A 56,813-nucleotide genomic window follows, 5' to 3' on the forward strand; every position below is an offset into this window, starting at 1 on the left:
AAGGAACGGACGCTTCCTTCGGACCGCCTTCCAGCGGACCCTCCGGGCTTCGTTCTTTCGTGTTTCCAGCTTATCAGATGTTTTCCGCTCCGTTTCCGGGGCTTCGTTCATCCAACTCGCCGGTGTCTTCCGGGGCTTGACGCCCTGTCCGACGTTCCAAACTCTAGCCGATCCCCGCTCCGAAAAGCGAATCCGGCCGCAATCCGATAAAACGCGCACGCCGAATAAGCACCAGGTCGGGACGCGAAAAGCGAAACGACCGGCACGAACCGGAAGTGGTGTTTCTGGGGATTGGCCGCTCCGGGACCGTCCGCGCCGATGCGTGTCCGGTGCTCCCTGCCGAGCGACTAGGAAACACTACCCCTGTCCGGGGTCGAAGGCAAACCCGTCCCGGAGACGGTGCGGGTGCAGAGCGCCCGCCCGGGCTTCACGTACGCGCCGTTGGGGTGGTCGTTGCCGGTGACCCACTGGCGCGCGGTGGCCTCGTCGCGGCCGCCGTCGCGGTGCCGCCGGAGCAGCCGCTCCTCGCGGACCTCGTCATCCGTGTGCACGTACCAGAGCTCGCGCAGAAGTCGGCGGGCATCGGACCAAGGCGTGTCGCTGGAGGCGAGGTAGTTGCCCTCGGTGATGACGAGCCGGGTGTGCGGGCGGACCACGTGGCGGGCGGCGACCGGTTCGTCCAGGGTGCGGTCGAAGTCCGGGACGTAGATGTCCTGGAACCGGTCGCCGGCGATGCGGCGCAGCAGGGCGAGGTAGCCGTGGGCGTCGAAGGTGACCGGGGCGCCCTTGCGGCGGGTCAGGCCTAGGCGGTCGAGCTGGGCGCCGGAGAGGTGGAAGCCGTCGAGCGGGACGTAGGCGGCGGTGCCGGGGCCTTCGGCACGCTCGACCTCGGCGACCAGGTGACGGGCCAAGGTGGACTTGCCGGCGCCGGGCGGGCCGGCAAGTCCCAGGATCGTGCGGGCGTTGCTGCCCGGGCCGCGGAGGAAACCGAGGGCAAGGGCGGTGAGGCGGTCCTCGTTCATGGCCGCACCTTACTGAGCGCGCCCGTGTTACTGAGCACGCCCGTGCTTTGGCTCGGCCCCGAGCCGGCTCAGCGTTCGGCGAGGGCGGGCAGGTCCAGGGTGAGGGTGCCGGCGTCGGCGTCGAGCAGGGCGGGAACGCCGAGCGGGACGGTGAGGGTGGACGGGCAGTGGCCGAAGCCCAATTCCCAGAGCACGGGGACGCCGAGGCCGCCGAGCCGGTCGAGCATCACGTCCCGGACCCGTTCCGGCCGTCCGCAGCCCTCCCAGGAGCCGAGGGCGACACCGGCCACGCCGTCGAGGGCACCGGAGCGCAGGAGCTGGGTGAGCAGGCGGTCGAGCTGGTAGGGGTGCTCGTTCACGTCTTCGAGCAGCAGGATGCCTCCCTCGTACGAGGCCCGGGCGGCGGGCGTGCCGCGCTCGGCGGTGAGGACGTGGAGGCAGCCGCCGGCCGTGACGCCGCGGGCCCGGCCGGGGACGAGCGGGGCGGCGGTGGGTGACGTGAGGACGGTGACGGCGGCGGGGTCGAAGAGGGTGCGGCGGAGGTGCTCGGCGGTCGGGCCGTCGGAGACGAAGGACGCCCCGGCGGCCAGCGGTCCGTACAGGGTGGCGAGGCCGAGGCGCTGGGCGAACGCCTCGTGCAGGGAACTGACGTCGCTGAAGCCGATGAAGGGCTTGGGCCCGGCGGCGCGCATCGCGGTCCAGTCGAGCAGGTCGGCCATGCGGTGCACGCCGTACCCGCCGCGGGCGCAGATGACGGCGTCGACGGTGGGGTCGAGCCAGGCGTTCCGGAGGTCGGCGGCGCGGTCCGCGTCGGTGCCGGCCAGGTAGCCGAGGGAGGGGTGGGTGTCGAGGACGTGCGGGGCGACGGTGACGCGCAGCCCCCAGGAGCGGAGGATCGCGCACCCGGCGGTGAGGCGTGCCGCGTCGATCGGGCCGCTGGGCGCGACGACGGCGATGTGGTCGCCGGGGCGCAGGTGCGGCGGGCGGGTCAGCCCCTGGCCGGGTGCGGTCGGGTGCTGGTCCATGGGCCGGGCCACCTTTCGGGCGCGGGAGCGGGGTTCGGGCGGTCGCGCTGTGGCCGCGACCGCCCGGTGACGATATGCCCCGTGTCAACCGGCCGATGTCCGCGGGAGGCGGTCCGCCGTCCGGACGGCTTCGGCGGGCTCCGGCGGGCTCCGGCGGGCTCCGGCGGGTGAGCGCTCTTCAGATGGCCGCCCCCATCACCTCCCGGACCTCGGCGAGGGTGGCGTCGGCGACGGCGTTGGCCCGCTCGGCGCCGTCGCGCAGGACCTGCCGCAGGTGGCCCCGGTCGACGGCGAGTTCGGCGCGGCGGGCGCGCATCGGGCGGAGGAACTCGTTGACGGACTCCGTGACGGTGCGCTTGAGCGCGGCGGCGCCGCCGTCGCCGATCTCCTCGGCGACGGCCTCGGGGGCGCGGTCCTGGCAGAGGGCGGCGAGCAGGACGAGGCTGGAGACCTCGGGACGGTTGACCGGGTCGTAGTCGATCCGGCGGTCGGCGTCGGTCCTGGTGCCGCGGATGATCCGGGCGGTCTCGTCCTCGGTGGCGCCGAGGGCGACGGCGTTGCCCCGGCTCTTGCTCATCTTGCCGCCGTCGGTGCCGAGCAGCATCGGGGCGTCGGAGAGCAGGGCCTGCGGCCGGGGGAAGACGGCGCTGCCGTCGGCGTGCGGGTAGCGCTCGTTGAAGCGGCGGGCGACGGTGCGGGCGACTTCGAGGTGGGGCAGCTGGTCCTGGCCGACCGGGACCAGGTCGGCCTTGCAGAAGAGGATGTCGGCCGCCTGGTGGATGGGGTAGGTGAACATCAGCCCGCTGACGGCGGCCTGCCGGGAGTGGGCGATCTCGTCCTTGACGGTGGGGTTGCGTCCCAGTTCGGCGACGCTGACCAGGCTGAGGAAAGGGAGCAGCAGCTGGTTGAGGGCGGGGACGGCGCTGTGCGGGAAGATCGTCGCCCGCTCGGGGTCGAGGCCGGCGGCGAGGTAGTCGAGGACGAGGTTCTCGGTGTGCTCGGCGAGCCGGTCGGCGAGGTCGCGGTCGGTGATGACCTGGTAGTCGGCGACCACGACGAACATCTCGACTCCCTGGTCCTGGAGCCGGACCCGGTTGCGCAGGGTGCCGAAGTAGTGGCCGAGGTGGAGCGGTCCGGTGGGCCGGTCCCCGGTGAGGACGCGGTGGGCGGTCGGATCGTCGACCGGAGCGGACGGAACGGACGTGTCGGCGACGGCGGCGGTCGCGAGAGCGGTGGTCGCGGAGGCTGTGCTCGCGGAGGCTGTCGCGGAAGCGGTGGTCGCAGTGGTGGTCACGGCGGCGGTGGTCAAGGTCTCTCTCCTCGGTGCGGCGGCGGTGGCGGCCGTCCGGGGCGAGGGACCCGTCCTGCGGGGAAACGCAGCAGGGCCGTCCATCCCGGACGGCCCTGGTCAGGCGAGTGTGGTGGCCGTCCTAGGACGGCCACCAGCACAGGCCCACGAAGCGCTTCATGCAGCCCACAGTAACGGCGTCAGTCCTCCACGACCAGTGCCGGGGTGTCCTTGTGCAGCGTCTCGCCGCGGAAGAACTCCGGCCGGATGAAGCCGTACCAGGTCATCAGCGCGGCGCCGAGCAGCAGGATGCCGACGCCGATCACGAAGACCGAGCCGATGCCGAAGACCGAACCGCTGCCGTAGTCGGGGTCCCAGGCGTCGGTGAGGGTCTGGAGGAAGACCGCGGTGAGCAGCACGCCGCCGAGGAGCGGGGCGGCGCCCTTGAGCAGCAGGTCGCGGACGCCGCCGCGCAGCGAGCGGCGGAAGTACCAGACGCACGCGAAGGCGGTCAGCGCGTAGTAGAAGCAGATCATCAGGCCGAGCGCCAGGATGGTGTCCTGGACGACGTTCTCGCTGATCAGGCTCATGCCGACGTAGAAGACCGCGGTGGCGATGCCCGCCGCGACGGTGGCGTAGCCGGGGGTGCGGAAGCGCGGGTGGACGGCGCCGAAGCGCGGCGGCACGGCGCGGTAGGCGCTCATCGCGAGCAGGGTGCGGGCCACCGGGATGAAGGTGGTCTGCAGGCTGGCGGCGGCGCTGGCGACGACGGCCAGGAAGAGCAGGATGCTCCACGGCGAGCCGAGCACCGGACGGGCCAGTGCGGCGAAGACGTTGTCGGCGGTGGCCGGGTTGCCGAGGCCGTTGCCGGTGCTGCCGACGCCCGCGAACATCTGGGAGGCGATCGCGACCAGCAGGTACGAGCCGACCAGGGTGACCATCGAGATCATCGCGGCGCGGCCGGGGGTCTTGGCGCTGCCCTGGGTCTCCTCGTTCATGGTCAGGCAGGTGTCCCAGCCCCAGTACATGAAGATCGACAGCGACAGTCCGGCGGTGAACGCGCTGAACGAGCTGACCTGGAGCGGGTTGAGCCAGGAGAAGGAGAAGCCGATCGAGTCGGGCAGGTCACCGGAGGCGGCCTTGCCGATGGCGATGGCGGAGAAGAGCAGCAGCACGGCCAGTTGGAGGCCGACCAGGCTGTACTGGAACCACTTGGTGGCGGTCATCCCCCGGTAGCTCATCGCGGTGGCGCCGGCGATCAGCAGGACCACGGTGAGCAGGTGGACGGCCTTGTTCTGGTCGAGTTCGGTGACCCAGCCGCTGCCGGTCATCTCCCCGAGCATCAGGTACAGGAAGTCGGTCGCGACCCCGGCCAGGTTGGAGAGCACGATGATGGTCGCCACCGTCAGCCCCCAGCCGGCCATCCAGCCGACCCGGGGGCCGAAGGCCCGGACGCCCCAGGTGAAGGACGTGCCGCAGTCCGGGAAGTCCTTGTTCAGCTCCTTGTACGCGAACGCGACGAGCAGCATCGGCAGGAAGCCCGCCAGGAACACCGCGGGCATCTGGACGCCGACCGCGGTGACGGTCGGTCCGAGTGTCGCTGTCAGGCAGTAGACCGGGGCGACCGTCGAGACGCCCAGCACCACACTGCTCAGCAGGCCGACGGAACCGCCCCGTAGACCCTTGTCCCCCGCTCCCCCAGCGGTCCCCTGACTGCCGGGGACTCCACCACTGATGCCACTGACCGGGGCACCCTGCGGAGCGCCGGGCGCCATTGCCCGGCCGCTGCTCGTGTGCTCTGAGAGCTGCTGATCAAACACCAGCGCACCCTAGAGGCGAGCATGGAAGGTTGAGTAGACCAACCCTTGGTGATCTAAACCACTTACTTCGATTCGTTCGCCTGAAGGCCGTTGGGGTTGCTGTATTTACGGCTTGTTCACCCATGTACCTTTGTTTCAAAGGAGTTGGGCCAAGAAATTTTCTCCCTTTTGCCAAGGTTCGGCATAGTTTGCCCCTCCGGCGCGGACGGTCCGCGACCCCGCCCCCCTCCCATCGGATAGGTTTGCCTAACCTAAATTCGATCGTGAAAGGAGCGTCGCGTGCCCCCCACCTCCGACGACCTGGCCCTCGCCCCCCGCACCGCGACCCGCCGCAGGTTCCTCACCGCCGGGATCGCCGGAGGTGCCGTGCTCGGCCTCGGCGGACTGCTCACCGCCTGCGGCAGCTCGGGCGGCGCGGGTGGATCGGGCGGCAGCGGCGGTTCGGCCCCGACCGGCGGCGGCTCCTCCCCGAACCAGAAGTCGGTCAAGCAGGGCGGCGACGACTACGCGGCCGTGATCGAGAAGATGAAGGGCTTCGGCACCGACGCCGCCCCCGGCGTCTACCCGCGCACCCTCCGGCACGCGATGGGCGAGACCGTCATCCCGGCCAGGCCCACCCGGGTCGTGGTGCTCGACACCGGCGAGCTCGACAACGTCGTCGCCCTCGGCGTCCAGCCGGTCGGCGTCGTGCACACCGACGGCTCCAAGTCCCTGCCGTCCTACCTCAAGGACAAGGCCGGCAGCCCCGCCGCCGTCGGCACCATCAACAGCCTCAACCTGGAGGCCATCGCCGCGCTCAAGCCGGACCTGATCCTCGGCAGCCAGCTGCGGGCCCAGGACCAGTACGCCCAGCTGTCCAAGATCGCGCCGACCGTCTTCTCGCTGCGCCCCGGCTACCCCTGGAAGCAGAACTTCCTGCTCAACGCGAGTGCGTTCGGCCTGGAGGCCGAGGCCAAGGCGCAGCTCGACGCGTACCAGGCGGCGGCCGCGGCGATCGGCGCGAAGCTCGGCGACAAGCGGCCCACCATCACTCCGCTGCGCTTCATGCCGGGCCGGACCCGGCTCTACGCCGAGCTCTCCTTCATCGGCACCATCCTCACCGACGTGCCGCTGCCGCAGCCCAGGATCGAGCAGGTCCAGGAGCTCGCGGTGGAGGTCAGCCCGGAGCAGATCGACAAGGCCGACGCCGACTGGATCTTCTACGGCGTGTACGGAAGCCCCAGCTCGACCAACCAGGACGCGGTGCTGGGCGGCGCGCTCTGGAAGACGCTCGGCGCGGTCAAGTCCGGTCAAGCCCGGCCGGTTTCGGACGAGACCTGGTTCCTCGGGCTCGGCGTCATGGCGGCGAACGCGGTGCTCGCCGACCTCAAGGGCTTTGTCGCGCCCGCTGGTTGATCTCCCGGTCGGTCCTTGACCGGCCCGAGGACCGGTCGCTCGCCGGTCGCTCGGCCGACCCCTGACCGGTCGCTCGGCCGATCCCGCCCGGCGGGGCGGGACCGGGGCCCGCGGGCGGAGCACGGCGCCGTTCCGGTCGTGCGGCAACGGTGTTCGCCCTGCGCCGTCTTGGGCGATCCCGGGGTGATCCCACGACGATCCCGCGGTGGCATCGCGGTGGTATCGCGCACACCGTCGGGTTCGACGCTTGGAGCTGATCGCGTGGTGCGGGAGGATCGTCGGGACCGTTCCCCGAAGGGCCCGCAGATGACTTCGCTCCACCCCGCCGCAACCGACCCGTCCCTGCCCGGCCCGCCCGGGGACAGCGCCGGATCCTCGCCCCCACCCGCCGTGCCGGGCCCGCCCGCCGCGGCCGTCCCGGTGTGCTCGATCGCGACCGTCGTCGAGCCCGGTGCGACCGCGCCCGGCTTCCCGGAGGGAGGGGCGCGCCGGACCGGCCCGGCACGCCTCGACTCGGTGCCGCAGCCGCGCAGCCGGTACGACGCGGAGGCGCCGACCGTCCCGCCGACGGACGCGAGCCGTCGACCGGTCGCGGAGGTACCGGCCCCGCCCGGCGTGGACGCGGAGACCGAGGACGGTCCGGCCGCTCCCGGCGCATCGGCCGAGCGTGCCGCCGCGGCGCCCGACGCCCTCCACGGGCCGGACGGAGCCGAGGCCGGGTTCGTCCGGTTCGGGTCCGCCGCCGCACCCTCGGAGGCCGGCCCGTCCGTGCCGACGCAGCGCACGGTGCGCGAAGAGCCGCGGATCCTGGGATCCCGGCGGCCGTCGCCCTCACGGCGACTGCGCCGGATGCACCCGCAGGCCGCCCAGAGCGGGCAGGGGGCGACCGCACGGGAGACGGCCGCGTCCGGCCCGACCGGAACGGGCCTGCCGGGTGCCACCGGCCGGGCCGACGAACGGGCCGGCGAACGGGCCGGCGCGACGGGAGCGGCGGCGCAGGGACCGTCGTTCGGAACCGGAGCTTCCCGAACCGGGGCCCTCGATGCCGGCTCCGGAACCGGCATCGCCATCGGGAGCTCTGCCGGGACCGACCCCGCCGCCGTCGACCGCTCTGCCGTCGACGGCACCGTCGGACCCTCCGCCGGGGCCTCCGCCGGGGCCTCGTGGGCCGAACCGCCGCTCGGCATCCTGATCGGCGCCGGCCCGGGACCGACCGAGGCCCTCGGTCGGCCGGAGGAACGGGCACCGGTACGGGTGGCGGCCCGGCCGATCCGGGTCGGCCGCGGCACCTGCCTGGTGGTCCTGCCCTCCTGGCGGCCCGCCATCGCCGTCTCGGTGCCGACCGAGCAGCTGCTGTCCGCGACCGGGCTCGCGGCCGACCGGCTGGTCGGCGCCCCGCTGACGGTGCTGATGAACCCCGCCGCGCTGCACGACCGGGAGCTGGAACTGCACGGCTGGGAGCCCGGTCCGGCCGCGCGGACCCGGCGCGGCGGGCGCGGGTAGCCGCTCCACCGGGCGCCGTTCGGTGCCGGGCCGCGCGGGCCCGACAGGCCGGGTGGGCGTCGGGCCGCGCGGGTCCAGCGGGCCCAGCGGCGCTAGCGGGCCCGACGGGTGACCGGGCCGTTCGGGACGTATCCGAGGTCGACCGGCACCGGCGGTCGACCGTCCACGGCCCAGCCCGCGCGGACCGTGTCCAGCAGTTCCGGCAGCGCGGGCGGCCAGAGCGCGTCGGCGTTCTCGTCGGCGAGGTCGGCCGGGGTCCACCAGCGCCAGTCCAGGATCCGGTCGACCGCGTGCACCGCGCTGACGTCGCCGACCGGGCCACGGTGCGGCCCTGCGGCGAGGTAGATGTGCTCGTGCTGGCGGACCGGGGTGCTGTGCCAGGTGAAGTCGTGCTCCCAGGTGCAGAGCAGCGGGCCGGGTTCGAGGTCGCTCCAGCCCGTCTCCTCCCACAGCTCGCGCCGGGCCCCGTCCCACGGGGTCTCGCCCGGCTCCAGTCCGCCGCCCGGCATGGTCCAGTGCACGCCGACCTCGTCGTTGTCCGAACGGAGCAGGAAGACCGAGCCGTTCTCGTCCAGGACCACCGTGCGGGCGGCCTGCCTCGGCCTGCGCTTGCGGGAGCTCAGCAGATTTCGCATCGGGTCACTCTCGCAGCGGCCGTCCGGGGCGTCGAGCGGATTCGGCACTCCGGTCGGGTGCTCGGGTCGACCGGTCCGTCGTGGCGGGCCCGGGATCAGCCCGCCGACCGTACTCTGACGGCCATGCCCGTACCCGCGATCATCTTCCCCGCCGATCCGCTCAACCCGCGCCGGCCCGACCCGCACTTCGCCTGGGAGGCCAGGATGCTGCGGGAGTTGGGCGGCGAGCACCATCTGGTCGACCACGACGGGCTGCTCGCCGGGCGGGCCGAGGAGGCCGTCCGACGGGTACCGGCGGACAGCGGGCCGCTCTGGTACCGGGGTTGGATGCTGCCCACCGCCCGGTACGCCGACTTCGCCGCCGCGCTCACCGCCCGCGGCGGCACCCTGCTGACCAGCCCGCCCGGGTACGCGGCGGCCCACGAACTGCCCGGCTGGTACGACGTGTTCGAGGGTGCGACGCCGGCCAGTGCGTGGATCCCGTCGGAGGGGCCGGTGGCGCCCGGGCCCGAGGAACTGGCGGAGGCCGCGGCCCGGCTCGGCGGGCACGGGCCGGCGATCGTCAAGGACTACGTGAAGTCGCGCAAGCACGAGTGGCACGAGGCCTGCTACGTGCCCGAGCTGGCCGACCTGGCTGCCGTCGGACGGGTGGTGGAACGGTTCGTCGAGTTGCAGGGCGAGTTCCTGGCGGGCGGCGTGGTGCTGCGGCGGTACGAGGAGTTCGAGGGCGCGGGCGTCCCGGCGGGGCCGGCCGGCGCCGACGGCGCGGCCGACGCGAGCGGGGTGTCCGACGTGAGCGGGGTGTCCGGTGCCGCCGGTGCGGCCGGCCCGGAGCACGCCGACGGCGACGCGCCGGGCAGCGGCGGGCGGCCCGTGGAGGCCCGGGTGTGGTGGCTGGACGGCCGGCCCGTCCTGGTCGGGCCGCACCCGGACGCCCCGCGCCGGACCGTCGAGCCCGACCTCACCGATGTCCCGGCGCTGGTCCGCAGGCTCGGCTGCCGCTTCGTCACCACCGACCTCGCCAGCCGGGCGGACGGCTCCGGCTGGCGGGTGGTCGAGGTCGGCGACGGGCAGGTGAGCGACCTGCCGCGCGGGATCGACGCCTCGGGACTGCTGGCCTCGCTGATCGCCGCCTGACGGTTCGTGCGTGAAGGACCGCCGGGCGGGGCGTGGCGGTTCGAGGTCGCAGAGGTTCTGGTTCGCAGAGGTTCGGGGTCGCAGAGGTTCGGGATCGCAGAGGTTCGGGATCGCAGAGGTTCGGGATCGCGCCCGGGCCGGGGCCGGCTTGACGCCGCCCCCCGGCCCGGGTGCGGGGCGGCCTATCCGGCGGCCACGGCCTCGGCCGCCGGGTGGCCGTCGGCGATGAACGCCTGCCAGAGCCGGCTGTAGGTGCCGCCCAGGGCGAGCAGTTCGGCGTGCGTGCCGTCCTCGACCACCCGGCCGTGGTCCAGCACGACCACCCGGTCGGCACGCTCGGCGGTGGTCAGGCGGTGGGCGATGACCAGGGTTGTCCGTCCGCCGCTGAGCCGGTCCGCGGCCCGGTTGACCGCGGCCTCGGTGGCCAGGTCGAGCGCCGCGGTGGCCTCGTCGAGCAGCAGGATGTCCGGGTCGACCAGCTCCGCCCGGGCCAGCGCGATCAGCTGGCGCTGACCCGCCGAGAGGTTGCGCCCGCGGCCGGCCACCTCGTGGTCGTAGCCGCCCGAGAGCCGGACGATCATGTCGTGCGCGCCGACCGCCCGGGCCGCCTCCTCCACCTCGGCCGCCGAGGCGCCCGGCCGGCCGTAGGCGATGGCCTCGCGGACCGTGCCCGCGAACAGGTACGCCTCCTGCGGCACCACACCCAGGCGGTGGCGGTACTGCGCCAGGTCGTAGCGGGTGAGGTCGACCCCGTCCACCCGGACGGTGCCCTCCGTCGCGTCGTAGAACCGGGCGACCAGCTTCACCAGCGTCGACTTTCCGGCGCCGGTCTCGCCGACCAGCGCCACCGTCTGCCCGGCCGGGATGTGCAGGTCCACGCCGCTCAGCACGGTCGGGGCGCCGTCCGCACCGCCGTTGTAGGCGAAGCCGACGCCCTCGAAGGAGATCTCGCCGCGCAGACCCTTGACCACCGGGACCGGGTCGGCCGCCTCGGCCGTGGTGGTCGGGGTGCGCAGCAGCTCGCGGATGCGGCCGAGGCCCACCGAGGCCTGCTGGTACCCGTCGAACACCTGGGACAGCTGGTTGACCGGCGCGAAGAACAGGTCGATGTAGAGCAGGTAGGCGACCAGCGCGCCGACCGTCAGCGTCCCGGCGTCGACCCGGGCCGCGCCGACGATCAGCACCAGCGCGGCGGCCACGCTGGAGAGGAACTGGACGAACGGGAAGTACAGCGAGATGTAGAGCTGGGCCCTGACCCGGGCCTCGCGGTAGGCGATGCCCCGGGCCACGAAGCGGTCGGTGTTGGTGTCCAGGCGGCGGAACGCCTGGACGATCCGCATGCCGGCCACGTTCTCCTGGAGGTCGGCGTTGACGGTGCCGATCAGGTCGCGGGAGCGCTCGTACTGGTCCTTGGACTTCTTGCGGAACACCAGGGTGGCGATCACCAGCAGCGGCAGGACGGCGAAGACCACCAGGGCCAGGCCGGCGTCGATGATCAGCAGGGCGGCGAAGATCCCGGCGAAGGTCAGCAGGCTGACCACCGCGGTGACCATGCCGGTCTGGAGGAAGGAGGTCAGCGAGTCCAGGTCGGTGGTCATCCGGGTCATGATCCGGCCGGTCAGCTCGCGCTCGTAGTAGTCCAGGCCGAGCCGGTTGAGGTGGGCGAAGATCTTGAGCCGGAGCGTGTAGAGGACGCGCTCGCCGGTACGGCCGCTGACCCGGTTCTCCGCGCCCTGCACCACCCAGTCCAGCAGCACCACGACGAGTGCGGTGAGCGAGGCGACCGCGACGCCGGACATCAGGCCCTTGCGGACACCGTCGTCGATGCCGTGCCGGATCAGCACCGGCAGCACCAGTCCGGCCGCCGCGTCCAGGGCGACCAGCAGGAGGGCGATGAGCAGCGGGGTGCGGAAGGAGCGCAGCAGGCGGCGCAGGGTGAAGTCGGGGTCACCGGCCTCGGCCTCGGCGCGGGGGACGTCCGGGGTGTCGGAGGCCGGCGGCAGGGCCGCGACCCGGTCCAGCAGGTCGGGGTCGGCGGTGCGGGCGGCCTTGGCCAGGGCGGGGGTGGGGAGGACGGGGGTCGTCCGGGTTCCGGGGGTTCCCGCGGTGTCGTCGGTTCCGGAAGTGGCCCGGGTTCCGTCGGTGCCGTCGGTTCCGTCAGTGCCGTCAGTTCCGTCAGTGCCGTCAGTTCCGGCGGTGCCGGGAGCGCCGTCGGTGGGAGTGCCGTCGGCGGCCCGCTGCCCGGTTGCCCGCCCGGGCTTCGCCGGGGACGCCGCCGGGGACGCCGCCGGGGACGCCGGTTCATCGGATGCCGGTTCGGGGGTGGAGTGCCGGTCGGCGGAGCCGGCCTCGGGGTCGGTGATCAGGGCCCGGTACTGGGGACATCGGGCTTCGAGTTCCTCGTGGGTTCCGAGGTCCAGCAGCCGGCCGCGCTCCAGGACGGCGATCCGGTCGGCGAGTTGGAGGGTCGAACGGCGGTGGGCGATCAGCAGCGTGGTGCGGCCGGTCATCACCGAGCGCAGCGCGTCGTGGATCTCCGCCTCGATCTGCGGGTCCACCGCCGAGGTGGCGTCGTCCAGCAGCAGGATCCGGGGGTCGGTGAGGATCGCCCGGGCCAGTGCGATGCGCTGGCGCTGGCCGCCGGAGAGGGTCAGGCCCTGCTCGCCGACCTTGGTGTCGTAGCCGTCCGGCAGCGCGCGGACGAACTCGTCGGCCTGGGCGGCGCGGGCTGCGGCGACCACCTGTTCGTCCGTCGCGTCCGGGCGGCCGTAGGCGATGTTGGTGCGGACCGACTCGGAGAAGAGGAAGCTCTCCTCGGGGACGATGCCGACCGTCGCGCGGACCGAGTCCAGGGTGAGGTCGCGCAGGTCGTGGCCGTACAGGCGGACGGTGCCGGAGGCGGGGTCGTAGAAGCGGGGCACCAGCTGGGCCACCGTCGACTTGCCGGAGCCGGAGGCGCCGACCAGGGCGAGGGTCTCGCCGGGGGCCAGCTTCAGGCTGAGGCCGTGCAGGACGGGGGCGGGGTGCTCGGGGTCGTAGCGGAACTCGACCCGGTCGAATTCCAGGGCGACGTCGGGGGTCCGCGGGCCGACGGGGGCGGCAGCGAGGGCGTTGGCGGCAGCGTCGGCGTGGACGTTGGCGGGGACGTTGGCGGGGGTGCCGATCGCCGAGGCGCCGGCCCGGGGGCCACCGTGCGCGAGGTCCAGGGTGCGGGCGTCCGGTCGCTCCTGGACCAGCGGGCGCTCGTCGATCAGCTGCAGGACCCGCTCGACGCCGGCCCGGGCCTGCTGGCCGACGGTGATGACCATGGTCATCATCCGCACCGGGCCGGTCATCTGGGCGACGTAGGTGGAGAAGGCGACGAAGGTCCCCAGCGTGACCCGGCCGTCGACGGCCAGCCAGCCGCCGAAGGCGAGGACACCGACCTGGGCGAGCGCCGGGATCGCCTGCATCGCCGGGTTGTACCGGGCGTTCAGCCGGATCGACCGGAGCCGGGCCGCGAAGAGGTTGTGGGAGGCCGCCTCCAGCTTGTCGAGCTCCTGCGCCTCCTGCCCGAAGCCCTTGACCACGCGGACGCCGCCGATCGCGCCGTCCACCACGCCCGCGACGGCGGCCGCCTCCTGCTGGGCGGCCCAGGTGGCGGGGAAGAGGCGCTTGCGGCCGAGCACCGAGACCCACCACAGCGCGGGGGCCATGACCAGGGCGACCAGGGTGAGCGGCGGGGACAGCCAGACCATCACGGCCAGCGACATGACGAACATCAGCAGGTAGCCGGTCATCATCGGCAGCATCGAGAGCAGGCCGTTGACCAGCTGGAGGTCGGAGGTCGCCCGCCCGATCACCTGACCGGTGTCCAGCCGGTCCTGGCGGTGGCCGTCGAGCCGGCCGAGCGAGCGGAACAGGTCGCTGCGCATGTCGTGCTGGACGTCGACCGCGAGCTGGCCGCCGTAGTAGCGGCGGACCTGGGTGCAGCCGAAGACCACGAGGGCGGCGAGCAGCAGCACCACCGCCCAGGGGGCCAGCGAACGGGTGTGGGCGATGATGACGTCGTCGATGATCAGCTTGGTGACCAGCGGCACCAGCGCGGTGACGGCCATGCCGAGGAGCGAGGCGCCGAACGCGAGCAGCAGGCTGCGCCGGGACCGCCAGCTGTAGCCGACCAGACGGCGCAGCCAGCCGGCCGCCTCGGCGCCTTGGGCGGCCTCCGCGGCCGGACCGGTGTTCCCGACGGCGGTCTGCGGGCTGTCGGCGGGAGCCTCCGGGGTCGGGCCGGGGGCCGGGGGGCCGCTCGGGGATTGCTCCACCGTGGATCCGTGAGTCTCAGGCATATTTAGGGATGCTAACCATTTCGTCGGGTGGCCGCCATGGCGTTTCCGAGCCGGAGGGGTTCGGGGCCGACCAGGGGAAGCCCCGATCATCCGGCCCGGCGGACTGGCCAACAGCCGACGGCCTGCGGTGATTCCCGGGCGGACACTCGAACGGCCCACTCCCCCGGCCGTCTCCAGGATCGCCGACGACCCCTCGCGCGCCCAGCGGCCGGGGACGGGTCGGGCGTCACCCTTTGGGACCAGGCCTCCGGACGGACTGCCGCCGAGCGCCTCAAACGCCCGCGGACGCCGAACCGTCGGCGGGGACGCCCGCGGACGCCGAACCGTCGGCGGGGACGCCCGCGGATGCCGAACCGTCGGCGGGGACGCCCGCCGATTCCGCGGCCGCCGCGAACGCGCCGTGGGCGAGGGCGTGGAGCAGGGCGGCCATGCCGTCGCGCTGGAGGGCGACGCGCTCGCCGTGGTCGGGGTTCGGGCCGAGGCTGTGCGGGGTCGAGTTGATCAGGCCGAAGACGGCGTGCACGGCGGCCCGCGCCACCGGCTCGGCGGCGGGGCCGGCCAGCGGCGGGTAGGCCTGCCGGACCACGTCCACCCACAGCTCGACGTAGCCGCGCTGGAGCCGGCGGACGGTGCGCCGGTCCTCCTCCTTGAGGTTCAGCAGTTCCCGGTCGTGCAGGGTGATCAGGTCCCGGTCGCCCAGGGCGAAGTCGACGTGGCCGCTGATCAGCGCGTCCAGCGCGGCGGCCGGGCCTTCGCCGCCACCGGCCCGGCGGCGCCCCTCGTCCAGCAGGCGCTCGCTGATGCCGATCAGCAGGTCCGCGAGCATCGCGTCCTTGCCGGCGAAGTGGCGGTAGAGCCCGGGGCCGCTGATCCCGACCGCCTTGCCGATCTCGTCCACCCCCACGCCGAGGAAGCCCCGGGCCGCGAACAGCCTCGCGGCCTCCCGGCGGATCTGGTCGCGGCGGGGGAGCGCGGAGGCGGCGGGGACGTTCGGCATGCCGTCCATCGTAGACAGTCGGGTTATCGGCCGTTAACCTGGGCGCGTAAGTTAACGTTAATTAACGTGGCGATCACGGGCGGACGCACCCGGCTGCCCACCTGGTGCCGAGGGCAAGGGAGCTCTTGGGAATGGTCATCTCAACCGCCGGAACATCCACCGGCTTCCGGCTCGGCGCAGCGGCCGGCACTGCCGCGCCCGGCGCCGCACCGTCCGCGGCCGCCGCACCGGCGCCCCGGCTCGGCAGCTCCGTCGACCCGGGCTCCGAGGCCTACCGCGCGAACACCGAAGCGCATCGGGCCCTGGTCGACGAGCTGCGCGCGAAGCTCGACGCGGCCGCCCTGGGCGGCGGTGCCAAGGCCCGCGCCCGGCACACCTCCCGCGGAAAGCTGCTGCCCCGCGACCGGGTGGACACCCTGCTCGATCCGGCCTCCCCCTTCCTGGAGCTGGCCCCGCTGGCCGCCGACGGGATGTACGACGGCGCGGCGCCCGCGGCCGGGGTGATCGCCGGAATCGGCCGGGTCGCCGGTCGCGAGGTGGTGGTGGTCGCCAACGACGCCACCGTCAAGGGCGGCACCTACTACCCGATGACGGTGAAGAAGCACCTGCGCGCCCAGGAGGTCGCGCTGGAGAACCGGCTGCCCTGCGTCTACCTGGTGGACTCCGGCGGCGCCTTCCTCCCGATGCAGGACGAGGTCTTCCCGGACCGGGACCACTTCGGCCGGATCTTCTACAACCAGGCCAGGCTCTCCGCCGCGGGCATCCCGCAGATCGCCGCGGTGCTCGGCTCGTGCACGGCCGGTGGCGCGTACGTCCCGGCGATGAGCGACCAGGCCGTGATCGTCCGCAACCAGGGCACGATCTTCCTGGGCGGCCCGCCGCTGGTGAAGGCCGCCACCGGTGAGGTGGTCACCGCCGAGGAGCTGGGCGGCGGCGAGCTGCACTCCCGCACCTCCGGCGTGACGGACCACCTGGCCGAGGACGACGCCCACGCCCTCTCCATCGTCCGCACCATCGTCGCCGGGCTCGGCCCGCGCGAGGCCAGGCCGTGGCCGCTCACCCCGGTCGAGCCGCCGGCCGTCGACCCGGCGGGCCTGTACGGCGCCGTGCCGGTCGACCCGCGCACGCCCTACGACGTGCGCGAGGTGATCGCCCGCCTGGTGGACGGCAGCCGGTTCGCCGAGTTCAAGGCGGAGTACGGCGCCACCCTGGTCACCGGCTTCGCCCGGATCCACGGCCACCCGGTCGGCATCGTCGCCAACAACGGCGTGCTGTTCTCCGAGTCGGCCGTCAAGGGCGCCCACTTCATCGAGTTGTGCGACCAGCGCGGCATCCCCCTCCTCTTCCTCCAGAACATCACCGGGTTCATGGTCGGCCGGCAGTACGAGGCGGGCGGCATCGCCAAGCACGGCGCCAAGATGGTCAACGCCGTCGCCTGCACACGCGTCCCGAAGCTGACCGTGGTGGTCGGCGGCTCGTACGGGGCCGGCAACTACTCGATGTGCGGCCGGGCCTACTCACCTCGCTTCCTGTGGATGTGGCCGGGCGCCAAGATCTCCGTGATGGGCGGCGAACAGGCGGCCTCCGTCCTCGCCACCGTCCGCCGCGACCAGCTGGAGGCGCACGGCGAGCAGTGGCCGGCCGAGGCGGAGGAGGAGTTCAAGCGCCCCGTCCGCGAGCAGTACGAGCGCCAGGGCAACGCCTACTACGCCACCGCCCGGCTCTGGGACGACGGCGTGATCGACCCGATGGACACCCGCACCGTCGTCGGTCTCGCGCTCACCGCCTGCGCCAACGCCCCGCTGGCACCGCCCGCTCCGTACGGCGTCTTCCGCATGTGATCCCGCCCCGTGTCACCCCTGCGTCCGTGACCCCTCCCTTCCGGGTGTGACTCCCCGCGGCGCCGGCCCCCCCGGGCCGGCGCCCCGACCGCCCACCGCCACCTCCTTCGTACGGCTCCCCTCGACCCGGAGGAACGCCTCCCATGTTCGACACAGTTCTGGTCGCCAACCGCGGCGAGATCGCCCTCCGGGTGATCCGCACCCTGCGGCGGCTCGGCATCCGCTCGGTCGCCGTGTTCAGCGACGCGGACGCCGACGCGCCGCACGTCCGCGAGGCCGATGTCGCGGTCCGGCTCGGCCCGGCCGACCGCAGCGACAGCTCGGCGGCCGAGACCTACCTGCGGACCGACCGGATCCTCGACGCCGCCCGCCGCACCGGCGCCCAGGCCGTCCACCCCGGCTACGGCTTCCTCGCCGAGAACCCCGGCTTCGCCCGCGCCTGCGCCGACGCGGGCCTCGCCTTCATCGGGCCTCCTCCCGGTGCGGTCGAGCTGATGGGCGACAAGATCAACGCCAAGGAGGCCGTCCGGGCCGCAGGTGTCCCGGTGGTCCCCGGCAGCCAGGCCACCGCGCCCACCGACGATCAACTCGCCGCCGCCGCCGACGAGATCGGCTACCCGGTACTGCTCAAGCCGTCCGCCGGCGGTGGCGGCAAGGGCATGCGGCTCGTGCGGGACCGCGCCGACCTGCCCACCGAGATCGCCGCCGCCCGCCGCGTCGCCCGCACCGCCTTCGGCGACGACACCCTGCTGCTGGAGCGCTGGGTCGACCGGCCGCGCCACATCGAGGTGCAGGTGCTGGCCGACGCCCACGGCACCACCGTCCACCTCGGCGAGCGCGAGTGCAGCCTGCAGCGCCGCCACCAGAAAGTGATCGAAGAGGCTCCCTCCGTTCTCCTCAATGCCGAGACCCGCGCCGCGATGGGCGCCGCGGCCGTCCGCGCCGCGGAGTCCTGCGGCTACACCGGCGCCGGCACCGTGGAGTTCATCGTCCCCGGCATCGACCCGGACGCCCCCGCCGCCGCCTCCGACGCCGAGGGGGTTCGGGACTTCTTCTTCATGGAGATGAACACCCGTCTCCAGGTGGAACACCCCGTCACCGAACTCGCCGTCGCGGTCGGCGCGGACTCGGCCCGGCTCGACCTGGTCGAGTGGCAGGTGCGCGTCGCCGCCGGCGAACCGCTCTCCTTCACCCAGTCCGACGTCTCCTTCCTGGGCCACGCCATCGAGGCCCGCATCTGTGCCGAGGACCCGGAACGGGACTTCCTGCCCACCGGCGGCCGCATCCTCACCCTGGACGAGCCCCGGGGCGAGGGCATCCGCGTCGACTCCGGAGTGGCCGCCGGAACCGTCGTCACCAGCGCCTACGACCCCATGCTCGCCAAGGTCATCGCGTACGGGCCCGACCGCCCGACCGCGCTGCGCCGGCTCCGCGCGGCGCTGGCCGACACCCGCATCCTGGGCATCACCACCAACACCGGCTTCCTGCGCCGACTGCTCGCACACCCCGAGGTCGCCGCCGGCCGATTGGACACCGGCCTGGTGGAGCGGACGGCCCAGGAGCAGCCGGCCCTGCTCACGTCGCCGCACTCCCCCGCGAACGCGATCACCCCGGACGCGGCCGCGGCGGACCCGACCTCGGCGGTCGAAGCGCCGTCACCCGCTCACCTCCTCTACTACGCGGCCGCACTGGCACGGCACCTGGAACTCACCCCGGCCGCCGACCCCGACGGCTGGACCGACCCGTTCTCCCTTCCCTCCGGCTGGCGCCTGGGCGGCACCCCCGCCTGGACCACCCACCGACTCCGTACCCCCGGCCAGGACCCGGTGGCGGTGCGCATCCGTTCGATCACTGCGGGCAACGTAGCCGATGCCACTGACAATTCCGCCGGGACCACCCGCGAGGTGGAGCTCCGGCTCGACGAGGGCGCCGCGCACCGCGCCCGCGCGACCCTGGCCGGCGACCGGCTGCACCTGACCGTCGACGGCCTCCGCACCACGTTCTCGCTGGCCACCGATGCCACCCCCGGCCTCGCCGCCGGACCGGTGACCTGGCTCGGCATCGAGGGCGACGCCTGGCCGCTGCACGCCTACGACCCGGTCGTCGAGAGCGCCGCCGGGGCCGGGGCGCACCACGGAGCCCTCACCGCCCCGATGCCCGGCACCGTGACCGTCGTCAAGACCACGGCGGGCGAGACGGTCCGCAAGGGGCAGCCCCTGCTCGTGCTGGAGGCCATGAAGATGGAACACGTGATCGCCGCGCCGCACGACGGCGTGGTGAGCGAACTGCGGGCCGCCGCCGGCGCCACCGTCGCGATGGAGGACCTGCTGGTCGTGGTCACCCCGGTCGAGGACGCGGCGGGCGAGGACGCGGCGGCCGACCCGGTCGCCGCCCCCGCCGAGCCCGCGGAGGTCCGGTCGTGACCGCCCCCGCCCGCGAGCCCGACGCCCTCGACCTGGGCCTGCCCGACCCGGTCCGCGCCCCCGGCCTGCCCGAGGCGGTCCGGATCCACGAGGTCGGACCGCGCGACGGCCTGCAGAACGAGAAGTCCTCGGTGCCGGTCGAGGTGAAGGCCGAGTTCATCGCCCGGCTCGCGGCCGCCGGGCTGCGCACCGTCGAGGCCACCAGCTTCGTTCACCCGAAATGGGTACCGCAGCTGGCCGACGCGGAGGAGCTGTTCCCCCGGCTCGCCGGCCTGCCGGAGCGCCACCCCGGCCTGCGGCTGCCGGTGCTGGTGCCCAACGAGCGCGGCCTGGACCGCGCGCTCGCCCACCGCGCCTCCGACATCGCGGTGTTCGCCAGCGCCACCGAAACCTTCGCCCGCCGCAACCTCAACCGCTCGGCGGACGAGGCCATGGCGATGTTCCGCCCGGTCGTGGCCCGGGCCACCGAGGCCGGGGTCGCGGTCCGCGGCTACCTCTCGATGTGCTTCGGCGACCCGTGGGAGGGCCCCGTCCCGGTCGACCAGGTGGTCCGGTACGGCGTGCAGCTGCTGGAGCAGGGCTGCGCGGAGCTGAGCCTCGGCGACACCATCGGGGTGGCCACTCCGGGCCAGGTCACCGCCCTGCTGGCGGGCTTCGAGCGGGCCGGCGTCCCGGTCGACCGGCTCGCGGTGCACTTCCACGACACCTACGGCCAGGCGCTCAGCAACACCCTGGCGGCACTGCGCGAGGGCGTCACCACCGTGGACGCCTCGGCGGGCGGCCTGGGCGGCTGCCCGTACGCGAAGAGCGCCACCGGCAACCTGGCCACCGAGGACCTGGTCTGGATGCTGCACGGACTCGGCATCCGGACCGGCGTCGACCTGCGCGCGCTCGTCGCGACCAGCGGCTGGATGGCCGAGCGCCTCGGCCGCCCGAGTCCCTCCCGCGCCGTCCAGGCGCTGCTCGGCTCCACCGGGAGCTGACCCGCCCGCACCCGTCCCGGCGCCGACCGCCCGCAACCCGGCCGGCGCCGCGCACCACCCGCACCGCCCGACACCCGTCCCTCACATCACACCGCGCGTCCGTCACACCGTCCGACGGGCGCCGGTCACCCCGCTCACGTCCGCGGCCGACCCGGCCGGGCGCCAGGAGGATCACCATGCTCGACCACAGGCTCAGCAGCGAGTACGAGGAACTGCGGCGCACCGTCGCCGAGTTCGCCCAGGACGTGGTGGCGCCGAAGATCGGCGGGTTCTACGAGCGGGAGGAGTTCCCCTACGAGATCGTCCGGGAGATGGGGCGGATGGGGCTCTTCGGCCTGCCCTTCCCGGAGGAGTACGGCGGCATGGGCGGGGACTACTTCGCCCTGGGCCTCGCCCTGGAGGAACTCGCCCGCGTCGACTCCTCGGTGGCGATCACCCTGGAGGCCGCCGTCTCGCTCGGCGCGATGCCGATCCACCGGTTCGGCACCGAGGAGCAGAAGCGCGAGTGGCTGCCCCGGCTGACCTCCGGCGAACTGCTCGGCGCCTTCGGCCTCACCGAGCCGGAGGGCGGGTCGGACGCGGGGGCCACCCGCACCACGGCGCGCTACGACGAGGCCACCGACGAGTGGGTCATCAACGGGACCAAGTGCTTCATCACCAACTCCGGTACCGACATCACCGGTCTGGTCACCGTCACCGCACTCACCGAACCGATCGCTCGTTCGAGTGAAGAGGGCGAATTGCGCTCGCCTGTGCGGGAGATCTCCTCCATCATCGTGCCCACCGGGACCCCCGGATTCCAGGTCTCGAAGAAGTACTCGAAGGTCGGGTGGAACGCATCCGACACCCGCGAACTGTCCTTTACCGACTGCCGCGTTCCCGCGGCCAACCTGCTGGGCGAGCGTGGCCGAGGCTACGCCCAGTTCCTGCGGATCCTCGACGAGGGCCGCATCGCGATCGCGGCCCTGGCCACCGGCCTGGCCCAGGGCTGCGTCGACGAGTCCGTGAAGTACGCTGGCGAGCGCCGGGCCTTCGGCCGGCCGATCGGCGCCAACCAGGCCATCCAGTTCAAGCTTGCCGACATGGAGCTGCGCGCCCACACCTCCCGCCTGGCCTGGCGGGACGCCGCTTCCCGGCTGCTGCACGGTGAACCGTTCAAGAAGGAGGCCGCGATCGCGAAGCTGTACTCGTCCGAGGCCGCCGTCGACAACGCCCGCGAGGCGACCCAGATCCACGGCGGGTACGGCTTCATGAACGAATTCCCGGTCGCCCGCTTCTGGCGCGACTGCAAGATCCTGGAAATCGGGGAGGGCACGTCCGAGGTCCAGCGCATGCTCATCGCCCGGGAACTCGGCGTCGGTTCGTGACGACCACACCCTGATGGTCACCTCCTTAGCCGCGCCCACCGGGTCACGTACCACTCAACGCGCTTCCCCGCGCACAGAGTTGGGGGAGCCCGACGATGGAGGAGGCAGCAGGAGGAGACCTCGGGGAGGCTTCGTGAGAAGCCTCGGGAACGAGAGGCCTCAGGGGATCACGATCACCGGACGGTTGGCCCGCCGCGCCAGCCGTCCGGAGACCGAGCCGAAGATCTTGCCGAGCAGGCCGTGCGTCGTGCCGACGACGATCGCGTCGGCGGCGTACTCACGACCGACCTCCTCGATCTCGTGGCAGATGTCCCCGCCGCGCTCGACCAGGATCCACGGCACCCCGGTGAGGAAGTCCGCGCAGGCGAGCTCCAGTCCGAGGACCTCGGTCCGGTGGTCGGGGAGGTCGACGAAGACGGGTGGCTCGCAGCCTGCCCAGACAGTGGCGGGCAGACGGTTGGCGACGTGCACGATCACCAGACCGCACTGCGAACGGCGCGCCATGCCGACGGCGTAGGCGAGAGCGCGCTCGCTCGACAGCGAGCCGTCGAAGCCGACCACCACACCGTGCTGGAACACCGGGTCGAGGGACGGCGCCGGGGCTTCCTGCCCGGACGGCTCGGCGTGGCCACCCAGCGGGCCGGCCGCGCCGGCAGCCGCCTCCGGACGCTCGGCGCCCGGGCCCAGGCGGCCCGTCACCGGAGACCCGGCAGGGTCGGCCGGGGGTTCGCCACGCCGCTGGCGGGGCCCCTGGCGCTCACGGCGGGCGAGGCTGCCCCGACGGGCGAGGCCGCGAAGAGCGCGCGCGAAGCCCGGCGGGCCGTCACGCCCCGGGCCGGACTCCCCTGGCTCGGCCGGCCGGGCGTCGGTCGGCTGCGCCACGCCGGTCGGCCGGGCCACGCCGGTCGGCTGGACCGCGCGGGCCGCTCCGGCCGCATCGGGTTCCTCGGCGGCGTCGGCTCGCTCGCGTCCCGTCCGTACGCCCGGGACGCGACCCGGGGCCTCGGCGCGCGCGTCAGCTCGTCCATCGACTCGTCCATCGACTCGCGGGCCGACAGACCCGCCCGCGCCGCCGTCCCGGCGACCGTCGCCGTGGCCAGCGTCGTGGCCACCGTCGCGGCCGTCGTCACGGTCGTCGTCGGGACCGCCTTCGCGGCCCTCACCGAGGCGGCCACTGCGGCGATCACGGCCGTCGTCACCGCGCCGGTCGGCGCGGACTTCGGCCGGTCCGTCGGGACGGTCGCAGGCAGACCCGCCCGCCGGGCCCACGCTGCGGGGCGTGTCCGGTTCGACCGGTCGGGGAGGCTCAAAACCAGCCATGGCTCACGGCTCTTCGATGGAGAGGGGCCGACAGGAGAGGAGAACAACGCTGCCCGGGCAGCAGGCCCGCCCACGGGATGACGTCGGTCTGCGCCGCGCAGCACCGTATGTGACCTGTTCCTTTCAGAGTACGACGGGCCTGGGGCCCCGCCCAGCGAGGAAGCCCCTGAGCGACGTTGTTCCCGCGAAAGGGGGATGCGCCCGCCGAGGCAGTGCGCCCCGCCCACAGGCGATCGCGCCCCCTCCGGAAAGGAGGGTCCCTGGAGCTTGACTGAGCGGACCGGGCGGCGCAACAGCCCCACGGGACACCGTGACCGGACTGTCATGGATCGGCGACGATCCGTTGCGGCGCGTCGCGAACCGTGACGTCCGACCTGCCCCAATAGCCCCGGACGGCCCGCGCGTCACCGCCCGCCGCAGGCGTACGGAGGCCGTTTCGGCCACTCCGTACGGCTTCGCGACGCCGTCTGGCATTTGCCAGGTGCATAGGCTCGGCCGCTGGCACCATGCTTGGCATGCCCCTGCTCCTGTTCGACCTCGACAACACCCTGTTGCCCCGGGACGCCGCCTACCGGGCCTGGGCGCAGGACTTCCTGTCCGAACACGATCTCCCGCCGGGCGACCTCGAGTGGTTCGTCACCCTCGACGGCGGCGGATACGTTCCGCGCAGCACCGTACTGTCGGCGGTCCGGCGCCGCTACGGGCTGGACGTCTCGGCCGACTTCCTGATTGCCCACTACCGACGCGGCATCAACTCCCACATCCACTGCCCGCCCAGGCACATCGAGGCGCTGCGAGCCGCCCGGGCGGCCGGGTGGACGCTCGGGATCGTCAGCAACGGCGGCACCCGGCCGCAGTTGGAGAAGATCCGGCGGACCGGACTGGGCCCGCTGGTCGACGGCTGGGTCATCTCCGAGGAGGCCGACTGCGTCAAACCGGACCCGCTGATCTTCGAGATGGCCGCCCAACGGTGCGGCGTCGCACCCACCGGGGACTGGGCCGAACACACCTGGATGATCGGGGACCACGCACCCGCCGACATCGCCGGTGCCGAACTGACCGGGCTGCGCAGCGTCTGGCTGCACCACGGGCGGCCGTGGGCGGAGAGCGGCTACCGGCCGACGCTGAAGGCGGCCGGTCTGCCGGAGGCGGTCGGCCAGGTCCTCGCCGCACGGAACGCGCCCTCGCCCCGACCGGGCCTCCGCTCCGACGGGCCGCTCCGGAAGACGGCAGCGGGGATGCCGGGCTACGCGACGGCGCTGGTCGGCGCACGGTCCGGCGCACATCCCGCGATGGCCGCCCTGGACGGCCCGAGCGCATCCGTTTCCGCAACGGCCGGGCCGGCCGGCGAGCGGGCCCCCGCGGGCGGGCCCGGTGTCCGAAACCGATCAGGCGGGTTTGCCGTGATCGCCGAGGCCCGCACGGACCCCGGAGCGGACTCCGGGACCCGTGCGGCCGGCAGACCGGGCCCGGCCTCGGACGGCCTCCGCCCCGCACCGATCGCAGCGACGGCCGCAGCGCCGGCCAGAGCCACGACCGCAGCCGCGACCGTCCGCCCGAGACCCGACGGCGCCGCACCCGCCCCGGTCGCCCTCACCGCTGCGCCCGGCACGGCATCGTCCGCGTCTTCCGCATCGCGCTCGGCGACCACCGCGTCCGCAGCCGCCGTGGCGGCCGCCCAGTAGCGCCCGGCCGCCCCCTTCACATCCCGCCGTCCCCACCGTCCCCACCGCATCCCAGCGCCACCGCGCCCCTGCCCGCCGCCCACCGCCCGGCACCCGCACCCGGAAGCCACCGCCCCGCCCCGCTCCGGCTACCCCACCGGCGCCGCCGACGTGCGGGTCCACCAGCAGGTGCGGGCCTGCTCGACGAAGCCGAGCTTGCGGTAGAGCGGTTCGCCGAGCGAGGTGGCGACCAGGGTGGCCGGGCGGTCCGGGTGTGCGTGGGCCAGCGCGGTCCGGAGGACGGCGCCGGCCACGCCGCGGCCGCGCCGGTCCGGCAGGGTGGCGACCCAGTACACGCCGGTGGCCCGGCCGTCGTCATAGGTGAGGCAGGTGCCCGCCACCGCGCCGTCGACGCGGCCGAGCCAACCCCGCCAGCCGGGTACGTCCAGCAGTTGCTCCGGGAGGGCTCCGCCCCGGACCCAGGGCTGTCGGGCGGGCAGCGGGAAGCCTTCCACGATGGCCCGCTCGACCATGGCGAAGCCGTCGCCGTCCCGCGCCTCATCCACCGTCAGGACCCCGCCTCCGCGCGCCTCCGAGACCGCGGGCAGGACGGCGGTCGCGCCTTCGACCGGTCCTGGGTCCCGGACCATCACCGGCATGAGCGGCATCCGGGTGGCCCCGAGGCCCGTGAGGTCGAGCCCGTCGTACGGGTCCTCCACGGTGCAGCGTATGGTCGACCAGTCGGCCATCAGGTCCGCCAACTCCTGCGCCAAGGCCGCTGGTTCGTCGTAGGGGCGGGTCACCACGATGCGGTGCGCGTCGTCCGGGGTCCGGGCGCACCGGACCGCGGTCAGCCCCGGGCGGGTGCGGGACCGCCAGCCGTGGACCCGGGCTTGGGCGAGCCAGAAGGCGGCGGCGTTGTCGTTGGCCCGTTCGAGCCGGCTGCTGGTGTTCACGGCAGGACCGTAACCCGGCGGTCCGGTTCCCGGTTCCCCCGTTCTGGGCTTGGCCGGATGAAGCCTGGGAGGCGCACGACTTCTCCCCGTGCGCCCCCTCGTGCACCGCCGATTTTCGGTCAATTTCGCGCCGATCCCTCCCGCTTGGGCAAATCCGCAGCCCAGACCAGCCGGCCGGGCGCACCGGAGCCGGACGCCCCAGGAACCGTCCCGCGACAACCAGCCACCGTTGCCCCGGCCCTCTTCCCAGAAAGGTCGACGGGTGCCACGCTTCGTGATCGAATGCATCACGCCAAATTGCCATGTCGACATAGCGTCGGATGGTGAACTTGTCACAACGGCAATGGTCCACCCGATAGATTTCGATCTTGGCCAGCAGTGCCGCACCACCCACACCACACCACCGAGGGGGCTTGAGCGCCTTGAGCAGGGTGAGCAGGAGCGACGCGGGTCCTGACAGCGGCCAGGCGGCGGCCGGCGGCGCGGGTCGGTCCGCGAGAGGCACTGGCACCACCGCGATCGCCACCACCCGCACCTCCGGCCCCCAGGGCGCCGCTTCGCACTCCTCGTACTCCACGGTGCCCTCCCCCGGGGCGGGCGCCGGCGGCGGTCCCGGTGCGACGCCGACCGCCGCGGACCACGGCGTGGCGACGCCCTACGGGAGCCAGTCCCCCTACGGCGGCCAGCCCGCCTTCGGCGGACAGTCGTCGTTCGGCGGACAGCCCGTCAGCCGAGGACCCGTCAGTCCCGGCCAGTCCTACGGCGGCGAGCACCCGGGCCATTCCGGCCACCCCGGGCACCTCGCCCATCCCGGCCAGTACGGAGGCCATCCCGGCCATCCCGGCCACGCCGGCCACCCCGGTCATTCCGGCCACCCCGGCTACGGCGGCGGCGCCCCGGGCCTGAACGGCGCCCCCGCCGCCGGCCCGGGCGGCGGTCCGCTCGGCGGCCTCGCCCTCGGCTCCGGCCACGGCCACGGCCCGCTGGGCCACGGCGGGCCCGGCGCGAACGGCTCCCCGACCCCGATGACGTCCTCCGCCCCGCGCAAGCTGTCCGGCCGGCGCCGCCGGGAGACCGTCGCCGTGCTGATCTTCGGCGGCGCCCCGATCTTCGAGAGCTCCATCCCGCTCTCCGTCTTCGGCGTGGACCGCCAGGACGCCGGGGTGCCCCGCTACCGCCTGCTGGTCTGCGCCGGCGAGGAGGGTCCGCTGGCCACCACCGGCGGCCTGACCCTCTCCGCCCCGTACGGCCTGGAGGCGCTCGCCCGGGCCGGCACGATCGTCGTTCCGGCCTGGCGCTCGATCTCCCAGCCGCCGCCGGTCGAGGCGATCACCGCCCTGCGCAAGGCCCACCACGAGGGCGCCCGGATCATCGGGCTCTGCACCGGCGCCTTCGTGCTGGCCGCCGCCGGTCTGCTCGACGGCCGCCCGGCGACCACCCACTGGATGTACGCGCCGACGCTGGCCAAGCGCTACCCGCGGGTCCACGTCGACCCGCGCGAGCTGTTCGTCGACGACGGCGACGTGCTGACCTCCGCCGGCACCGCCGCCGGCATCGACCTGTGCCTGCACGTGGTGCGCAGCGACCACGGCGCCGAGGCGGCCAACGCGCTGGCCCGCCGCCTGGTGGTGCCGAGCCGCCGCGGCGGCGGAGGACAGGCCCAGTACATCGATCAGTCTTTACCGGAGGAGATCGGCAACGACCCGCTGGCCGAGGTGGTCACGTGGGCGCTGGAGAACCTCAACCAGCAGTTCGACGTCGAGGTGCTGGCGGCTCGCGCGTACATGAGCCGGCGCACCTTCGACCGGCGGTTCCGCACGCTCACCGGCAGCGCGCCGCTGCAGTGGCTGATCACCCAGCGGGTGCTCCAGGCGCAGCGGCTGCTGGAGACCTCGGAGCTGTCGGTGGACGACGTCGCGCGCCGGTGCGGGTTCCGTTCGCCGGTGGCGCTGCGCGGGCACTTCCGGCGCCAGCTCGGGGTCTCCCCGGCCGCGTACCGGACCAGCTACCGGGCCCGCCGTCCCGGTCAGCAGCCGAGCGCGCCGGCCGGTGCGCTCGGCGACCTGCGGCTGCCCGGAGCGCTGCCGCACCCGGCGGGCGCGGTCGCGCCGGCGGGCGGGCCGCTGTTCGGCGGGGCGCACGGTGTGCCGTCGGCGCAGCCGTTCCCGGCCGGTCCGGGGGCGCCGCTCGCGGTCGGGCAGCACGGGCAACCGGTGCCGCACGGCCAGCAGGGGCAGCAGATCGGTCACGGGCAGCCGGGAGCGCACGGCCAGCCCGGCGGGTTCGGTCCGGGCCAGGTCGGGACGCCGACCGGCCAGCCCTTCCACGTCCGGGCCGGTCAGCCGTACCCGCACCAGCAGGCCGCACAGCAGTCGCACCCCGGGCAGCAGGGTGCGGCAGGGCGCGGTCCGCTGCGGCCGCCGGTGGTTCCGGCGCAGGCCGGACCGGGGGCGGGGACCGGACGTCCGCCGCGCACCGCGGAGCACGCGGCGGCGGAGGACGGTCTCCCGCAGCCGGGGGTCCGCGGTCAGGGCCAGGGGCACCGGAGCGCGGCCGAGCGGCCCGCGGACGAGCCGGGTGCGGCCGGGCGCGGTCACGGCGCGGCCGCGGGACGGATGCCGGCCCCGGCCGGGCAGCCGGGCTCGGGGCCGGGTGAGCTCCGCGGTCGCCAGGCCCGGGCTCCGCAGGTCCGCGGCCAGGCGGCCGGCCGGCCCTCGGCCGAGGGCGCCCGGGCGGCGCGCGAGGTCCGGGCCGGACGGGACGGCCATGCGGTCCGGGCCGGCCGGGAGGGCGAGCACCCGGACGGCCCCGGTACGCACGACGGGCCGGAGGAGCACCAGGCCGAGGCACCCCGCTCGGCTCCACCGGTCCCCGCGGCGCGTGATCGCGCCGTAGGGTGAGTTGTGTGAATGACCGTTTGGTATGGATCGACTGTGAAATGACCGGCCTCGACCTCGACCGGGACGCCCTGGTCGAGGTCGCGGTGCTGGTGACGGACTCCGAGCTGAACATCCTCGGCGAGGGCGTGGACGTCATCATCCGGCCGCCGGCGGAGGCGCTGGCGAACATGCCCGAGGTGGTGCGCGAGATGCACACCGCCTCCGGGCTGCTGGAGGAGCTGGAGCAGGGCGTGACCCTGGCCGAGGCCGAGGAGCGGGTGCTCGCCTACGTGCGCGAGCACGTGCCGGAGGCGGGGAAGACCCCGCTCTGCGGCAACTCGGTGGCCACCGACCGCGGCTTCCTGGCCCGGGACATGCCGGCCCTGGAGAAGCACCTGCACTACCGGATCGTGGACGTCTCCTCGATCAAGGAGCTGGCCCGCCGCTGGTACCCGAAGGCGTACTACAACAGCCCGCAGAAGGGCGGCAACCACCGGGCGCTCGCCGACATCCGGGAGAGCATCGACGAACTGCGGTACTACCGCGAGGCGGTGTTCGTCCCGCAGCCCGGCCCGGACGCCGACACGGCGCGGGCGATCGCCGGGAAGTACCGGTCCCCGGCGAGCTGAACCCGGTTCCGCCGGGCCGGTCCGCTCCCGGAACGGCCCGGCGGAACCCCGCCGGAGGGTCGGAGGAGGTGCCCGCGTCAGCCGGATCGAAACCCTGGCGCGAGCACCCTCTCGGATCCTGTAGAGTTCTTCCTGTCGGAACGGGAACGCGAGAGCGGGAACGGACCGGACAGATGGTGGGTGTAGCTCAGTTGGTAGAGCACCTGGTTGTGGTCCAGGTGGCCGCGGGTTCGAGTCCCGTCACTCACCCCAGAGCCTGAGGGGCCGATCTCTTCAAGAGATCGGCCCCTCAGGCGTTTTCGCGTTCCCTCAGCTGTGCACGGCCTCAGTTGCACGCCCCCCACCCGGATGTGCGCTCCCTCACACGTGCCCGCCGGGTCGACTTTCCGGCCGACCCCCTGCCGCCGGAAGCTACCGGCTAGTAACATCGTCGCCATGACCACACCCACGATCGGCAAGCTGCTCGACGACACCGTGCCGATGGCGCACACCCTCAACCTGGACTACCTGGAGACCACTCCGGAGCGGGCCGTTCTCCGCCTGCCGGACCAGCCCGCGTACCACAACCACGTCGGCGGCCCGCACGCCGGCGCGATGTTCACGCTGGCCGAGTCCGCCAGTGGCTGCATCGTGCTCGCCGCCTTCGGCGACCAGCTGTCCCGGGCCGTGCCGCTCGCCGTGAACGCCGAGATCGCGTACAAGAAGCTCGCCATGGGCGACGTCACCGCCACCGCCGTGCTCGGCCGCCCGGCCGCCGAGATCGTCGCCGAACTGGACGCCGGCGGCCGCCCCGAGTTCCCGGTCACCGTCGAGATCACCCGCGCCGACGGCGCCGTCACCGGCGTGATGACGGTCACCTGGACGCTGCGCCCCAACTCCTGACCACCACGCGGCCGTTGGCCCCGGGAGCGCCGGCCCCGGGGCCACCCGCGCGATGACCGTCCGTGACGGCGGGCGTGACCTCACCACCCGGCCGCTCGTTCTCGATTCACGTGCGAGCCAATCACGCGACCAAGCCCCAGGAACCCGCCCCTCGCGGCGACGCCGGTGCCCGCCGCGGGATCGCCCGGTGGCTGCCCCGCCCCCGGGTCGTCGCCGCCGCGGGAGCCCTGCTCACCCAACTCTGGGGGGTCGGCGCCCCCGGGGCGTACGCGGCCGCCGCCGACCCACCGCCGGACCCGGCCCGGCCCGCCGTCCGGCGCGCGCTGCACGGCGCCCCGGCACTCGACCGGCCGGTGCTCGACGGACCCGCCCTCGACGGACAGTCAGCCGAGCGTCCCGTCGGGTCCGGGCCCTCGGCGGGCAGACCGTCGGCGGGCGGCCCGCCGGACCGCTCCCCCGGGGCCGCCGGGGAACCGGCCGGCAACGGCCCGGCCGACGGGACCACCGGGGCGGTCGGCACGGTCGGCGGCACCCTCCAGGAACGCATCCGGGCCGGCGGCCTTCCCCTGCCCGGCCAACGGGCGGCCGTCCCCGACGCCTTCGCGCTCGCCTCCGGCCTCCTCGACACCCTCCCCGCCCGGGCCCGGCCCGACGACCCCCGCGCCTCCCGCGAGGGCGGACCCGCCGGCCTGTCCTCCGCCGCCCGCCGCCGACCCGACGACTCCCTTCCCGCCGTTCCCCGGCAGCGCCGGGCCGCGGAGGGACCGCTGGTCCAGGAGGCGACGGCCACGACCGTCGACCGGGCAGGACCCGCCGCCGAGCCCGACCGGCCGGCGGACTCCACGGCCCCCGCCGGAGCCGGCCCCGGCCGGACGCCCGCGGCGGTGGCCATCGCCGACACCGCCACGGCGGCCACCTCCCATGACGGCTCCGCCACCGCGACCGCCGTCCTCGCCCCCATCGCCGCCGGGCTGCTGCTCACCGGGGCAGCCATGTGGAAGCACCGCGGGCTGCCACGCGGGCACTGAACTCGAACTCCCGCCGTCCACCCGGAGAACGAGCGGGCCGACGCCGGGGTACGCGCATCGCGAGGCGCGGGCGGGGGCACCGCCCGGCCGAAGACCGAAGGCCCGGGACTCGGTGCCACTCCGGCAGCGAACGGTCCCGGGTCGGTCGAGCCGCGGCGTCGGGCTGCGCGCGTCCCGGGGCCGCCGAGGCGTCTCCCGCCGCCGGGCGCGCGCCGGGACAGCGGCGGCGGCAACGGCAACGGCAGCGGCAGCGGCAGCCCGCCTACTGCACGGCCAGGTCCAGGACCAGCAGCGGGAGTTCGCGCCCCGGGATCGAGCCGGACGGGACGCTGCCGACCCGGGTGGCACCCATCGCGAGGTAGAACGGCTCGGCGTTCGGGTCGGAGTCGATGGTGAGCCGGCGCAGGCCGAGCTCCACGGCCAGGCCCCGGGCCTGCTCGAACAGCGCGCGGCCGACGCCTCGGCCGATCGACTCCGGCTCGACGAACAGCTGGTCCAGCGACCCGGTCGGCGGGGCACCGGAGAGCGAGACGAACCCCAGCACCCGCCCGCCGTGCTCGGCCACCACCGTGGCCGACCGCTCGATCACGCCGGCGTCCACGGTCAGCTTCGCCCGGCAGGCGGCCATGAACGCCTCGCCGTAGCCCCAGTACGCCTTGGACCGCAGGGCGATGCCGGTGAGCAGCGCGGCCTCGTCCGGCCGGGCCGGTCTGATCTCCATGGCACCCCCTCGGGTCGGTGGCCGGACGGCAGCGCCATTGTCGGCCGCGATCCGGTCGTCCGCCAACGGATTTGCGGCGGGCGGCACGGCGCTGCCGGGGTTCACCGCTGGACGCGCCGGACCGCGGCCGTCAGCGGAACACCCCCGGCGGCGGTTCCGGGGACGGGGCCGCCGTGGCGTCCGTCGCCGGAACGGCTCCGGCCGCGAAGTCGGTGAGGGCGCGCCCGTGTTCGACCCGGGCGTGGGCGGAGTCCGAGGCGGCGCGGCGGGTGAGGTCGGCGACCGGGAGGGGGGTGTGGGCGGCGGCCAGGACGAGGTTGCCGAAGCGCTTGCCGCGCAGCACGGCGGGGTCGGCGATCAGGCACAGCTCGGGGAAGACCGCGCCGAGGGTGGCGACCTGGGAGCGGGCGAAGGGCAGGGCGCCGCCGTCGGCGATGTTGGCGGCGTACCAGCCGCCGGGGGCGAGGGCCCGGGCGGCGAGGGTGGTGAACTCGACGGTGGTGCAGTGGGCGGGGGTGCGGGCCCCGGAGAAGACGTCGGTGATCACCAGGTCGACGCTGTCCTCGGGAGTGCGCTCCAGCACGCTGCGGGCGTCCGCGCCGCGCACCTTGATCTGCCAGCCGCGGTCCAGGGGGAGTTCGGCGCGGACGAGTTCGGTGAGCGCGGTGTCGATCTCGGCGACCTGCTGGCGGGAGCGCGGCCGGGTCGCGGCGGTGTAGCGGGCCAGGGTGAGGGCGCCGCCGCCGAGGTGCAGGACGGTGAGCGGGCGGCCGGGCGGGGCGACCAGGTCGATCAGGTGGCCGAGCCGGCGCTGGTACTCGAAGCCGAGGTGGGTGGGGTCGGCGAGGTCGACGAGGGACTGCGGGGCGCCGTCGATCAGCAGCGACCAGGCGGCGGGGCGGTCGCGGTCGGGGCGCAGTTCGGCGAGGCCGGAGCCGACGGGGCGGCTGAGCGGGCCCTGGGCGTGGGTGCGTCCGTCCGGTCCGGTGGTGGCCGCCGGTTCCGGGCCGCGCGCGGCTCTGCTGCTTCGTCCCATACCGGCCATTATCGCCGTCGGGGTGGAACACCCACAGGTCAGGGGCGTGCCCCGGGGACCCGGCCGGAGGTTGGGGGCCCGGCGGGATCCGCGCGGCACGCCCGCTAGAACGGGCCGAGGCCGCCTGCGGTGAGCGTGCAGGCGGCCTCGCAGAGGGCGGAGCGGAGCACCCAGGCGTCGGTGGGGCGTGCGGTGCGGCCGGCGCCGGAGGGCGGGATCACCCAGCGCGGGTCGGTGGTGGCGGGCACGAGCGCGCCCGCGGTACAGGAGCTGCCGGGCAGGTGCCAGGTCTCCCAGGTGCCGGCCGGGACGAGGAAGGAGACGGTGCTGCCGTTGCGGCTCTGCAGGACGGCTCCGCAGGCGCGGCGCAGTCTCAGGATGTCGACGGCTTCCAGGCCGTGCCGCAGGGCGACGGTCACGGTGTCGCAGGCGGTGACGGAGGTCCCCTCGTCGGGGGTCGTGCGCTCGCGGCGGCGGCCGCCGCAGGGGGTGCGGCCGCCCTCGACCGGTCCCCGGCCGGGGCGCCGGTCGTCGGCGGGTTCGGGGAGCAGGGCGGGAGCGGCGCCGGCGAGCACTCCCCCGCGGACGGGTCGGTACTGCGGCAGTCCGGTGGCCATCATGGGCTCTCCTGTACCTCGTCGGTCCGGAAGCACAGCCGTTGGGCGGGGCCGCCGGGCTGGGACGGGCCGGGGCGACGGCATGGGCTTTTTCCGCGTACCAGGACAACGCGGGGCCAGCGCCGCAGGCCACGGGGCGCATTACAGCAAGGCATGGCATTTCATGGCGGATACCCAGCAACATCGCCCCTTTTGCCCTGCATTGACATTGAATGTCCGGCCAACCGAATGTGGCCGCTCGGTGACTCCGAGTACTCTCGGCGCCATGGCAGCCACCCCACCGGCCGAGCCGAACCGACCGTCCCCCAACCCCGTGATGCGCGCGCTGCGCGGCGACCGTTCACCCGGCGAGTTCGCCACGGCCGTCCGCAGGGCCGCCCGCGAGATCGGCGAGCACGTGTCCTGCGACGCCCGCTACGTCGGACGGGTCGAATCCGGTGAGATCCGCTGCCCCAACTACGCCTACGAGCGGGTGTTCCGGCACATGTGGCCGGACCGCACGCTCACCGACCTCGGCTTCGCCCCCCGGACCTCCGTCCGCCGCCGCCCGGTGGCCGGATCCGTCGGGTGGAGCGAACCACCTCCGCTCCACCCGACGTTCCCGCCCCCGCCCGCCCCGCGCTCACCACTCTCCACTCAACTCCCGTACGCTGCCTCGCCGTACGCGGATCCAGCCGCTCCGGACGGGCCCCCGTGGCCGAGTCCCGGGACGGCGCCCCGGGGGCCCGATGGATCGCCCTATCTCGACGAGGAGAACGACGACGTGCGTCGCCGTACGTTCCTGGCCGGCGGCACCACCGCGCTGGCCGCCGTGATCGGCATCGACCGACCCGCATCGGCCGCCGGCCGGCAGGCCGGTGCCGACGGCGCCTCCGGTGCGCTCACCGCCCGAGGCGCCTTCCCCGGTGCGGAGTTCACCGCACCGTCGCTGCTCGGCGGCGAACCGCTGGTGCCCGGCCGCCCCGGGCCGGTGGCGCCGTCGCGCCGGGTCGGCGCCGCCGAGGTGTTCGGCGTCGAGCAGGCCGTCCGGGAGATCCGGCTGGCCGACGACGCGCACGGCGCCGACGCCCTGTACGAGCTCGCCGGGCGGTCGCTGCGCAACGCCTACGTGTTGCTCAACGAGTGCGAGTACAGCGCCGAGACGGAGCGCCGGCTCCAGGCCGGGGCGGGTGAACTCGCCATCTCCGTCGGCTGGTTGGCCCATGACTCGAACCGTCTCGCGGACGCCCGCTCGTTCTACTCCGAGGCGCTCGCCACCGCCCGGATGGCCGGGGACTCCGGGCTGGAGGCGCACGTCTTCTGCAACAGCGCCTTCCTCGCCCGGGACGCCGGCCGCCCGCGCGAGGCGCTGCGCGCCGCCCAGGCCGGGCAGGTCGCCGCCCGGGAGCTGGACTCCGAGCGGCTGCTCGCCCTGCTGACCATGCGCGAGGCCGGTGCGTGGGCCCTGCTCCAGGACCGCGCCTCCTGCGAGCGCGCCCTCGGCCGGGCGTACGCCCTGTTCGACCGGGGCCCCGGTGCGCGGGACCCGGAGTGGATGTCCTTCTTCGGCGAGGCCGAGATCGCCGGGCTCCAGTCGCAGTGCTGGTCGGCGCTCGGCGACTGGGACCGCGCCAGCGAGCAGGCCGTGCTGGCGATAACGCTCCAGGAGCCGCACTTCCTCCGCAACCGGGTGCTGTACACCGCCGAGCTGGCCCACGACCGGCTCGGCCGCGGGGACCTGGCGGGCGCGGCGCACCACGGCTCGGCCGCCGTCGCGCTGTTCGACGCCGTCGGTTCGGCCCGGATCCGGAGCATGCTCGCGGACACCGCGGGACGGCTGCGCCGGCACGTCGCGGTGCCCGAGGTGCGCCGGTTCCTGACCGATTACGACCGGGCGGCGGCCGCGTAGGACCCGCACAGGGCCCGGGCAGGCCCCCGGGAGAAGCCCCGGGCCGCCCGACGGACCGGGGACCGGCGCGGTCGACGGACCGGGGACCGGCGCGGTCGGCGCCCGCCCGGGGTCACTGCCCGGCGGTCGGACCGTCCAGGTGGGACAGGTCGTTCCAGATCTCCACCGCCGGCGCGCCGTACTCCCAGGACAGCACGCAGAGCGCGGCCGTACCGAGCTTGAACCGCTGGGCGAACTCGGGCGGCAGACCCAGCCAGCGGGCGGCCAGGATGCGCAGCAGGTGGCCGTGCGCGAACAGGACCACGTCCCGGTCGGCGCAGTGCATCACGGTGGTGTCCGGCTCCGGGACGCCGTGCTCCTCGTTGAGGCCGGCCAGGAAGGCGTCCACCCGGGCGGCCACGTCGGAGAGCTTCTCGCCGCCGGGCACCCCGTCGCGCCAGATCAGCCAGCCGGGGTGGTCGGTGGCCCGGATGTCCGCGCCGGTGCGGCCCTCGTACGCGCCGTAGTCCCACTCCATCAGCTCCGGGCGCTCCACGGCGCGGTCGCCGAAACCGGCCAGCTCGCAGGTCTCCTTCGCCCGGCCGAGCGGGCTGGTGCGGACGAGCGCGTCCGGCAGCCCGTTCCAGGGGGCCTTGGCGAGACGGGCGCCGAGGGCCCGGGCCATCGCGCGGCCCTCCTCGGTCAGCGGGATGTCGGTGCGGCCGGTGTGGCGGCCGGTGGCGGACCACTCGGTCTCGCCGTGGCGGACCAGCACGATGCGGGCGGGCATGGGGGCTCCTAGCGACAGCAGGGCGGTGGCAACGGTCGGTCTCACCATTGAGCACCGGGCTCCATGATCCCCCACCCGGACGGCGGCCACGATCGCGGGGGCCGTGGCGGCGGCCGCGGCCGCACGCCGGCGGGCGCGGTCCGCCGGGGGCCCGACCACGGCCGCCCCGGGTGCCGGCCGGTGCACCGGCCGGCGTGTCGACCGCTGTGCCGCCCGGTCGTCCAACGGCCGGTCCGCACCGCGTTGTCGGACCCGGATGCGACACTGGGCCGCACCATGAACGTCTCGACGAACGTCCCGCCCGGCGGGCCCGCTGAGCCGCTCGCCCAGCGGCTCGCGGAGCTGCGCGGACCGGCCCCGCAACGCAGTCTGAACGCCCGCTCCCTCGCCGCGCTCGCCGCCAATCCGGGCTGCCACCGCCGCGCCGTGCTGGACGCGGCCGGGGTGGACAAGTCCGCGCTGGCGGCCCGGCTCGGCCGCCCCGCCCCCTTCGGCCAGTCCCCCTTCGCCATCGCCCGCGGCGTGATCTTCGAGTCCCGGCTGAAGGCGGACGGCTACGCCCCGCTGCTGGAGCCGCTGCGCCACCACCTGGGCCTCCCGGCGGACGACCGGGCCCCGCTCCGGGTGCCGGACCTGCTGCACCGCTCCGGCCCGGCCGTACGCGCCGACCGGACGGCCGAGGCACTGGCCGCGGCCGCCGCCGACCCGGAGGCCTGGACGCTGCTCGACCACCCGATGCTGCGCCTGGCGGTGGCCGGCAGCACCGCCTACCTGGAGCCGGACGCCCTGGTGGTGCACGGCGGGCGGTGCACCGTGGTCGAGATCAAGTCCTTCCCGGTGCTGGACGGCAGCGCGGACCCGGCCAAGGTCGGCGCCGCCGCCCGACAGGCCGCGGTGTACGTGCTGGCGCTCCAGCAGGCCGCCGCCGCGGCGGCCGGGCAGCCGCTCGCCGAGGACCCGTACACCGAGCAGCGGCTCGCGGGCAGCCCGCGCACCAGCGTGCTGCTGGTCTGCCCGAAGGACTTCGGCAACCGGCCGACCGCGGTGGCCGTGGACGTCCGCCGTGAACTGGCCACCACCCGGCGCCAGCTGAGCCGGATGACCGGCATCGGCCGGCTGCTGGAGGCGCTGCCGCCGGACGCCGGCTTCGACCTGGCCGCCGACGAGGACGGCGCGCCGGCCCGGACCACCGAGCAGCTGACCGCCTCGGTCGAGGCGGTGCCCGCCGCGTACAGCCCGGACTGCCTCTCCACCTGCGAACTCGGCTTCCACTGCCGTGCCCGGGCCCGCTGCGACGACCGGGTCGAGCAGCTCGGCCGGGGCGTGCGCGGCGAACTGGGCAGCATCCGGACGGTGTCCGGGGCGCTGGCCGCCGCCGGCACCAAGGGCGACGACCTGGACGGCGCGGACGACGCCGCCGAACGCCTCGCCTACGCGGCCGCACTGCGCGCCGAGGCCCTGGAAGCGGCGGCCGCGGCAGCCACGGCCGCCGGACCCGGCGCCCCGGGGGCCGTCGCATGAGCGGGCGCGACGCGGGAGCGGCCCCGGCCGAGGGCCGCGGGAGCACCGCCGGGCGAAGCGGGGCGGGCGCATGAGTCTGCTCACCACCCTCGCCCGGCTGGAGGCCGTCCGCAGCGGCCGGGCCGAGCCGCTGGCCACCGTCCGGCACCGGCACCTGTCCGACCGCCCGATGGTGCTGGTCCCGCTGACCGCCGCCGGCGAGTCCGGCGCGCCGCTCGCGGTGCTGCTCGGCACCGACCGGGACGCGCCCCGGCTGCACCTGGTGCCGCAGCCGCTCAACCGCACCCTGCGGTTCGACTTCCTGGCCGAGCTGGCCGCCGACCTGCTGCCCTACCTGGAGTCCTTCGCCGAGGACGTCGAGCAGATCGAGGGCTCCGAGAAGGACCCCGAGAGCGGCGAGAAGACCCAGGTGTTCCGCGAGCTGTGCGCGGACGCCCCGCAGCTGATCGTGCCGAACGGCGCGGGCGTGCACCACCTCGCCCTGATCGGCCGCTCGACCCGTTTCCGCCGCACCGCCGAGGACGCGGAGCCGGGCCCGTACCCGGCGCCGGTCCGGGTGCCGCTGCTCGGCCGCTGGCTGACCCACCTCACCGACCGCGCCCAGGTGCCCGGGTCCTCGCTGCTGCTGCCGATGACCGGCCTGCTGGCCCGGCACTGGGCGACCGGCCAGAGCCACCTGGAGGACCAGCACCTGGCGGCCCGGCTCGCCTGGCACCACCCGCCGGCCGGTCTGACCGGCGCGCAGGCGGCCGAGCTGGCCGAGTCCGCCCGGGACGACCGGGGGCAGCTGCTGCACCCGCCGGCCGGGCCGACGACCGACCCCCGCTTCGACGAGTTCGTGCTCGCCCCGGCGATCACCCGCTACGACGCCGCGGTGGGCGCCCTGCAGCACAGCACCGAGCAGCGCGACGAGGCCGCCGCCGCACGCGCCCGGGCGGCCGTGCGGGCCGCGGTGACGGCGCTGGAGGAGGCGCTGTCGACCGTCCTGCTGCCCACCTGGCGGGACGTCTGGCGGGGCCTGGACCTGCTGCGGACCCTGCCGCCGGCCGGTCACCTGGAGGAGCGCTGGACCGGCGACCGCTGGTCCTACACCGGCCACCGGGACCGGCTGGCGGCCGGCGAGCCGCCGCAGCCCCGGCAGGACGACGCCGTCACCGCGGCCCGCAAGCTCGCCCAGCGCGAGCGCGAGCAGGCCCGGCTCGACGTCCAGGAGGCGCTGGACGACCCGCTGGCGATGGCCGAGCACCGGCTGGCCGGCGAGGCGTTCAGCGGCGTGGTCACGGAGGTGGTGCCGGACTGGGACACCACCGGCCGCTCCCCCAAGCCGCGCCCGCTGGTCACCCTGCGCACCGCCGACCGTCCGCACGCGGACCTCGGCCGCGAGGTGCACCGCGTGCACGGCGCGTCCGCGCAGAAGGCCGAGATCGTCGCGGTGGACACCGCCGGGGGCACCCTCACCCTGCGGGTGCTCTCCGGCATGGGCCGCCGCAAGGAGCCGGAGCCGGGCAGCCTGCCCGAGCCCGGCGAGTCGGTCACCTTCACCCTGTTCGAGCTGACGGTGCGCCAGTCCGCGCCGCTGCCCGAGCCGGACGACACCCCCTGGACCCACGGCGGCCCGCCCGGCGCCGCGCCCGTACCCGCCCCGTCCGCCCCGTCCGTCTCCGAGGAGTGGGAGTGAGCCGTCCGATGACCCCCGAGCAGGCCCCGGGCGAGGCCGCCGACGCCGCGGTGGCCCGGATCCTGGCGGCCACCGTCCGGCCGCCGGCCGGCGCCCCGCGCGGCGTGGTGGTGGACTCCCCGCCCGGCGCCGGGAAGTCGACGCTCGTGGTGCGGGCCGCGCGCGAGCTGGTCGAGGCCGGCGAGCGGCTGATGATCGTCGCCCAGACCAACGGCCAGGTGGACGACCTGGTCGGCCGGCTGGCCGGGAAGGCGCCGGAGCTGACGATCGGGCGACTGCACGCCGCGGACTCACGGCCCGGCCCGGAGGTGCTGAAGCACGCCAACGTGACGCCCTCCGACAAGGTCGCCGACCTGGTCGAGCACGACGTGGTGATCTCCACCGCGGCCAAGTGGCAGTGGGTGCGGGCCGAGGCCCCGTGGCGGCACGCGATCGTCGACGAGGCGTACCAGATGCGCTCGGACGCCCTGCTCGCGGTGGCCCGGCTGTTCGAGCGGGCGCTGTTCGTCGGCGACCCGGGCCAGCTGGACCCGTTCACCGTGGTCGGCACCGAGCAGTGGGCCGGGCTGTCGTACGACCCGTCCGGCAGCGCGGTGGTCACCATGCTGGCGCACAACCCGGAGATCGAGCCGCACCGGCTGCCGGTCTCCTGGCGGCTGCCCGCCAGCGCCGCGCCGCTGATCTCGCGGGCCTTCTACCCGTACACGCCGTTCCGTTCCGGCACCGGCCCGGACGACCGCCGGCTGACGGCCTCCGTGCGTCCGGACGGCTCCGCCCTGGACGCGGTGATCGACCGGGCCGCCGAGCACGGCTGGGCCCTGCTGGAGCTGCCCGCCCGGCACACCGTACGGACCGACCCGCAAGCCGTGGCGGCCGTCGCGGCCACCGTCCGCCGGCTGCTGGAGCGGGGGCTGACCGCCCACTCCGAGCAGGGCGAGGCCCCGCTCACCGCGGACCGGGTCGCCGTCGGCACCGCCCACCGGGACCAGGCGGCGGCCGTGCGCGCGGCGCTGCTCAAGGCGGGCGTGCCGGTGGACGGCGCGGCCGGTCCGGCCGTCACGGTGGACACCGCCAACCGCCTCCAGGGCCGCGAGTACGACGTCACCGTGGTGCTGCACCCGCTCTCCGGGCGCCCCGACGCGACCGCCTTCCACCTGGAGACCGGCCGGCTCTGCGTGCTCGCCTCCCGGCACCGGCACGCCTGCATCGTGGTGGCCCGGGCCGGGATCGCCGAGCTGCTGGACGAGCACCCCGCGACCGAGCCGGTGCAGCTGGGCGTGCCGGTGACCTTTCCGGACGGCTGGGAGGCCAACCACCAGGTGCTGCACCACCTGGGCGGCCACCGGGTCCACCTGAGGTAGCCGCCGGTGTCAGTCCTCGGTCTCGCAGACCGCGAACGCCACCACCGGGCCCCGCTCCGTCCGTGCGCTCCACCCGCGCCCGTCGGCGGTGGGGCCGGTGGCGCGCACCGGGCCGTCCGCGTCCGGCTGGAGCCGGTAGCCGCCGCCGGTCAGGTGGGTGCCGGACGGGCAGGTCGCCGTCGAGACGCCGTCCGCGCCGCTCGGCTCCCCGGTGACCACCAGGGCCGTCTCGGCGGCCGAGGCGGGCGGGGCGACGGCGGCGACGGCGAGCAGCGCGCCCGGCAGGGGCAGGACGGACAGGGCGAGGGCCGTGAGGCCTCTTCTCACACGCATGGGGGTTCCCTCCAGCTCGGTCGGACGACCGGGTACACCGGGACAACCGATTCGCATGCGATCCGGAAGCGCGGCGCGGGAGGCGCACGCCCGGCGCGAGCCGGGGAATAGCGCTCGCGTGCGCACCGTTCCGCTACCGGCCACCGCCGCGAGACAATGGACGGCGGCCACGACCGGGCGGCGCAGCCCGGAGCAGATCCCTTCCACCCCCACCCGAGACCCGGAGGTGTCCGTCCATGCCCGACTCCCCAGAGTCGTCCGAGCCCACCAGGCGCCTGCGTCCGGTGCAGCTGCTGTTCGAGCCGCAGTCCGCCGAACCCGAGCCGGAACGATTCTTCGACCTGGAGTCGATCGAGGACCCGGCGGAGCTGCTGCGCCGCTCCACGGAACTGGCCCTGGCCTTCCGGGCCGCCGCCGAGCGGGCCACGGACTTCCAGGCGGTCGCCGCCGCGCAGCTCGCCGACCCGCGCCGGTTCGACGCGCTGTCCGACGCCGAGGTCGCCCGGCGGGCGGACTGGACCCCGGACTACGCCGCCAAGATGATCGAGTACGGCCGCACCCTGCTCCAGCCGCGCCGGCACGAGGACTGAGCCCCGCGCCCGTCCGCCGGACACGGGCCGCTGGCATATGCGCGGCGGGGAAGGGTACGCCGTCCCCCGCCGCGCTGTCCGGCGAACCGTGCTTTCCGTCCCGGCGCGGGCGGGCGCCGCGCAGGCTGCTCCCCGTGGAGATCTGGACACAGCAGTCGGTGACGCAGCAGTCGGTGACGTACCCGTCGGCGACATACCCGTCGGTGATGCACCCGTCGGTGGAGTACGTCGGCGCGGCCGGGGAGGCCTGGCTCGCCTCCGCCAGCGAGTACCCGCGCAGCATGCGCGCCCTGTGGGAGAGCCGCCCCTGGGCGCCGTCGGTGCTGCCCTGCGGGCGCGCCTTCGACGTGATCAGCATGCCGGCGCTGTTCGGCCGCCGGGTGCTGGACGAGCTGTGGGCCTCCGGACCGGGCTGCGGGCCGGTGGCCGTCCACCGGGGGCGGATGCTGCTGTTCGTCCAGCCCGGCGCCGCTCCCCGGCTGCGCCGGCTGCTGGCCTGGGAGGAGTGGGCCCGGGACGTGCCGCCGCTGCTGTGCCACGGCAGGGGCGACGCGGTGACCGTGCCGCCCCTGCAGCGGATGGTGAACAGCCCGGACTCCCCCGGGCAGGGCGCCGGCCGGTGGATCGTCGCACCCGAACAGCGCAGTCCCCGGCTGCCCGGCGCCGCGGTGGTGCTCTGGGCCTGCGTGCGGGCGGCGCGCGAGCCGGTTCCCGCCGGGGCGCCCGTCGTGACCGGAGGGTGAACGCGGGGCGGCCGGTATTCGATTTTGGCTCGGCCGCACGGCGCTGCTAGAGTCTTCTCTGTCAGCAGGCGCCGCTAGCTCAGTTGGTTAGAGCAGCTGACTCTTAATCAGCGGGTCCGGGGTTCGAGTCCCTGGCGGCGCACAGACAGCCGGAAGGCCCTTCGCGAGAGCGAAGGGCCTTCCGGCGTTTCCGGCCCGAAGGCCTGAAAACCCGAAGGCCCGAAGGCCCGAAGGCCCGAAGGCCCGAGGCCCCGGACGACCGGGCCGCCCGCGCCGGAGCGGACGGCCCGACCCGGGCTCAGCGGCCGCGCAGCGCGCGGTAGCGGGCGACCAGCTCGGCGGTGGAGCTGTCCAGCTGCTCGGCGCCCTCACCGGTGAGCAGCACCGGCTCGATCCGCTTGGCGAGCACCTTGCCCAGCTCGACGCCCCACTGGTCGAAGGAGTCGATGTTCCAGATCGCGCCCTGGACGAACACCTTGTGCTCGTAGAGCGCGACCAGCTGGCCGAGCACGGAGGGGGTCAGCTCCCCGGCCAGGATGGTGGTGGTCGGGTGGTTGCCCTTGAAGGTCTTGTGCGGGACGAGCTCGGCGGGCACGCCCTCGGCCGCGACCTCCTCCGGAGTCCTGCCGAAGGCCAGCGCCTGGGTCTGGGCGAAGAAGTTGGCCAGCAGCAGGTCGTGCTGGGCGACCAGGCCGGGGGGCAGGTCGGCGACCGGCTTGGCGAAGCCGATGAAGTCGGCCGGGATGACCTTGGTGCCCTGGTGCAGCAGCTGGTAGTAGGCGTGCTGGCCGTTGGTGCCGGGGGTGCCCCAGACCACCGGGCCGGTCTGCCAGTCCACCGGGGTGCCGTCGCGGGTCACCGACTTGCCGTTGGACTCCATGTCCAGCTGCTGGAGGTAGGCGGTGAACTTGGACAGGTAGTGCGAGTAGGGCAGCACCGCGTGCGCCTGGGCGTCGAAGAACGCGCCGTACCAGACGCCGAGCAGGCCGAGCAGCAGCGGGACGTTCTGCTCGGGCGGGGCGGTGCGGAAGTGCTCGTCGACCAGGTGGAAGCCGTCCAGCATCTCGCGGAAGGCGTCCGGGCCGATGGCGATCATCAGCGACAGGCCGATCGCCGAGTCGTAGGAGTAGCGGCCGCCCACCCAGTCCCAGAACTCGAACATGTTGGCGGTGTCGATGCCGAAGTCCTGCACGCCCCGGGCGTTGGTGGACAGCGCGACGAAGTGCTTGGCCACCGCGTCGGTGTCGGCGCGCAGCCCGGTGAGCAGCCAGTCGCGGGCGGAGACCGCGTTGGTGATGGTCTCGATGGTGGTGAAGGTCTTCGAGGCGACGATGAACAGCGTCTCGGCCGGGTCGAGGTCGCGGACCGCCTCGTGCAGGTCGGCGCCGTCGACGTTGGAGACGAAGCGGACGTCGAGGTCGCGCTTGGCGTAGGAGCGGAGCACCTCGTAGGCCATCGCCGGGCCGAGGTCGGAGCCGCCGATGCCGATGTTGACGACGGCGCGGATCGGCTTGCCGGTGTGGCCCTTCCACTCGCCGCTGCGGACCCGGTCGGCGAAGGCGGCCATCTTGTCGAGGACGGCGTGCACCTCGGGCACCACGTTCTCGCCGTCGACCTCGATCACGGCGCCGCGCGGGGCGCGCAGCGCGGTGTGCAGGACGGCGCGGTGCTCGGTGTTGTTGATCTTCTCGCCGCGGAACATGGCGTCCCGCAGCTCGGCGACGCCGGTGGCGGCGGCCAGCTCGCGCAGCAGCTCCAGCGTCTCGTCGGTGACCAGGTGCTTGGCGTAGTCCACGTGCAGGTCGCCGACCCGGAGGGTGTGGCGGCGGCCGCGCTCGGGGTCGGCGGCGAACAGCTCACGCAGGTGGGTGTCGCCCAGCTCGGCCCGGTGCTTGGCCAGGGCGGCCCACTGCGGGGTGCGGTCCAGCGGGGTGCGGGCGTCGGCGCGGGTCTCCGACATCGGTGGGTCCTCGATTCATCTGGGTGCAGAAACCGGCAGGGCCAGGCGTGAGGGTTCGCCGAGGTCGTGCGGGTACTGGTGGTGCGCCGACTCCGTTGACGGCCTGCCCGGGTTCAGCCTATGCAACCCCGGGGCCGGTCGCGCACATTCCGCCCCGCGGGCGCGGGCGGTGCGCCCGCGGGGAGCGGACGCCCCGTCATTTCCGTTCGGAGCGCAGGTCGAGTCCGCGCAGCACCTGGTCGACCAGCTCCGGATCGGCGCCGAGCTCACTGCGGGCGGCGAGCATCTCGCGGCGGGAGGCGGCGATCATCTCCTGCTCGACGTCCCGGGCGGCGCGCCACTGGGCCATCCGCAGCTTGGCCTCGGCGGCCTCCTCCTCGGCGTAGTTCTCCGGGCAGAGCCGGGCCAGCCGGTCGTGCTGACGGTCCCGCAGGCGGTCGGCGACCTCGGCGGGCAGCCGGTCCTGCTCCTCCAGCTCGCCGAGCCGGCTGAGCCCGGCCTTGGCGGCCCGCCACCAGAGCTGGCGCACGGCCTGCTCGTGCTTGTCCTGGTCGATGTCCAGCTCGAACCGCTTTGCCAGCCAGGGCAGGGTGAGGCCCTGCACCAGCAGGGTGAAGAGCACCACGCTGAAGGCGATGAAGACCAGCCGGCCGCGCTCGGGGAAGTTCTCGCCGGAGTGCAGGGTGAGCGGGATGGCGAGCGCCAGGGCGACGGTGGCCACCCCGCGCATGCCGGACCACCAGAGGATCACGCTCTCCTTCCAGCTGAACGGCGTGTCCTCGTCGTCGCCGGAGCGCAGCTTCTTCGACAGCCAGCCGGCCGGCAGCAGCCAGAGCAGCCGGACCAGGACGACCACCGCGATGACCACGGCGGCGTCGCCGAGGAATCCGGTCCAGCCGCGGCCGGCCTCCTTGAGCACGGTGGCCAGCTCCAGGCCGATCAGGCCGAAGGCGACGCCGGTGATCAGGATCTCGACCACCTCCCAGAAGGCGTTGCCGACCAGCCGGTAGGAGACGGCGTCCGCGTCGGAGGCCCGCTCGGCGAGGTAGAGCGCGCAGACCACGACGGCGAGCACGCCGGAGCCGTGGATCTCCTCGGCCAGGGTGTAGGCGGCGAAGGGGACCAGCAGGTTGAGCGCGACCTGCTGGGTCGGGTCGTCCAGGCGCTCGGCGAGCCTGGTGTTGACCCAGCCGAGCGCGACGCCGACCACCACGGCCAGCACCGCGGACAGCACGAAGCGCAGCACCGCGTCGCCGGCCGAGAAGTCGCCGCTGACCATGGCCTCGATGGACAGCGAGTAGATGACGATCGCGGTGACGTCGTTGAACAGCCCCTCGCTCTCCAGGATCGCCACCAGGCGGCGGGGCAGCCCGACGCTCCCGGCCACCGCGACGGCGGCGACCGGGTCGGGCGGGGAGACCAGCGCGCCGACCGCGATGGCGGCGGCCAGCGGCAGGGTGGGCAGCAGCCAGTGCACGGTGCCGGCCACGGCGACCGTGGTGACCGCCACCAGGGCGACCGCCAGCAGCAGGATCGAGCGGGCGTTGGCCTTGAAGTAGCGCACCGAGGAGCGCCGGGCCACCGCGAAGATCAGCGGCGGCAGGACCAGCGGCAGGATCAGCTCGGGCTCGATGGTGACGTCCGGGATCTGCGGGACCAGCGCCATGACGATGCCGAGCAGGGTCATCAGCACCGGTTGCGGCACGCCGATCCTCCGACCGAGTGGCATGGTCACCACGGAGGCGAGCAGCACCAGGAAGAACAGGGGCAGCTGGCCCACGGGGAGGTTCCTCTCGACGACGGACGGCTGAGCGCCGCCCAGGATAAATCTGACAATGCGCCCATCGGTGTCGACACGCTGAACAATGACTTGACCTCAAGCACACTTCAGGTCGGATGATCGTCGACATCGGAGGGATCGAGAAGGGGCGGGAACAGCATGAAAGCGGTCACCGTGACGGGGAACGGCGGTCCGGAGGTCCTGCGGGTCGCCGAGGTGCCCGACCCGCGGCCCGGGCCGGGCGAGGTGCGGGTACGGGTGTACGCCGCCGGCGTGCAGCCGGTGGACCTCGCGATCCGCGAGGGGTTCCGCCCGCCGGGACTGGCGGTCGAGCCGCCGTTCGTCCTCGGCAACGAGTTCGCCGGGGTGGTGGACGCCCTCGGCCCGGACGCCGGGCACTGGCGGGTCGGGGACGAGGTACTGGGCTTCCGGGTGCTGGGCGGCCAGGCCGACCTGGTCACGGTGGACGCCGACCGGCTGGTGGCCAAGCCCGCCGGGATGCCGTGGGAGCAGGCCGGCTCGCTCTCCGCCTCCGGCCAGACCGCGCACGTGGCGCTCACCGGGCTCGGCGTCGGCCCCGGCGACACCCTGCTGGTGCACGGCGCCGCGGGCGGGGTCGGCACGGTCGCCGTCCAGCTGGCCCGGGCCTGGGGCGCCGCGGTGATCGGCACCGCGAGCGAGCGCAACCACGACTACCTGCGGGAGCTGGGCGCGGTGCCGGTCACCTACGGCGAGGGGCTGGTCGAGCGGGTCCGGGCGGTGGCACCGCAGGGGGTGACCGCGGCCTTCGACGCCGCCGGGCGGGGCGCCCTGGAGGCCTCCGTCGAACTGGTCGCCGACCGGACCCGGATCGGCACCGTGGTCGACTACCCCGGCGCCGAGCGGCTGGGCGTCCGGGGGCTGCGGGGCGAGCGGACGGCCGGAAGGCTGGCCGAGCTGGTCGAGCTCTGGGAGGCCGGCGGGCTGCGGCTGGAGATCTCGGAGTCGTTCCCGATCGAGCGGGTCGCCCAGGCCCACAAGCTGGTCGGCGCCGGGCACGTCCGGGGCAAGGTGGTGCTCACCATGTGAGCGCGCCCGCCTCCCCGGCCCGGGCCGATTGTGAGTTTCGGCTGCTGACCAGGTAATGTTCTCCACGTCAGCAGGCGCCGCTAGCTCAGTTGGTTAGAGCAGCTGACTCTTAATCAGCGGGTCCGGGGTTCGAGTCCCTGGCGGCGCACAGACAGCCGGAAGGCCCTTCGCGAGAGCGAAGGGCCTTCCGGCGTTTCGGCGTCCGCCCTCCCGTACGCCCGCCTCCCGCCCGCCTCCCGCGCGCCCCTCCGTTCCCACGCCGCCCACGTGCCCCCGGCACGCTCCGGATGGCAGGAAAGGTGGGAAGCAGGTCATTGCTGCCACCGCCCCCCGTTGGGAGGCTGGCCGTATGAGAGCGCACAGCGTGGTCATCGTCCTCTTCGAGGGCGTGCAGAGCCTCGATGTGACCGGCCCCCTGGAGGTGTTCGCGGGGGCGGGCCGGGCGTCCGGGCAGCCCCCGGCCTACCGGGTGACCACCGCCTCCCCCGGCGGCGGTCCGGTGCGCAGCCACAGCGGACTGCGGCTGCTGCCGGACGCGGACCTGGCCGAGGTCGGGGCGGTGCACACCCTGCTGGTTCCCGGCGGGATGGACACCGAGCGCCCGGACCCGGCCCTGGTGGCACGGATCCGGGAGCTGGCCGGACGGTCCGAGCGGGTGGTGTCGGTGTGCACCGGCGCCTTCCTGCTCGCCGAGGCCGGACTGCTGGCCGGACGCCGGGCGACCACCCACTGGGCCTACGGCGAGGAACTGGCCCGGCGGTTCCCGGACGTCGAGGTGGACCCGGACCCGATCCACGTCCGGGACGGGCGGATCGCCACCTCGGCCGGGGTCACCGCCGGGATCGACCTGGCACTGGCCCTGGTGGAGGAGGACCTCGGGCGCGAAACGGCCCTGCTGGTCGCCCGCCACCTGGTGGTCTTCCTGCGCCGGCCGGGCAACCAGGCCCAGTTCAGCACCCAGCTGGCCGCCCAGGTGGCGGCCCGGCGGCCGCTGCGCGAGGTGCAGCGGTGGATCGCCGAGCACCCGGAGGCCGACCTCTCGGTCGAGGCGCTGGCCGGCCGGTCGGCGCTGTCGCCGCGGCACTTCGCCCGGGCCTTCGCCGCCGAGGTGGGGGTGACCCCCGGCCGGTACGTGGACGGGGTCCGGCTGGAGGCCGCCCGGCGGCTGCTGGAGGACACCGACGACGGCATCGAGGAGATCGCGCGCTCCTGCGGCTACGGCACCCCGGAGGCGATGCGGCGCGCCTTCGTCCGGGCCCTGGCCGCCCCGCCCGCCGAGTACCGACGCCGCTTCCGACCCGAACCCACCGGAGGTCACTGATGCGCATCGCCGTCCTGCTCTACCCCGAGTTCACCACCCTGGACGCGGTCGGCCCGTACGAGGTGCTGTCCCGGATCCCCGGCGCCGAGGTGGTGTTCACCGCCGCCGAGCGGGGGCCGGTGCGCAACGACCTCGGCAGCCTGGCGCTCGTCGCGGACGCCGCCCTGGACGAGGTGGACTCGGCCGACCTGCTGCTGGTGCCCGGCGGGCCCGGGACGGAGGCCCAGCTGACGGACCGGGCCGTGCTCGACTGGGTGCGCCGGGTGGACGCGACCACCACCTGGACCACCTCGGTCTGCTCCGGCTCGCTGATCCTGGGCGCCGCCGGGCTGCTCAAGGGCCGCCGGGCCACCAGCCACTGGGGCGTCCTGGACCGGCTGCCGCACTACGGGGCGGAGCCGACCGGGACGGAGCGGGTCGTCATCGACGGCAAGTACGCCATCGCCGCCGGGGTCTCGGCCGGGATCGACCTCGCCCTGACGCTGGCCGGCGTGATCAGCGGGGACACGACCGCGCAGGCGATCCAGCTGCTGATCGAGTACGATCCGCAGCCGCCGTACGCGTCGGGCTCCCTGGCGAAGGCGTCCCCCGAGGTGGTCGAGGCGGTCAACCGGCTGATGGTGCGCTAGGTGTACTGACCACGGAGGCCGCGCCCCGCCGGGGCGGGAAGGCGTGGCGGCGGGCGGCGGTGGCCACGGCGAGGACGGGGAGCATCAGCGCGAGCACCGTCCAGGGCAGGGCGCCGGTGCCCAGGCCGCTCAGGACCAGGCCGCCGACCACGCCGCCGCCCGCCATCGCGGCGTTCCACAGGGTCACCAGGACGGCCTGGGCGGCGTCCGCCCGCTCCCCGCCCGCGTCACCGAGCGCGGTCTGGAGCAGGGTCGGGACGCCGCCCCAGCCCAGGCCCCAGAACAGCGCCGCGACGTACACCGGCGGCGCGCTGCCGGACCGCACCGCGAGGACGGCCGCCGTCAGCGCGACCAGCAGCGCGGCGCCGATCGTCAACTGCCGCAGCCGGCGGTGGATGTGCGCGCCGATCAGCCAGACGCTCGCCAGCGAGGCCAGCCCGAAGACCAGCAGCACGGTGCCGGTGGCGCCGCCGAGGCCGGCCCGGTCCAGGAAGGGCGTGATGTAGGTGAACAGGATGGTGTGCGCGAGCACGAAGAGCACCGTCACGGTGAGCACCGGCCGCACGCCGGGCACGGCGAGCGCCTCGCGGACCGGTGCCCGCTCACCGGCCGGCTGCCCGGGCTGGTCCGGCAGCAGCGCCGCGATCCAGCCGATCACGCCGACCGCCAGTGCCGTCATGGCCAGGAAGGGCACCCACCAGGCGAGCACCTGCCCCAGGAAGGTGCCGACCGGCACTCCCAGCGACAGCGCGACCGGCACGCCCGCCATCGCCACCGCCATGGCCCGGCCCTGCTGCTCGACCGGCACCAGCCGGCGCGCGTACCCCGCGAGCAGGGCCCAGGCCAGGCCGGCCGCGACGCCCGCGAGGAAGCGGGCGGCCAGCGTGAGCGGGTAGCTGGTGGAGACCGCGGTGACGGTGTTGGCGACCGCGAAGCCCGCCATCGCGGAGAGCAGCAGCCGCTTGCGGCCCCAGCCGGCGGTGGCCGCGCTGAGCGGGATCGCGGTGACGGCGGAGCCGATCGCGTAGACGGTGACGGTCTGCCCGGCCGCGGACTCGCCGACCCCGAGCGCCTCGCTCATCCCGGGCAGCACGCCGGCGGGCAGGTTCTCGGTGAGACCGGTGACGAAGACGGCGGTGGCCAGGGCGAGCAGGGCGGACAGGGGAAAGGGCTTGCGGGGTACCGGGGTTGTGAGCTGTGTGGTCGCCATGGGGCCATGCTCGGACCTCACACCGGTGTCAGGTTCAAGCATGGCCCCGAAGGCGTCGGCTCGCGGGGCATCCGGCCCGCGGAACGTCCGAATGACCGGGGCGTCCGGGTCGGCGGAGCGTCCGGGTCAGCGCCCGAAGTAGCCGTTGAAGTTCTTGGAGAACTCCTGGCCGCCGAACCGGTCCCAGTTGATCGACCAGGTCATCAGCCCGCGCAGGTTCGGCTGCGCGCCCGAACGCGGCACGTACGTCCCGCAGTTGGCCAGCTTGGTCAGGCAGTCGAGCGCCTTGTTCACCTCGGCCGGGGCGACGTAGCCGTTGCCCGCGTTGGTGGTGGCCGGCATGCCGATGGCGACCTTGGAGGCGGGCAGCGCCGGGAACACGTTGCTGGTGTTGCCCGCCACCGGGAAGCCCTTGAGCAGCATGTCGGTCATCGCGACGTGGAAGTCGGCGCCGCCCATCGAGTGGTACTGGTTGTCCAGGCCCATGATGGAGCCGGAGTTGTAGTCCTGGACGTGCAGCAGGGTGAGGTCGTCGCGCAGCGCGTGGATGACCGGCAGGTACGCCCCGGCCCGCGGGTCCTGGCCGCCCCAGGGGCCCGATCCGTAGTACTGGTAGCCGAGTTGGACGAAGAAGGTCTCCGGCGCCATGGTCAGCACGAAGCCCGGGCCGTACTTGGCCTTGAGGGTCTTCAGCGCGGAGATCAGGTTGACGATGACCGGGCTGGTCGGGTTCTTGAAGTCGGTGTCACCGGTGTTGAGGGAGAGCGAGTGCCCCTCGAAGTCGATGTCCAGGCCGTCCAGGCCCCACTTGTCGATGATCGCCGAGACGGAGCTGACGAAGGTGTCCCGGGCGGCGGTGCTGGTCAGCTGGACCTGGCCGTTCTGGCCGCCGATCGAGATCAGCACCTTCTTGCCCTGGGCCCGCTTGGCGGCGATGGCGGCCTTGAACTCGTCGTCCGACTCGACGCCCGGGCACTCGGTGGCCGGGCAGCGGTTGAAGCGGATGTCGCCGGAGGTGACGGAGGTGGGCTCGCCGAAGGAGAGGTTGATGAAGTCCCAGGAGTTCGGGACGTCGGCCATCCGGGTGTAGCCGGCGCCGTTGGCGAAGCTCGCGTGCAGGTAGCCGACCAGGGTGTGGCTGCCGGCGGGCGGGCTGGTGGGCGTGCCCGTGGGGGTCCCGGTCGGGGTTCCGGTGGGCGTTCCGGTCGGGGTGCCCGTCGGCGTCCCGGTCGGGGTCGCGGTCGGCGAGGCGGTCGCGGTGGGTGTCGGCGTGGGCGTCGGGCTGGGCGCGCCCGGGCCGTCCAGCGAGATGTCGTCCGCGTAGTAGGTGCCCTGGCCGTACCAGCCGTGGGTGTAGACGGTGGCGCTGGTCTGGCTCGCGCCGGTGGTGAAGCTGAGGCTGAGCTTCTGGTACGCGCCGCCGGTGCCGGGCGTCCAGGTGCTCGGGCCGCCGCCGTCCACGCCCAGGTAGACGTACGAGCCGTTGACGAAGGCGCTGAGCGTGTAGGTGGTGTTCGGGGCGACGGTGACGGTCTGGCCGCACTGGGCGGTGTCGCCGGCCGTGGCGGCCGCGGCGAGCGCGCGGCTGCCGCCGTGCACCGGGCCGGTGACGACGCTGCCGGAGTTGCCGGTGCAGCTCCAGGGGCCGAGCGAGCCGGACTCGAAGCCGCCGTTGGCCAGGAACTCGCCGGCCGAGGCGGCGGGGGCCAGGCCGAGTGTGACGCCGACCAGGGCGGCTGCGGCGACGGCGGAGGCGGTACCGGCGGCGACGGCCGCGCGGCGGCTCGTGACCGGGGTTCCGGGGACGGGTGTTCTGCGCATGCGGGCGCTCCTGCGATGGCGCGGTCGTGGGGGACGTCCGAGGGCACGCCGGAGCACGCGCCAGTGGGGGGAACGGCCCGGCCTGGCACCCAAGTTGGACTAGACCACTGAAGTGGATTCGACCGGGCGGTGTCAATGGTCCAGACCGGTTCCCGGCTTCTCCGGTTGCCGGGGGTGACACCCCGTCGAAGGATGGAGGGGTGACCCCGCCCGGCTACCTCCGCCACCCCCACCTGCACGGCGACCTGCTCACCTTCACCGCCGAGGACGACGTCTGGATCGCCCCGCTGGACGCCGACGGCGCCGGCACCGGCCGGGCCTGGCGGGTCGGCTGCGACCGCACCCGGGTCAGCGACCCCCGCATCTCCCCCGACGGCACCACCCTCGCCTGGACCAGCTGGCTCGGCCTCACCCCCGAGGTGTGGACCGCCCCGGTCGACGGCGGCCGGGCGAGCCGGCTCAGCTTCTGGGGCAGCCAGGACACCCGGGTGCGCGGCTGGCTGCCGGACGGCGAGATCCTGGCCGTCACCTCCTACCACGAGCCCTTCGGCCACTACACCTGGGCGCACGCCCTGCCACCGGACGGCTCACCCGGCCGCCGGATGCCCTGGGGGCCGGTCGGCGACGCCCAGATGAGCCACGAACGGACCGTGCTGCTCACCGGCGCCGCCCCGCACGCGCCCGCCGCCTGGAAGCGCTACCGGGGCGGCGCCACCGGCCGGCTCTGGGTGGACGGCGAGCGGATCCTGCCCGAGCACACCGGGCACCTCGCCGCCCCCATGCCGGTCGCCGGCCGGGTCGCCTTCCTCTCCGACCACGAGGGCATCGGCAACCTCTACTCCTGCCGCCCCGACGGCACCGACCTGCGCCGCCACACCGACCACGCCTCCTACTACGCCCGCGAGGCCGCCACCGACGGCACCCGGATCGTCTACCAGCACGCCGGCGACCTCTGGCTGCTGGACGGCCTGGACGCCCCCGCCCCGCGCCGGCTGCGCGTCCCGCTCGGCGGCGCCCGGGCCGGCCGCCGCCCGTACCAGGTCGGCGCCGCGAGCCAGGTCAAGGACCTCGCCTGCGACCAGACCGGCCGGGCCGGAGTGATCACCGTGCGCGGCAGCCAGTACTGGCTCACCCACAAGGACGGCCCGGCCCGCGCGCTCGCCGACACCCCCGGGGTGCGCACCCGGCTGCCGGTGGTGCTCGGACACACCGGCGAGGCGGCCTGGATCACCGACGCCGAGGGCGCCGACGCGATCGAGGTGATGCCGCTGCCCGGCCACGCCGAACCGCCGGGCCACGCCGGGCCGCGGAAGCACCACCACCGGGTGCTCGCCGCCGGACGGATCGGCCGCGTCCTGGAGCTCACCGCCTCCCCCGACGGCAGCCGGCTCGCCGCCACCACCTCGGACGGACGACTGCTGCTGGTCCGCGCCGCCGACGGCGAGGTGCGCGAACTGGCCGCCTCCGGCTACGGGCCGGTCTCCAGCGCCCGCTTCTCCCCCGACTCGCACTGGATCGCCTGGTCCGAGCCGGTCGCCGGGCGTTCACTGCGCCGCATCCGGCTCACCCGCACCGACGCGCCCTCCTCGACCACCGACGTCACCGACGGCCGGTTCGAGGACGAGCAGCCGGTGTTCACCCGGGACGGCCGCTACCTGGCCTTCCTGTCCTGGCGCGGCTTCGACCCGGTCCACGACGTGCACACCGGCGACCTCTCCTTCCCGCTCGGCTGCCGCCCGTACCTCGTCCCGCTCGCCGCCGACACCCCCTCGCCGTTCTCCGCCCCGGCCGAGGACGGCGCACCGCACCACGACGGCGACGGCACCGTCCGGGTCGACCCGGACGGCATCGGCGAGCGGCTGCTCCAGTTCCCGGTGATCGCCTCCAAGTACTCGGCCACCGACGCGGTGCGCGGCGGCCTGGTCTGGCTGCGCTGGCCGATCTCCGGCACCCTCGGCCAGACCTTCGCCAGCCCGGAGGACACCTCGGGCCGCCCCTCGCTGGAGCACTTCGACCTGGCCCGGGGCACCCGCAGCACCGTGGTCGACAAGCTGGACGGCTACGCGGTCTCCGGGGACGGCGGCTCGATCGCGGTCTACTCGGCCGGGACGCTGCGGGTGATCCCGGTCGGCGCCCCCTCCGCCGGGACCACCGTCGACCTGCGCCGGATCACCCACACCGTGCACCCGGCCGCCGAGTGGCGCCAGGCCTACCACGAGGCGGCCCGGATCGTCCGGGACCAGTTCTGGGACGAGCGGATGTCCGGCCTGGACTGGCCCGCGCTGGTCGCCCAGTACGAGCCGCTGCTGGACCGGATCTGCTCCCCCGACGACTTCGCCGACCTGCTGCGCGAACTCCTCGGCGAACTCGGCACCTCGCACGCCTACGTCACCCCGTCCCGGCGCGCCGAGGGCCCCACGCTCGCCCAGCAGCCGCTCGGCCTGCTCGGCGCCAACGCCCGCCACGCCCCCGACGGCCGCTGGCTGGTCGACCGGGTGCTGCCCGGCGAGACCTCCGACCCGCGCGCCCGCGCCCCACTGGCCGCCCAGGGCGTCCGGGACGGCGACGAGTTCCTGGAGATCGGCGGCCGCCCGGTGGACCCGCTGCGCGGACCGCTGCCGCTGCTGGCCGGCACCGGCGGCAGCACGCTCGAACTGGCCCTGCGCAGCGGCCCGGACGGCCCGGTGCGGCGGATCGTGATCACCCCGCTGACCGACGAGCGGCCCATCCGCTACCAGGACTGGGTGACCAGACGACGCGCACTGGTGCGGGAGTTCAGCGACGGGCGGTGCGGCTACCTGCACATCCCGGACCTCGGCGGCTCCGGCTGGGCGCAGTTCAACCGGGACCTGCGGCGCGAGCTGGACAAGCCCGCGCTGGTCCTGGACGTCCGCGGCAACGCCGGCGGCAACGTCTCCGAACTGGTGCTGGAGAAGCTCTCCCGGCATGTCCTGGCCTGGGACTTCAGCCGGGACCGCCGACCGGTGCGCTGGCCCCGGCACGCACCGCGCGGACCGCTGGTGGCACTGGCCGACGAGGCCACCAGCTCGGACGGCGACGTGATCATCGCGGCGATCAAGCTGCTCGGGCTCGGCCCGGTGATCGGCACCCGCACCTGGGGCGGGGTGGTCGGGATGAGCGGGCGCCACACCCTCGGCGACGGCACCCAGATCTCGGTGCCGAAGAACGCCTCCTGGTTCGGCGGCGGGCTGGGCTGGTCGGTGGAGAACCGGGGCGTCGAGCCGGACGTGCACGTGCTGCGCACCCCGCGCGACTGGGCCCGGGGGCGCCATCCGGAGCTGGTCGCGGCCGTCCAGCTGGCCCTGGAGCTGCTGGAGGACGCGCCCGCCGCGGCGCCCCCGCCGGAGTCCACGCCCCGGCCGGACCTGCGGCGACCGCCGCTGCCGCCGCGTGCGGGGTGATCCCCGGGCTCAGTCAGCCCCAGGGGTCGCCCTCGGCGGTCATGTTCTCGGCGGCGCGCCGGTCGTCCTCCTCCTGGGCGAGCCGTTCCTGCTGCTCCCGGGTCCGCTCGACGTCGTTGCCGTACGCGTCGGCGGCCTCGTCGTGGGCGAGGGCGGCGCGCTGGGCGGCCTCCTGCCCGGTGGACTCGTGCTGCGGCCGGTGGAACAACCTGTCGAAGATGCCCATGACTCCTCCAAACGGGGTGGACGGGAGGTCGGAAGACCGGGCTGCCCCCACTCTCACACCGGGTGCCCACGGGCGCACCTTGAGCCTTTGGTCCCTGGTGGACGCGCCCAAGGACCGTAGCCGCGGGCCCTCGGCCGGGCGCAGATTGGGGCCGTCGGCGAAATCGACGCCACCCTCTGGAGCCCGCTGTGACCGTCGCACATCCCGGAAGCCACGCCCGGCGCACCGCCGAGGACCCGCACGACGGACCGCGCCGGCGGGTCGGCCCGCTGGCCGCGCTGGACGGCCGGCTGCCCGGCGCGCACGACCTGCTGCTGATGCAGTGCCCCAGCTCGCTGCGGCCCCTCGCCGGCGGCGAGCTGCCGCCGTGGGCGCGGGCGGTGCTGCGGGCGCACCCCTGGGTGACGGTCGGCCGGGCACCCGCCGTGGTCGGCAGCCCGGTGGACCTCCCGCACCCGCAGCGCTGCACCCGGGACCCGGAGGCGGCGCCCGAACTGTGGTTCCCGGTCACCGTGCGCGGCCCGCGCCCCGGACAGCGGATGGACGCGCTGGCCCCCTGGGCGGCGGTGGCCCGGACGCTGCGGCCCGAGCAGCTGGTCGAACGGCGCGAACGGCTGGCCCCCGAACGGCTGGCCGGCATCCCGGCGCTGGCCCTGCTGCCGGAGGTCGGCCGGCTGGTGGCGGACCACCGGCTGCCCTGGGGCCCGATCGGCGCGGTCGGCTACGAGCTGGGCAGCGGGGTGCCGGTGAGCGGACCGCTCAGCCCGCTGCGGCTGGTGCTGCGCTGCCCGCAGCCGATCAGCCGGCGCGACGCCCTGCAGCTGCGGCGGGCGCTGACCAAGCTGCCGGTCCCCGTGCAGGCCGAGCTGGAGACCCGGCACGGCTCGGTCCAGCTGGCCGAGTACGCCTCCGGCGCCCACAGCCTCACCCTGCTCACCCCGGACGGCCCCCGCGAGGTCCGTGACCCGTGGTTCCCCCGGGGACCGTTCGTCTGAGC

The 56,813-nt window shown here is 74.7% G+C and carries 42 protein-coding genes, 3 tRNA genes and 1 pseudogene; 27 read left to right on the plus strand and 19 right to left on the minus strand.

Annotated elements, in window-relative coordinates:
• Positions 1-347 precede the first annotated feature (347 nt).
• The 4 genes from ACGFSC_RS28850 to ACGFSC_RS28865 form a co-directional block, all read right to left on the minus strand.
• On the minus strand, positions 348-1,022 hold the full coding sequence (locus tag ACGFSC_RS28850) for a nucleoside/nucleotide kinase family protein (RefSeq protein WP_359908934.1): 675 nt from the start codon (positions 1,020-1,022) through the stop codon (positions 348-350).
• A 68-nt stretch (positions 1,023-1,090) separates the two neighbouring features.
• Positions 1,091-2,047, minus strand: a complete 957-nt coding sequence (locus ACGFSC_RS28855) for an LD-carboxypeptidase (protein ID WP_359908937.1) — start codon at positions 2,045-2,047, stop codon at positions 1,091-1,093.
• 178 nt (positions 2,048-2,225) lie between these two features.
• Positions 2,226-3,356, minus strand: a complete 1,131-nt coding sequence (gene trpS, locus ACGFSC_RS28860) for a tryptophan--tRNA ligase (protein WP_359908940.1) — start codon at positions 3,354-3,356, stop codon at positions 2,226-2,228.
• Positions 3,357-3,535: 179 nt separating this feature from the next.
• Positions 3,536-5,110, minus strand: a complete 1,575-nt coding sequence (locus ACGFSC_RS28865; RefSeq protein ID WP_359909001.1) for an APC family permease — start codon at positions 5,108-5,110, stop codon at positions 3,536-3,538.
• Positions 5,111-5,434: 324 nt separating this feature from the next.
• Between ACGFSC_RS28865 and ACGFSC_RS28870 the strand changes: the two genes are divergently transcribed.
• Together ACGFSC_RS28870 and ACGFSC_RS28875 are read left to right on the plus strand one after the other, a co-directional pair.
• Complete coding sequence (locus ACGFSC_RS28870; RefSeq protein ID WP_359908943.1) at positions 5,435-6,550, plus strand: iron-siderophore ABC transporter substrate-binding protein; 1,116 nt, start codon at positions 5,435-5,437, stop codon at positions 6,548-6,550.
• A gap of 306 nt (positions 6,551-6,856) precedes the next feature.
• Entirely contained in the window at positions 6,857-8,053 is a 1,197-nt protein-coding gene (locus tag ACGFSC_RS28875; protein ID WP_359908946.1) for a hypothetical protein, read from the plus strand.
• Positions 8,054-8,145: 92 nt separating this feature from the next.
• On the opposite strand, the gene ACGFSC_RS28880 is transcribed toward ACGFSC_RS28875, so the two are convergent.
• Entirely contained in the window at positions 8,146-8,688 is a 543-nt protein-coding gene (locus ACGFSC_RS28880; RefSeq protein ID WP_359908949.1) for an NUDIX domain-containing protein, read from the minus strand.
• A gap of 123 nt (positions 8,689-8,811) precedes the next feature.
• On the opposite strand from ACGFSC_RS28880, the gene ACGFSC_RS28885 reads away from it, so the two are divergent.
• Positions 8,812-9,825: an ATP-grasp domain-containing protein gene (locus ACGFSC_RS28885; RefSeq protein ID WP_359908952.1), complete on the plus strand. Its 1,014-nt coding sequence runs from the start codon at positions 8,812-8,814 to the stop codon at positions 9,823-9,825.
• Positions 9,826-10,007: 182 nt separating this feature from the next.
• On the opposite strand, the gene ACGFSC_RS28890 is transcribed toward ACGFSC_RS28885, so the two are convergent.
• Both ACGFSC_RS28890 and ACGFSC_RS28895 read right to left on the minus strand, forming a co-directional pair.
• The gene (locus ACGFSC_RS28890) at positions 10,008-14,153 is read right to left on the minus strand and encodes an ABC transporter ATP-binding protein (RefSeq protein WP_359908955.1); all 4,146 of its coding nucleotides are present in this window, start codon (positions 14,151-14,153) and stop codon (positions 10,008-10,010) included.
• 271 nt (positions 14,154-14,424) lie between these two features.
• Positions 14,425-15,150 carry a TetR/AcrR family transcriptional regulator gene (locus ACGFSC_RS28895; RefSeq protein ID WP_359908958.1) on the minus strand — a complete coding sequence of 242 codons (726 nt, stop codon included), beginning with the start codon at positions 15,148-15,150 and terminating at the stop codon, positions 14,425-14,427.
• Positions 15,151-15,281: 131 nt separating this feature from the next.
• Between ACGFSC_RS28895 and ACGFSC_RS28900 the strand changes: the two genes are divergently transcribed.
• From ACGFSC_RS28900 to ACGFSC_RS28915, 4 genes are all read left to right on the plus strand, one after another.
• A complete protein-coding gene (locus ACGFSC_RS28900) occupies positions 15,282-16,991 on the plus strand; it encodes a carboxyl transferase domain-containing protein (protein WP_359908961.1) in 1,710 nt (569 codons plus the stop codon).
• A 143-nt stretch (positions 16,992-17,134) separates the two neighbouring features.
• On the plus strand, positions 17,135-19,414 hold the full coding sequence (locus tag ACGFSC_RS28905; RefSeq protein ID WP_359908964.1) for a biotin carboxylase N-terminal domain-containing protein: 2,280 nt from the start codon (positions 17,135-17,137) through the stop codon (positions 19,412-19,414).
• A complete protein-coding gene (locus ACGFSC_RS28910) occupies positions 19,411-20,397 on the plus strand; it encodes a hydroxymethylglutaryl-CoA lyase (RefSeq protein ID WP_392864127.1) in 987 nt (328 codons plus the stop codon). Before ACGFSC_RS28905 ends, ACGFSC_RS28910 begins: the two co-directional genes overlap by 4 nt.
• 176 nt (positions 20,398-20,573) lie before the next feature.
• The gene (locus tag ACGFSC_RS28915) at positions 20,574-21,764 is read left to right on the plus strand and encodes an acyl-CoA dehydrogenase family protein (protein ID WP_359908967.1); all 1,191 of its coding nucleotides are present in this window, start codon (positions 20,574-20,576) and stop codon (positions 21,762-21,764) included.
• Positions 21,765-21,923: 159 nt separating this feature from the next.
• Here ACGFSC_RS28915 and ACGFSC_RS28920 read toward each other — a convergent pair whose 3' ends face one another.
• Positions 21,924-22,400 (minus strand): universal stress protein, encoded by a 477-nt coding sequence (locus tag ACGFSC_RS28920; protein ID WP_380351429.1) that lies wholly within the window; start codon positions 22,398-22,400, stop codon positions 21,924-21,926.
• Between ACGFSC_RS28920 and ACGFSC_RS28925 the strand changes: the two genes are divergently transcribed.
• Together ACGFSC_RS28925 and ACGFSC_RS28930 are read left to right on the plus strand one after the other, a co-directional pair.
• On the plus strand, positions 22,332-23,165 hold the full coding sequence (locus ACGFSC_RS28925) for a hypothetical protein (RefSeq protein ID WP_359909010.1): 834 nt from the start codon (positions 22,332-22,334) through the stop codon (positions 23,163-23,165). The two genes, ACGFSC_RS28920 and ACGFSC_RS28925, sit on opposite strands and share 69 nt — an antisense overlap.
• 434 nt (positions 23,166-23,599) lie before the next feature.
• Positions 23,600-24,769, plus strand: a complete 1,170-nt coding sequence (locus tag ACGFSC_RS28930) for an HAD-IA family hydrolase (protein WP_359908969.1) — start codon at positions 23,600-23,602, stop codon at positions 24,767-24,769.
• A gap of 128 nt (positions 24,770-24,897) precedes the next feature.
• Here the strand turns inward: ACGFSC_RS28930 and ACGFSC_RS28935 are convergent, their stop codons facing one another.
• Entirely contained in the window at positions 24,898-25,704 is an 807-nt protein-coding gene (locus tag ACGFSC_RS28935; protein WP_359908971.1) for a GNAT family N-acetyltransferase, read from the minus strand.
• A gap of 1,025 nt (positions 25,705-26,729) precedes the next feature.
• On the opposite strand from ACGFSC_RS28935, the pseudogene ACGFSC_RS28940 reads away from it, so the two are divergent.
• From ACGFSC_RS28940 to ACGFSC_RS28960, 5 genes and pseudogenes are all read left to right on the plus strand, one after another.
• Positions 26,730-27,971 (plus strand): annotated as a pseudogene (locus tag ACGFSC_RS28940) (helix-turn-helix domain-containing protein); the annotation flags it as partial.
• A 638-nt stretch (positions 27,972-28,609) separates the two neighbouring features.
• Positions 28,610-29,212, plus strand: a complete 603-nt coding sequence (gene orn, locus ACGFSC_RS28945) for an oligoribonuclease (protein ID WP_359908973.1) — start codon at positions 28,610-28,612, stop codon at positions 29,210-29,212.
• Between the two features lie 176 nt (positions 29,213-29,388).
• Positions 29,389-29,464 (plus strand) — tRNA-His (locus ACGFSC_RS28950).
• A 183-nt stretch (positions 29,465-29,647) separates the two neighbouring features.
• Positions 29,648-30,094, plus strand: a complete 447-nt coding sequence (locus tag ACGFSC_RS28955) for a DUF4442 domain-containing protein (RefSeq protein ID WP_359908975.1) — start codon at positions 29,648-29,650, stop codon at positions 30,092-30,094.
• Positions 30,095-30,204: 110 nt separating this feature from the next.
• Entirely contained in the window at positions 30,205-31,122 is a 918-nt protein-coding gene (locus ACGFSC_RS28960) for a hypothetical protein (protein ID WP_359908977.1), read from the plus strand.
• 262 nt (positions 31,123-31,384) lie between these two features.
• Here ACGFSC_RS28960 and ACGFSC_RS28965 read toward each other — a convergent pair whose 3' ends face one another.
• The 3 genes from ACGFSC_RS28965 to ACGFSC_RS28975 form a co-directional block, all read right to left on the minus strand.
• Entirely contained in the window at positions 31,385-31,843 is a 459-nt protein-coding gene (locus ACGFSC_RS28965; RefSeq protein ID WP_359908979.1) for a GNAT family N-acetyltransferase, read from the minus strand.
• A 130-nt stretch (positions 31,844-31,973) separates the two neighbouring features.
• Positions 31,974-32,879: a fused MFS/spermidine synthase gene (locus ACGFSC_RS28970; RefSeq protein WP_359908982.1), complete on the minus strand. Its 906-nt coding sequence runs from the start codon at positions 32,877-32,879 to the stop codon at positions 31,974-31,976.
• Positions 32,880-32,983: 104 nt separating this feature from the next.
• Entirely contained in the window at positions 32,984-33,499 is a 516-nt protein-coding gene (locus tag ACGFSC_RS28975) for a hypothetical protein (RefSeq protein ID WP_359908985.1), read from the minus strand.
• A 262-nt stretch (positions 33,500-33,761) separates the two neighbouring features.
• Between ACGFSC_RS28975 and ACGFSC_RS28980 the strand changes: the two genes are divergently transcribed.
• Entirely contained in the window at positions 33,762-35,384 is a 1,623-nt protein-coding gene (locus ACGFSC_RS28980; RefSeq protein WP_359908987.1) for a tetratricopeptide repeat protein, read from the plus strand.
• A gap of 112 nt (positions 35,385-35,496) precedes the next feature.
• Here ACGFSC_RS28980 and ACGFSC_RS28985 read toward each other — a convergent pair whose 3' ends face one another.
• On the minus strand, positions 35,497-36,153 hold the full coding sequence (locus ACGFSC_RS28985) for a histidine phosphatase family protein (protein ID WP_359908990.1): 657 nt from the start codon (positions 36,151-36,153) through the stop codon (positions 35,497-35,499).
• A gap of 276 nt (positions 36,154-36,429) precedes the next feature.
• Here ACGFSC_RS28985 and ACGFSC_RS28990 point away from each other — a divergent pair, with 276 nt between their 5' ends.
• The 3 genes from ACGFSC_RS28990 (at position 36,430) to ACGFSC_RS29000 (ending at position 40,713) form a co-directional block, all read left to right on the plus strand.
• Positions 36,430-37,674 carry a hypothetical protein gene (locus tag ACGFSC_RS28990; RefSeq protein ID WP_359908993.1) on the plus strand — a complete coding sequence of 415 codons (1,245 nt, stop codon included), beginning with the start codon at positions 36,430-36,432 and terminating at the stop codon, positions 37,672-37,674.
• A gap of 70 nt (positions 37,675-37,744) precedes the next feature.
• A complete protein-coding gene (locus tag ACGFSC_RS28995) occupies positions 37,745-39,352 on the plus strand; it encodes a hypothetical protein (protein WP_359908996.1) in 1,608 nt (535 codons plus the stop codon).
• Positions 39,353-39,360: 8 nt separating this feature from the next.
• On the plus strand, positions 39,361-40,713 hold the full coding sequence (locus ACGFSC_RS29000) for an AAA family ATPase (RefSeq protein WP_359909006.1): 1,353 nt from the start codon (positions 39,361-39,363) through the stop codon (positions 40,711-40,713).
• Between the two features lie 9 nt (positions 40,714-40,722).
• Here ACGFSC_RS29000 and ACGFSC_RS29005 read toward each other — a convergent pair whose 3' ends face one another.
• Positions 40,723-41,046: a hypothetical protein gene (locus tag ACGFSC_RS29005; RefSeq protein WP_359908998.1), complete on the minus strand. Its 324-nt coding sequence runs from the start codon at positions 41,044-41,046 to the stop codon at positions 40,723-40,725.
• Between the two features lie 236 nt (positions 41,047-41,282).
• Between ACGFSC_RS29005 and ACGFSC_RS29010 the strand changes: the two genes are divergently transcribed.
• The 3 genes from ACGFSC_RS29010 to ACGFSC_RS29020 all read left to right on the plus strand — a co-directional run bounded on the left by ACGFSC_RS29010 (position 41,283) and on the right by ACGFSC_RS29020 (position 42,521).
• Entirely contained in the window at positions 41,283-41,636 is a 354-nt protein-coding gene (locus ACGFSC_RS29010) for a hypothetical protein (RefSeq protein WP_074005111.1), read from the plus strand.
• Positions 41,637-41,842: 206 nt separating this feature from the next.
• Entirely contained in the window at positions 41,843-42,379 is a 537-nt protein-coding gene (locus ACGFSC_RS29015; protein ID WP_359909009.1) for a bifunctional DNA primase/polymerase, read from the plus strand.
• A 68-nt stretch (positions 42,380-42,447) separates the two neighbouring features.
• Positions 42,448-42,521 (plus strand) — tRNA-Lys (locus tag ACGFSC_RS29020).
• A 156-nt stretch (positions 42,522-42,677) separates the two neighbouring features.
• Here the strand turns inward: ACGFSC_RS29020 and pgi are convergent.
• A complete protein-coding gene (gene pgi, locus ACGFSC_RS29025; protein ID WP_359901760.1) occupies positions 42,678-44,339 on the minus strand; it encodes a glucose-6-phosphate isomerase in 1,662 nt (553 codons plus the stop codon).
• A 196-nt stretch (positions 44,340-44,535) separates the two neighbouring features.
• On the minus strand, positions 44,536-46,119 hold the full coding sequence (locus ACGFSC_RS29030) for a Na+/H+ antiporter (RefSeq protein ID WP_359901763.1): 1,584 nt from the start codon (positions 46,117-46,119) through the stop codon (positions 44,536-44,538).
• Positions 46,120-46,278: 159 nt separating this feature from the next.
• Here ACGFSC_RS29030 and ACGFSC_RS29035 point away from each other — a divergent pair, with 159 nt between their 5' ends.
• The 4 genes from ACGFSC_RS29035 (at position 46,279) to ACGFSC_RS29050 (ending at position 49,137) form a co-directional block, all read left to right on the plus strand.
• Positions 46,279-47,187 (plus strand): NADP-dependent oxidoreductase, encoded by a 909-nt coding sequence (locus ACGFSC_RS29035; protein WP_359901766.1) that lies wholly within the window; start codon positions 46,279-46,281, stop codon positions 47,185-47,187.
• Between the two features lie 74 nt (positions 47,188-47,261).
• Positions 47,262-47,335: transfer RNA gene (locus tag ACGFSC_RS29040), tRNA-Lys, on the plus strand.
• Positions 47,336-47,536: 201 nt separating this feature from the next.
• Positions 47,537-48,508 (plus strand): GlxA family transcriptional regulator, encoded by a 972-nt coding sequence (locus ACGFSC_RS29045; protein ID WP_359901769.1) that lies wholly within the window; start codon positions 47,537-47,539, stop codon positions 48,506-48,508.
• Positions 48,508-49,137 (plus strand): DJ-1/PfpI family protein, encoded by a 630-nt coding sequence (locus ACGFSC_RS29050; RefSeq protein WP_359901772.1) that lies wholly within the window; start codon positions 48,508-48,510, stop codon positions 49,135-49,137. The genes ACGFSC_RS29045 and ACGFSC_RS29050 overlap by 1 nt, the downstream gene beginning before the upstream one ends.
• Here the strand turns inward: ACGFSC_RS29050 and ACGFSC_RS29055 are convergent.
• Together ACGFSC_RS29055 and ACGFSC_RS29060 are read right to left on the minus strand one after the other, a co-directional pair.
• A complete protein-coding gene (locus ACGFSC_RS29055; RefSeq protein ID WP_359901775.1) occupies positions 49,115-50,347 on the minus strand; it encodes an MFS transporter in 1,233 nt (410 codons plus the stop codon). The genes ACGFSC_RS29050 and ACGFSC_RS29055 overlap by 23 nt on opposite strands.
• 126 nt (positions 50,348-50,473) lie before the next feature.
• Positions 50,474-52,168 (minus strand): carbohydrate binding domain-containing protein, encoded by a 1,695-nt coding sequence (locus ACGFSC_RS29060; RefSeq protein ID WP_359901778.1) that lies wholly within the window; start codon positions 52,166-52,168, stop codon positions 50,474-50,476.
• 200 nt (positions 52,169-52,368) lie between these two features.
• Here ACGFSC_RS29060 and ACGFSC_RS29065 point away from each other — a divergent pair, with 200 nt between their 5' ends.
• Positions 52,369-55,590 carry a S41 family peptidase gene (locus ACGFSC_RS29065; RefSeq protein WP_359901781.1) on the plus strand — a complete coding sequence of 1,074 codons (3,222 nt, stop codon included), beginning with the start codon at positions 52,369-52,371 and terminating at the stop codon, positions 55,588-55,590.
• A gap of 13 nt (positions 55,591-55,603) precedes the next feature.
• Here the strand turns inward: ACGFSC_RS29065 and ACGFSC_RS29070 are convergent, their stop codons facing one another.
• Positions 55,604-55,816 carry a hypothetical protein gene (locus ACGFSC_RS29070; protein WP_359901784.1) on the minus strand — a complete coding sequence of 71 codons (213 nt, stop codon included), beginning with the start codon at positions 55,814-55,816 and terminating at the stop codon, positions 55,604-55,606.
• A 188-nt stretch (positions 55,817-56,004) separates the two neighbouring features.
• On the opposite strand from ACGFSC_RS29070, the gene ACGFSC_RS29075 reads away from it, so the two are divergent.
• Positions 56,005-56,811: a phosphoribosyl-dephospho-CoA transferase MdcG domain-containing protein gene (locus ACGFSC_RS29075; protein WP_359901787.1), complete on the plus strand. Its 807-nt coding sequence runs from the start codon at positions 56,005-56,007 to the stop codon at positions 56,809-56,811.
• Positions 56,812-56,813: the final 2 nt, after the last annotated feature.

The organism is Kitasatospora sp. NPDC048715 (assembly GCF_043198905.1).
GTDB lineage: Bacteria > Actinomycetota > Actinomycetes > Streptomycetales > Streptomycetaceae > Kitasatospora > Kitasatospora lactacystinica.

What these genes read in the sequence shown, in the direction of transcription:
- ACGFSC_RS29055 (WP_359901775.1), bottom strand. Translation starts at nt 50,347, where the DNA reads ATGGCGACCACACAGCTCACAACCCCGGTACCCCGCAAGCCCTTTCCC.
- ACGFSC_RS29070 (WP_359901784.1), bottom strand. Translation starts at nt 55,816, where the DNA reads ATGGGCATCTTCGACAGGTTGTTCCACCGGCCGCAGCACGAGTCCACC.
- pgi (WP_359901760.1), bottom strand. Translation starts at nt 44,339, where the DNA reads ATGTCGGAGACCCGCGCCGACGCCCGCACCCCGCTGGACCGCACCCCG.
- ACGFSC_RS29060 (WP_359901778.1), bottom strand. Translation starts at nt 52,168, where the DNA reads ATGCGCAGAACACCCGTCCCCGGAACCCCGGTCACGAGCCGCCGCGCG.
- ACGFSC_RS29000 (WP_359909006.1), top strand. Translation starts at nt 39,361, where the DNA reads ATGACCCCCGAGCAGGCCCCGGGCGAGGCCGCCGACGCCGCGGTGGCC.
- ACGFSC_RS29045 (WP_359901769.1), top strand. Translation starts at nt 47,537, where the DNA reads ATGAGAGCGCACAGCGTGGTCATCGTCCTCTTCGAGGGCGTGCAGAGC.
- ACGFSC_RS28880 (WP_359908949.1), bottom strand. Translation starts at nt 8,688, where the DNA reads ATGCGAAATCTGCTGAGCTCCCGCAAGCGCAGGCCGAGGCAGGCCGCC.
- ACGFSC_RS29005 (WP_359908998.1), bottom strand. Translation starts at nt 41,046, where the DNA reads ATGCGTGTGAGAAGAGGCCTCACGGCCCTCGCCCTGTCCGTCCTGCCC.
- ACGFSC_RS28890 (WP_359908955.1), bottom strand. Translation starts at nt 14,153, where the DNA reads ATGCCTGAGACTCACGGATCCACGGTGGAGCAATCCCCGAGCGGCCCC.
- ACGFSC_RS28850 (WP_359908934.1), bottom strand. Translation starts at nt 1,022, where the DNA reads ATGAACGAGGACCGCCTCACCGCCCTTGCCCTCGGTTTCCTCCGCGGC.
- ACGFSC_RS28955 (WP_359908975.1), top strand. Translation starts at nt 29,648, where the DNA reads ATGACCACACCCACGATCGGCAAGCTGCTCGACGACACCGTGCCGATG.
- ACGFSC_RS28905 (WP_359908964.1), top strand. Translation starts at nt 17,135, where the DNA reads ATGTTCGACACAGTTCTGGTCGCCAACCGCGGCGAGATCGCCCTCCGG.
- ACGFSC_RS29050 (WP_359901772.1), top strand. Translation starts at nt 48,508, where the DNA reads ATGCGCATCGCCGTCCTGCTCTACCCCGAGTTCACCACCCTGGACGCG.
- ACGFSC_RS28900 (WP_359908961.1), top strand. Translation starts at nt 15,282, where the DNA reads ATGGTCATCTCAACCGCCGGAACATCCACCGGCTTCCGGCTCGGCGCA.
- ACGFSC_RS28885 (WP_359908952.1), top strand. Translation starts at nt 8,812, where the DNA reads ATGCCCGTACCCGCGATCATCTTCCCCGCCGATCCGCTCAACCCGCGC.
- ACGFSC_RS28970 (WP_359908982.1), bottom strand. Translation starts at nt 32,879, where the DNA reads ATGGGACGAAGCAGCAGAGCCGCGCGCGGCCCGGAACCGGCGGCCACC.
- ACGFSC_RS28930 (WP_359908969.1), top strand. Translation starts at nt 23,600, where the DNA reads ATGCCCCTGCTCCTGTTCGACCTCGACAACACCCTGTTGCCCCGGGAC.
- ACGFSC_RS28855 (WP_359908937.1), bottom strand. Translation starts at nt 2,047, where the DNA reads ATGGACCAGCACCCGACCGCACCCGGCCAGGGGCTGACCCGCCCGCCG.
- ACGFSC_RS28980 (WP_359908987.1), top strand. Translation starts at nt 33,762, where the DNA reads ATGGCAGCCACCCCACCGGCCGAGCCGAACCGACCGTCCCCCAACCCC.
- ACGFSC_RS29010 (WP_074005111.1), top strand. Translation starts at nt 41,283, where the DNA reads ATGCCCGACTCCCCAGAGTCGTCCGAGCCCACCAGGCGCCTGCGTCCG.
- ACGFSC_RS29035 (WP_359901766.1), top strand. Translation starts at nt 46,279, where the DNA reads ATGAAAGCGGTCACCGTGACGGGGAACGGCGGTCCGGAGGTCCTGCGG.
- ACGFSC_RS28875 (WP_359908946.1), top strand. Translation starts at nt 6,857, where the DNA reads ATGACTTCGCTCCACCCCGCCGCAACCGACCCGTCCCTGCCCGGCCCG.
- ACGFSC_RS28995 (WP_359908996.1), top strand. Translation starts at nt 37,745, where the DNA reads ATGAGTCTGCTCACCACCCTCGCCCGGCTGGAGGCCGTCCGCAGCGGC.
- ACGFSC_RS29015 (WP_359909009.1), top strand. Translation starts at nt 41,843, where the DNA reads ATGCACCCGTCGGTGGAGTACGTCGGCGCGGCCGGGGAGGCCTGGCTC.
- ACGFSC_RS28965 (WP_359908979.1), bottom strand. Translation starts at nt 31,843, where the DNA reads ATGGAGATCAGACCGGCCCGGCCGGACGAGGCCGCGCTGCTCACCGGC.
- ACGFSC_RS28990 (WP_359908993.1), top strand. Translation starts at nt 36,430, where the DNA reads ATGAACGTCTCGACGAACGTCCCGCCCGGCGGGCCCGCTGAGCCGCTC.
- ACGFSC_RS28985 (WP_359908990.1), bottom strand. Translation starts at nt 36,153, where the DNA reads ATGCCCGCCCGCATCGTGCTGGTCCGCCACGGCGAGACCGAGTGGTCC.
- ACGFSC_RS28895 (WP_359908958.1), bottom strand. Translation starts at nt 15,150, where the DNA reads ATGCCGAACGTCCCCGCCGCCTCCGCGCTCCCCCGCCGCGACCAGATC.
- ACGFSC_RS28865 (WP_359909001.1), bottom strand. Translation starts at nt 5,110, where the DNA reads ATGGCGCCCGGCGCTCCGCAGGGTGCCCCGGTCAGTGGCATCAGTGGT.
- ACGFSC_RS28975 (WP_359908985.1), bottom strand. Translation starts at nt 33,499, where the DNA reads ATGATGGCCACCGGACTGCCGCAGTACCGACCCGTCCGCGGGGGAGTG.
- ACGFSC_RS28915 (WP_359908967.1), top strand. Translation starts at nt 20,574, where the DNA reads ATGCTCGACCACAGGCTCAGCAGCGAGTACGAGGAACTGCGGCGCACC.